This is a genomic window from Paenibacillus filicis, assembly GCF_038070315.1.
In the GTDB taxonomy this organism is placed as follows: Bacteria; Bacillota; Bacilli; order Paenibacillales; family NBRC-103111; genus Paenibacillus_G; species Paenibacillus_G filicis.
In genome coordinates this window covers 1-56,390 of sequence record NZ_JBBPCC010000013.1, presented here as the reverse complement: position 1 = coordinate 56,390, position 56,390 = coordinate 1, and the positions used below count along the sequence as shown (strand labels likewise).

Below are 56,390 nucleotides of genomic sequence, written 5' to 3'. Positions count from 1 at the left end.
AACCAGTTGGATGCCATTCAAGCTTTTTACGTCAATCGGCTGGGGTTAGAGGTGGCGGAACGGGGCCACGGGCAGCTTTCGCTGCGTGCGGGGGAAACGATTCTCTCCTTTCATGAGATAGAAGCGTCGGCAGCTCCGTTCTACCATATCGCTTTTACGATCCCGACCAATCAATTGTCTGAGGCCAAGCGGTGGGCAGTCGGGAGAGGGATCACCTTATTTTCCAATCCAGAAGGCCAAGATGAGTTTTCTTTCCCAGCCTGGGATGCTACGGCTGTATACTTCCACGATCCGGATGGGAATCTGATCGAATTTATCGCTCACCATTCCTTGGATACGGCAACGGAAGAGCCCTTTGATACCGGGCATTTGCTTCGTATCAGTGAAATTGGGCTCCCCGTCCGTGAGGTGCCGGGTGCCGCTGCGGACATTCAGGAGGCATTTGGTTTTCAGCGCTGGGGCGGGGACGGGCAGCAATTTGCCCCGATCGGCGACGCAGAGGGGTTATTTATTGTCGTGAAACATACGCGTTCTTGGTTTCCAGATGGGTCAATTCCCGTAATAGCCAGAACGAGGGTGACCGTCGAGGGTGGAAAGTCCGGACAGCTCCGCCTGGAGGATGGACGTTACGAGCTCATCTCAGTATAAGCAGGGATGGCCGGCTCGAAGGGTCTGTCCGGTCCAAAGCAGGAGGAAGCAGGAAGGCATAGGAGAAAGCAGGAAGGCATAGGAGAAAGCAGGCGCAAGTTGCGTCTGCTTTTTTTGTCGCTCTAGAGTGGCTCTGTTAGAAATTCGTAATTATTTCTTAGCGGATTATACAGATTTGGCCGTCATACTGGAGGAAGTATGCAAAACCCAAGAAGGAAGGGATGAGGACAGATGTCGCTCAAGAGAGTCCATGTGGCCGTGCTGGCCTTATTCGGAATCGTTCTGGCTGTATGCTGGCAGCATGCAGACCAGATCAGGCCATATGCCGTATCGGTTTGGGAGGCAGCTCGCCAGACAGCTAATCCGCTTTCCGGTCCTCAGATCAAAGGACAGGCCGGGCTGGTCATCAACGCAGGTACAGGTGAAACGCTGTATGCCAAGCATGAAAACGAACGTATGTATCCGGCAAGTACGACCAAGATACTGACGGCGCTGATCGCCCTGGAGCAGGCCAAGCCAGATGAGCCGGTCGTGGTCGGCGATGAGGTGAATCTGCGCGAACCGGACGAAGCTAGCGCAGGCTTGCGGGCAGGCCAGCGGCTGACGATGCGGGACCTGCTGGCGGCTATGCTGCTGCCTTCCGGCAATGATGCTGCGCGCACGATAGCCGTGTTTGTGGGCCGTAAAGCCTGCGGCAGCAAGCAGACTTCCGCCCAGGCGCTGGACTGCTTCGCGGGATTGATGAATAGCAAGGCCGCGAAGCTTGGGGCCAAGCATTCGCATTTCGTCAATCCGAATGGCCTGCATGATCCCCAGCATTATTCCACAGCCCGGGACTTGGCCATCATCGCCCGGAAGGCGATGGAAATGGACGAATTTCGGCAGATCGTAGCGGTGAACGAGTATAAGGCCACTGTCGGTGCTTCCGGCAAGACCGTCATGACGGCGGCGGGCGGGGGCGGACAGACATTCCGGTACGCCAACCGCAATCTGCTGCTGCAGGCGGATAGCGGCTTTTATATGCAAGGGGTCAACGGCATCAAAACAGGGTTTACCGATCAAGCGGGATATTGTCTGGTCGCATCCGCCAGACAAGGGAGGGAAGAGATTATTTCCGTGGTTCTGCATTCGACCCAGACCGAGGTGTGGACGGATTCCAAATCGCTGCTTGAGTACGGTTTGGGATTCTGAGAAACTTGAGGAGAAGCGATTTACAATTTGATCCAACTTGGAGTATAGTGGCTGTAGAGGCGGGATTAGCACGTAATGAAGGCAGGTCACAGGTGCTGCCGGACCTTAGGATGGAGCGGATACCGCAGCTATCCTGCCGATCCCAAGCCCACGAAAGCTTGAAGCTTGGAGGGACGTGTTGTGCTCGATACACTGCTTATGGTGTGCCTGTTGACCTTGGCGATTCATACGGCGGAGACGTTGTCCTATGCCATTCGTCTGGCAGGGGTCCGGGCAGGCAAGCTGGCGGTGGCTTTGTCACTGACCGGCATCGTCGTGCTGGTGTCCCGCACGGCGAATATGATCCAGGCTCCGTTGACGGCCAATTTGATCGACCAGGCCAAGCAGGACGCCGCCTTCCCACTGGACCTGTATTTCCGCTATATTCTGGGCGCCTCGTCCGTCGGGACGCTGCTTGCGATTCTGCTGTTCCCCACGTTCGTCTTTCTCTTCGCCCGGGTGATCGTCCATCTGGAAATCGAGGGCTCGATCCCGCGGCTCATCACGAGCGTGACGGTGGACAAGCTGAAGCATGCGGCGCATCATGTCCGCAAGCCCAGGCTGGCTATGCTGCATAGTCTGCGTTACTACGGCATTCCCAAGCGACTGCTGCTGATCAACATGGTCGTGACGTCCGTCTATACAGTCGGCGTGCTGTCGGCGCTATATGCGGCATATCTCGTACCGGCGGTTAGCCTGACGGCTTCCCAATCTTCGGGACTGATCAATGGCGTGGCGACGATTCTGCTGACCATCTTCGTGGATCCGAGGCTCGCCCTGATCACGGATAAGGCTATCGCAAGACCGGAGGAACGGGGGAAGCTGGGCAGAATTTTCGGTATGCTGATGATTTCCAGGCTTGCCGGTACGCTGCTGGCTCAGGTCATCTTTATTCCCGCGGCTTACTGGGTTAGCACGGTGGCACAATGGCTGTAGATCCAGAAAACCGGGTAGCAGGAAGCCGTACCAGCCGCGCAGCGAAAACTATATTTTTCAAGTCCAGCCGAATAAGGTATACTAGGCTATGTCTTGTCCATATCTTTTATATCCTTGTCCACCTTGGGGGTTGAACCGTTCATGAATCAAACAGCGGATTACGGCGCTATGGGTCGCCACTATTTGCAAGCGGAATCATATGGCATCGCGGCTTTTTGCCTGTACCGCGCGATTTTGGAGAATAAGAGCAATGAGAATGCCTGGAACGGATTGATCCTGGCGCTGACCTTCATGCGCAAGGAGTACGACGTGCAGACGATGCTGGCCCGATTTGCCTTGCAGCCGGAGCTGAGCTACGATTCCGACTTGATTACTTTCGCCATGATGATGTGGCAGCATAATCCGAGGGCGTTGGGCGAATGGGTGCATGCGGTTTCCCAGTTGAAGGACGTCGGTTCCCATCAGGAGATGCTGAGGGAGCTTCATGCCGATCTGAGCAAAGCCTATGAGGCGCTGGTAGCCGAGCATGGGGAAGAGCTGCTGGCCGAGCGCGGCATGGCCTCGCTGCAGGAATATGCGGGACGCCGTATCGAGCTGGATTGGATTCATGAAGCGGGCTCTGTCGATACCATCTATGAGAACGCCCAGGAATGGATCACAGACCCGGATCATGCGCTGTCTTGTGTTCGCTTGCTTTGTATGCTGCCGGATCTCCGCAGCGAGAAGCTGCTTCGCCGGGTATGCCGCAACGAGGAGCTGGACAGCAAGGTGCGGACTCATGCTCTGCTCGCGCTACGCTGGCTGGGAATTCGCGGCAATGCCAAGTTCAACAACTTCGGCGAGTCGTTCGTCATCGATCTGGACAACCCGCAGCCGGAGCTGACGGTATCCGTACCGGCCGTATTCAAGCCGGCGCTGAACCGGATGCTGCTCTGGGTAGCCAAGGAGCAGGGTCATCTGACGGCTGAGGAGTATGAAGCCTGGGCGTCCAATGACGAGCCTGAATTCCCTGAGGATATCGCGGAGAAGGTCAAGCAGGGCGAGATGCCATCGCTGCTGCAGGAAGTCATCCATACGCTGATTCGTGCGGCGTACGATAAATATTATCCGCTGGTTCCTACGGTCAAAGGCACGAGAGACTGGGCCGCAGGCTTCCTGATGCTGGCCAAGGATTATGCGATCGGCGTCGGCATGGGCTGGCCGCTGAGCGAGCCTGAACAGCATGAGCAGGCGGTGCTGCACCGGAATTGGCTGCTGAGCGGCTCCCCGGATTTCTACGAAGTGCTGCAGCCGGCGGAGCAACAAGCTTAACGCTGATGCATGCCAAATTAAACAGCCTCTCTATCGCCTTCGGGCGGTGGAGGGGCTGTTTGGGTTGGACTTATCGAACGGTTAAGGAGTAGTGGGCAATCTGCGATATTCCTTGGGAGTTTGTTGATGATGTTTTTTAAAGGACTGAATGAAATGATTGACATGATTGAAACCGACCATGCGGGCTATTTCGGATATTGTATGTTCTGTATCCCTTAACAATTCAGTGCTTTTTTTAATTCGATATTTAATCAAATAGTCATAAGGAGTCGTATGAAGTGTTTTCTTAAAGCTCCGACCACACTCAGAGATACTCAGATGTGCGACTTCTGCAATTTCTTGTAGAGATAGGATATTTGCGTAGTTCTGATGGATATAACTTAGCATCAATTGAATTCTCTCTTGCTGTTGTTTCAAGTATTTAGGTGATTCCTCCGAAGAAAGAGTAATATTGGATATCATCGTAAACCACAACTGTGCCGTTTTAATGGAGACCTCATATTCCCATCCCCAGTATGATTTCATTTCAAATTTCTTTTTCAACTCCCAAAGAATTTCTAATATTTGACGTTGCCATTCTACCTCCTCTCTAATTACTAGAGACAAAAATAATGAATGGGTAAAGGGAAATACATAATTTTTTTCCATATTGCTATCCGAATAAAAACCTATTGCTTTTTCGGGAAAATTGAAGCTGACATATTGACTGTTAGGCTTAACTTTTGAAGTAATATGCAATACTCCCTTGTTCATAAATATGGCTTGTCCCGATTCTAATTCATAATCCATACCATTTACTTGCATGACGATTTTTCCTTCAGTAACCAAAGTGAATTGAAGTTCTTCATGCCAATGTAATTCGTTGAATCCTCTCCCCGTTGGAGTAACGCCGAGAGGAGTAATGGTGTACATAGCGTATGGAAATGACATATCAGGATAACGGTTTTTCTCATGCAATGTATTTTCCAATATAAGGTTCATTCCTTTATATGACGATATTTCTATAAAAATGAAGGATATTATTGCACATTTTCATGAAACTTGATGATATTATTATATACTGTTAGTGGTTCCGAAGATACAAGTTTCACTGAGAGATGACAAAATAAATAAGGAGTATTCGATTCATGAAATTAATTAAACCGTTCCTGACGATTCATCCGTATATGTTACTTTCAATCAGTATTCTCGCCGTTGCCGTCTCTTCCATCATGATAAAATCTTCAGATACTCCTCCTTCTGTTGCAGGGATGTATAGGTTATATATAACCGTGCTAATTATGCTGCCTTTTGTGTCTTGGAAAACCCTCAAATCATTGAAAATGACTAAAAAAGAGTGGGGCATCATCTTTATAGCCGGGATTTTTCTGGGGTTGCATTTTTTATTTTGGATGGAATCGTTATCGTATACATCGGTAGCCAGTTCTATGGTTATCTTGACCTTGCAGCCTTTATTCGTCATGATCGGCTCATACTTTCTGTTTAAAGAACGGGTTACCATACTCATGATTCTTTGTATGATAGCAGCCGTGGTTGGTTCACTTATTATAGCTTGGGGAGACATTGGAATTTCGAAAGAGGCGTTAATCGGTGATATGCTGTCATTATTAGGAACCATCGCAATATCCGCATATATGCTGGCCGGACAAAAAGTGAGCCATAAAATATCAGCTAATTTATACAGTGTTATGGTTTTCTTTCTCGGTGGGAGCGTCATGCTAGTATACAGTTTAATCCATCATTTCTCTCTGACAGATTATGATCTTAAGGATTGGTCCTATTTCTTACTACTTGCTGTGATTCCAACAATATTTGGGCATTTTATTTTTAACATGTTGCTCAAATCTATCGGGGCGACTACTGTTTCTGTCGGTGTCATCGGGGAGCCTGTTCTTGCCATCATTCTTGCGTATATCATCTTGGGAGAATCAATCTCTTTATCTCAATTCATTGGAGGAATGTTCACCATTGCCGGAATGGGGATGTACTTCTGGATAAAGTCGAAATATATTTAACAGGGTGGAAGCTTTATTCGTGCCCGAATGCTGCTTTTTCCTTGCGGCTGACCGGCCGGTACGGCATCGGACTGATTGTCATCGGCAACAGCACGGGCTCGTGCGAGACCGTGCTGTTCGTGGTGAGAATCATCCAAGCGTTGTAGTCCGAGGGCGGGCAGTGTATAAATAAGCGCGCAATCCAGGAAGGGCGTCTCGGCGAGATGCCCTTTTTGAACCATTACAGCTCATCTTCCGCGACGATTCCGTTACCTTCAAAGAATAAAACTATACGGTATGTTCGACTCGCAAATCATGCATACATTCAGGTGAGAGATATGAAGGCGGGCTGGTATAAGAGGATTCGTTTTCAAACCTCCCTCCAACGGTGCTACTGAAAAGTGAGAGAGCGAAACCCATACCTCATGTCACGGCAATAATGTTGTAGCGAATGCGAAATAGTTCAAAAGAGGGTGTCTCAAGTCCTAAGATGACGAGACACCCTCTTTTATTATTGGAGAATGAATCACGTATATTTCCAGAATTCAGGTAAAAAGTGGGTGGATTCAGTACGACAGATCTTTATAATGGAAATAAGGTATATCGTATATAGGGCCAATAGATGGGTAGTGAGCATACAGCATCCTTAGTTTTAGGAGGTTATCTTGTGGGAAGATCATTCGCAAATTTACATATGAAGTCGAAAAACCTGGAGAAGACTATCGATGCACTAAGAGAGCTAAGTGAAGGGCATGCGAAAGTATTAGGTAGACATGAGGCTCAAGAGAGCAAAGTTGTCATGTATGTAAGTAAAAGCAACGAGAAATGGATCAGCGTGCTCCATGATTATTTGGTATGGGGTACGGTGAAGAAGATCGGCAAAACATTGTCCGGGCTTATCGGAGAGCCAATAATGACCGCCGGGTATATGAATGAGGAAATATTCGAATTGTCGATTTTTGCTGACGGAGAGATTCAAGCCGAAAGAATCTTTTGCGGACCGTGGACGAGGGATGAATATGAGCTCAAAGAGGAATGTCTTAATGATGATTACCTGGTAGAAGCGTTGGATATCAATAAGGACGATCTTGACAATCTTTTAAGGATAACTAGCCCAGAACAAGCCGTAGATAAGCTGTCGGAGCTCGTAGGAATGTCTCTATGGAGCGATTCGGAGTGGATCCCTTACGAAGAAACGTTAAAAAATCGATTTGTGAAATATGAATTTTAAAGAGGATCCAGGCCAATCCATTTTCGTATACTATTTTGTTTGAAATTTGTCCAAGGAGGCATAAATGAAGCTAGATTTCTCATTAGATACACATGGAACGTGCGTCGGTCAATTGAGAGATGAACTGTTGCCGTTAGAGGAATTGGCAGAAGCATGGAAGTTTCCGTATGATATTCATTTTGTTGTCGGAGTCTGTTGCAAAATATAAAAGCACGCAGATAAGGAATCACAAGATCAATTATCGATCCGGGTAAAAAATTGGATGTTAGAAAACAATTGGCTGGATGGAAAGATCAATCGAGCAAGGACGCTACTTGCGCAGAATATGGGGCTTTACGAGGTCAGCCGACAATTGCAAATGCCATTAGAAGAACTTGAGTATATCCTTCTCCGCATGCATGACTATGAGCCAACGGAAGCTCATCCGGACAACATCGCAGCAGAAAAAGCTCCACCTTATCATTTGTAGATGCATATGGAGGGGGATCCATAGTGCTGAATCCGAAATTTAAAACGGAAAGGGGGCAATGGTTATGAATCCGACGCAAGAAATCGAGGCGCTGGCGGCAGAGATTGCGAGTGCGGCCAGGACGACTTTTCACGCTCTTTTTGAAAATGGCGAGAGTTACTATTACTGCACGCTATTTACTACTGAAGAGGGACATGCGCCGAGCATCTCTGCCTGGTCATGGGAGGCCTTGGAGAGGGAAGCGGCCAGGCAAGGAGACGAAAGCGATACGCCAGGATCAACGATTGCGGAGCTCATCAAGTGGTCCTATGCCGATTCGCCCTATTGTTGCTTCAGGGATGAGAACTTTGATAACGTTAAACAATTGTTTGAGGAGCTGCCTTCCCTTACAGAGCTTGAAGCTGACGAAAGGAATCGCGAGCTTGAGTTCAGGCTGAAGGCCATGGAACTGGCGATGAACATGCTTGATGAGGGAGGCTTATTTGCCTTGAATCAACCGCGAACGTCTGTATGCGTCCTTGTCGAAGTCATGCCGCCGGATGAGATGAATACCGAAATCGCCCTGCGTTTGAACCGAGCAGAGTCTCCGGCTATGCAAGCATGGCTGGCGGAAGCGGCGGAATAGGGGCATTCGCATTTAAGCCATGTAAGCTTGTCACGAATAACAAGCAGGGCGTTTTTGATTTTAGCTTTCGGGCAAATAGGAGGTTTGCGAATGCGCAAGCAATGGAAAAGAAAGATTCTGATCAATAATCCTGTTGCGCTTGACCCGGTACAGATCAAGCAGGATTTGCACGACGGTAACCAAGTAATTGTCCAGTTCTCCCACCCGGATTTTTATGGCTCTATCTTGGAGGAAGTCGATGAGCTTTGCGCGCGCTTGGATGAAAATTTCGGAGTACGTTTCTACGGGCATTATTCTCTCTCCTTTGATGGTCGCACGCTTTTGCGGATTCCCCATGTCAAAATGCTGCATCTCAATAGTCTCACCCAGGCACATAACACCGATACATTGGCTATGCTCGAACACTTGCACAGTTTGCACCTGGGCATATATGAGCTGGAGAATTCGGATATATTGGGAATAGACTCTCTGCGATCTCTAAGAAATTTATCGATTATTTCGGAAAAAAAGCTCCTCAACTTGCTATATGTTAAAGAGTTCTCTCATCTAGAACAATTACATGTTGGGGGTAAGGTGAAAAACCTGGATGCGGTAGGCCATCTGCAAGACTTGAATTACCTCGCGCTGCATTCGATTAGCAAATTACCCTTGCATTTTGTTAACCAATTGAACAAATTGAAGCACCTTCGCATTCTTCTTGGAGGCCGAGAACATATTCAGGAAATCGAAGAGAATGAAATCGACGACCTGGAGATCGTTAGGGTCCGTGGTTTCCATGACCTGAGCAATATTACAGCATTTAAAGCGCTAACGAGGCTCGCGATCGAGGATCAAATTCAACTGCAAGAAATCGGATTTGACCGGGAGATGAACGCGCTGGAGGAGCTATCTATTTTTAATTGTAAAGGCTTGACTCGTTTGTTGAACATGGAGCAGTTGCCTGCGCTGCGTAAGCTCCGCATTTTTAAAACAGCCATCGATTTTGATTCCTTTATCCATCAAAAGCTTCCAAGTGCATTAACCGAATTTGAATTCGCCACCTCCAAAAGCAAACTAGATCAAGAAATACAAGAATCCTTATTCAAGCTGGGTTTTCAAAAATGGAGCATTTGATATAGCTTCATGCATTTAACAAAATGACCTGATAGGGGGAGGACAGAAATGTCACAAGATAACCAGGCTCGTCCTTCTGCTGGTTCCGTTAGAGAAGCTGGTCGTTATCCCATCGATCTGACAGGACCTCGCAGCCACACGCTTGTCATTCAGCCCGGTGTGGGCAGTCTATCTATTGGACCATCGTCATTGGGGAAAAAGGCGGACCTTCACGTCGCGCCAGACGCGCGCATCGATTGGAACGTATTCGATATCTTTGCTACGCCGGCAGGTTCGCCCTGGCCGCGATTTCTATATTATTCAGGCAGTGACGCGGGCTTCTTGGACTGGGCACAGAAACGTCCCATTGAAGAGATGACTTGGTCTCCGGTCCTGTCTGCCGATACGGTGGTTGACGCCAGCCAGTCCATTGTGTATGGCTTGCATATCGAGCTAGGCCAGCCCGGAGGGCGCCTGAGCCTGAGGCTTCCGAAGGGACATTCCCGCCTGAACGTGTCCGGCGATCTATCACGCTTCTTGGCCACTGGCGATATGCCGTCTTCTCTGACACTAGCGCCGCGCACCAGCCGACGCAAGAATGATCCTCCTTTCATGCTGCCTGAGCTCGGTGAATTGCACCAAGTGACGAGCCTGATGCTGCAAAACGCGCCGCTGGGACAGCCCATCTCGCTCGGCTGTCTAGACCGGTTTCCTAACCTTGACTCACTGAGTTTGTGGGGGAACTTCTGCGACCTGGACTCGTTGGCTTGTCATGCCCGGTTAACGAATCTGGAGCTGCGCTTCATGCCTGATTTGGCGGACTTGCCCTCCTTGGACACGTGGCCGTTGCTGGATAGATTTATTGCCTACAATGTGGAAGAGACGGTGGGCAAGCGCCTAAGGCAGCAAATGAAAGCACGCGCTCAAACCCGCCCGTGGACCGGTCATGCTTCAGTGAGCCAATTGCGAAAACCGGAGTGGTGGCTGACTGAATTTGGCCGACCTTTCTCGTCCTGGCCTAAACGTCTGGCCAAGCTGGCTAACGAAGCTTACAACGTGGCCCAGGCAAGCTTGGCCCAGGCCCGCAGCTTTGGCGACGCCGAGGCAGCCATTACCACTTTCACCGTGCGCTTCAATACCCTCAAAGGCATCGAAACTACCGAAAGAGAAGACCTTGGCGAAGCTGTATGGCAACTCAGCCAGTCCGATCATCTGATTGGTCAGCCTATAACGGAGGAGATGGCTCAATGCTGGTTCGATGCAGCTCGCGATTACTGATTGAAATGTGCTCATGAACGGGTACTGGAAACGGCAAATTACAAATTGGAAAAGGAGTGTTGACCGATGATCACCGTTTATGAGGAACAGCGGAAAGGAGCTGTAACGGACACCATCGAGCATGCTCAGGCATCGTATGAAACATTGCACAACTAGTAAGCTAAACTGGGAAATTATTGATAAGTAAATCAATAAAAACAGACGAAGTTTATGCTGAGACCTGCCTCATGTATGTCCATATTAACATTTATCAGTGAATTGAAAGACAGGGGGAGTATTCATGTACATCGTATCTCGGCAAAATCCGCTGTCTGAGATCCAAAACCAAGTGCTTGGGAAGGAAGACGCCGCTATTTATCCACAAGGCTACCTCCGGTTTTTACGGCGATTCGGCGAAGGGACTTACAGAGGATGGATGAATGTCCAATTGCCTGATCCGGAGGTACTAAAACCTTTTGCCGATTATGGGTTGTGGGAGTACGACGAAGACAGTCCCATTCGTGAAGAGCAGATCGGCGAGTGTATCGCTATAGGCACGACGGTGGACGGTGACTTTCTGGCGGTACATCCCCAGACGGCTGGGCTGCTCTGGCTTCCTCGGCATGCGGAGCACATCAAGGCCATTTCGCTGCAGGCACGGGAGCAGGAAGACGAAGGGCTGTACGCCTTGGTGCTGGACGACATATACGGTCAGGTGTATGGAAGCAGCCAGGAGGAAGCCGTCTATTATGAACCGTGGACGGGCAATCGGAGCCATCTCTTTTTGCGTTTTCCTCCAGGGCAGGACCAGCTTTCGCTGCCGGAATTGGCCGGAGTGTGCCAAGCGGATTTTCCGCCGGATATGTCCATTGAGACGCCCCATGTCTGCTTCCTGTTCTACCGGCAACTGGGTGGCTATGTACGATTGAATTATGCCTATCAACAAGAGGTAGCGATCTTCTATGAACAGGATGCCCAACAGGCGTTTGCTGTTATGAAGCAATGGCTCTTGTCGAAAGGGTGCGAAACGACTTCATAAGACTTTGAAGCAGGAGTGGTGCGGATGATCGTCCTGAAAGATATCGGGAGATTCAAGGAATTGCCGGAATGCGGGATGCATATTTACGAAGGAAATATTTCGGCTTTACACGCTGCAATCGAATCAGGCTGGGATATTGAGGAAGGTATCGTTCTTAGCAAATATATCACAGTTAGTCCGTTGGATCTGGCACTTATATCGCAGCAAATGGACGTTGTCAAGCTGCTGGTAGAGCACGGCGTCAACCTGAATGTCCGACATAATCCAGCTTTTTTGCGAGCTGTCCGCTATTGCAAGGAGGACATCGTTCGCTACATTGCAGCGCAAGGAGCCGAGATGGATAAGCTCAATCAAACAGGGTCGGGTGCATATTCACAGGCATACTACGGCAACAAAAACAATATTCCGCTTATTCATGCGCTGGGATTAGATATCAAGCCGCATGGTGGTGCCGTATTGCGTCAAGCCGTATCGGATCATGACTATAAGACACTCACGTATTTGCTCGATCAAGGGGTAGACATCAATTATAATCAGCCGGATATGGTCTATCCTTATCGAGCAACTCCGTTAACCGTGGCTGCACGTATCGGTGCTATGGGCATGGTCAAATTTTTGATTGAACACGGAGCGGACGTTACTTTGGCGGAAAAAGATGGCGAGCGGCCGTATACGATTGCGGTCAGCAATAAGCATACGGTCTTAGCTGACTATTTGAGATCGCTGGAACCGGTTGACTTTCATAATTTGGCAAACAAAAAGGTTGAGCTTAAACGGTATAAATTAACTGATGAACTGGTCAGCTTTCTTACAGAAGACAACTTGCGCCTTGAGCTGGAGCAAAATGAATATGAAATCGGGTATATCGACTTTTTCACATTGACCGATACGATTGAGATGAAAGTGGGTAGGCAGAAGCTGCTGCGTCTTTCAGCCGATATCCACAATTACTCTGGCCTGCAGCTGGTTTGGAATCCGAAGAAAAAAGGTCTGATAGGCTGTTATGACATGGAGCACCAAGTCTATGCTGACTTATGCTGCTTTACAGAGTTCCTCGCGCAGCCTGAATTGCACCTCATAAAGTTTCTTGAGGGAGAGTTGTCCAATGCCTAATGAAAAGCAAATGAAGATGTTAATTGAGGCAACAGATTGTATTTCTTTATTATGCGGGATCGGCCCTATCGAACGAACATCGTGCAGGCTGGATCGGCGGGAATGCACCCGTCTTCTTTGATGATCAAGAGTATCTCATCCACGAAAGTAACCCAAAATATGTTTTTTACTTGAGCCTCGTCCATCCCTTTAGACCTGAGAGCAGGAGGTACAGCTAAGTGGTTATCAGAAATTCAGCAAAAGCAATAATCATTCATGAGAATAAGCTATTGGTTACGAAACTTGAAGATAGTGAAGGTATATTTTATTTATTGCCAGGCGGAGGGCAACATGCAGGTGAAAATCTTCATCAGACATTAAGAAGAGAATGTATGGAAGAGGTAGGATTAGAAGTAGAAGTTGGGGAACTCGCGTACATTCGTGAATGTTTTAGAGATGAAGGCATTCATCGTGTAGAGTTTATGTTCTCCTGTAAAATTGATGCTCGTACACATTCTGAAATCATAGATTCAATGGGGACTTCGCTTGATGATGACCAAATAGGTATTGAATGGATTCCATTAGAAGAACTGAAAAGCCAACCTTTATTTCCAGTGACCCTAAGGGAATTAATCGTTCAACATGAGGGAAATGAAAAACAACGTCCAATTTATTTAGGCGAGATTGAATAAAGGAGCAACTGTGGAATACCATTACATATTTAATCGATTGCCTGACCAGTTCAAATTGAAATATAAATACCGATTATTTCCATCATGTTTAGGAAGCTTAGTTTGCTAAACAAAATGACCGGGAAGGCTTTAGTTTACCCGGTCATTTTTCTTCAATATAATCCGAAGGCTTTTATTTGTAACGCCCAATTTTATGTTTGACCTCCTCAAGTAATGGCGCAGCCATGGTTCTTGCCTTCTTAGCTCCTTCATAAAGGATCATGTCAATTTTGTCTGGTGATGACATGAAGTGATTATATTTTTTGCGTGGTTCTTCCAAAAATGCATTTACGACCTGAAACAGTTCCTGCTTGGCTTCTCCCCAACTAATACCATTCAGAAATTTATTCCTTAGATCTTGGACTTGTCCGGGCGTCGCAAATTCTTTATATAGTAAGAAGATAGTAGACGTATCAGGGTCTTTAGGTTCATGAGGAGGAGTAGAGTCTGTTTTGATTTTATTTATCAGCTTCTTAAGGTCATCAGCTGTTTCGAAAAGCGGTATCGTATTGCTATAACTTTTACTCATTTTTCTGCCATCGAGACCAGGAATTACTGCCGTATTATCATCTACGATATAATTAGGTAACTTGAAGGTTTCTCCATAATTCCTGTTGAATCCTTCAGCAATATCTCTTGCAATCTCAACATGCTGTACTTGGTCCTTACCAACGGGCACTTTGTCGGATTGAAACAGCAAAATGTCCGCTGCCATCAAAATTGGGTATGTGAATAAGCCCATATTAACACCAGTATCCATATCCACGCCCAATTGTTCATTTTTATCAAGAACTGCTTTATATGCATGGGCACGATTCATTAATCCCTTGGAAGTCAGACATGAAAGTATCCAGCTCAGCTCGAATATCTCTGGAACATCCGATTGTCTATAGAAAACTACTTTGTCCGGGTCAAGTCCTAATGCCAGCCACGTTGCCGCAATACCGTAAGACAGATCGTTAAACTCATCCCTGTTCTGAATGAATGTTAATCCGTGGTAGTCGGCAATAAAGTAGAGCGCGGTACAATTACTACCTTTTGCGAATTGAAGTGCGGGTTTTATTGCCGCGATGTAATTTCCTACATGGACTTTACCCGTAGGCTTAATTCCCGTTAATACAATTTCATGATTCATGCAATCCCTCCTCAAGATAAATAAAAAAGGGGTGCTCTCATCCTTGAAAGGACGAGAAGACCCCGTGATACCACCTTAATTAGCCCGAATATGAATCGGACTCACTTTGACGTATCGAAACATGCAAAATGTTTGAATACGCGTCTCTTGTAACGACGAGACTTTCGCCAAAGCCTACTCAACGAGTTTTCGGTTTGGATGCTCAGAAGCCCACTTCGGCATAATCCCTACACTGATTCGCACCAATCATCAGCTCTCTGGAGTATTCGTTATGCTTACTCTCTTCATCATTGCAAATTTGTATAAAATTGTATTACTACATTTTTACAATACAATCGAGGGGATGTCAATACTTACTGCAAAGAGGAATCTGCCAGAACTTCCACACGAAAGGTAAGACGGTTTGCAATTCCCATCTGATTAATCAAGAGTTTATCGAGGGGCAATTGCTCCAATTTATTAAGACGATTCTCGCAGAGGAGCAGCTAGGCCAAAAGGGTTGCTACGCGGCACCCCTTTGTTCCGATATTGTCAGGGTACGTCAGTGAAGAAGAATCTAAGTAACTCACATGAACGAGAGTTCAAAGTCCTGCAAAACGGTGCATGAGATGTCGGATGGGTACCGCCGATACTTGCTATCCTGGTAGTGAAAGGAGGTCATTCGAATGGATTGGCTTACAAATCTGAACGGGGCCTTACATTATATTGAAGAGAATCTTACTGAAGATATAGACCTGAGGGAAGCAGCGAGGTTGGCTTGTTGTTCCCCCTATCATTTTTCTAGAATGTTCTCATTCCTTGCAGGCGTCACGCTATCAGAATACATCCGCCGAAGACGCCTAACACTTGCGGCATTTGAGCTTCAAGCTGGCGATTTAAGAATTATAGATGTGGCAGTGAAATATGGATATCGTTCAGCAGACGCCTTTTCTAGAGCTTTCCAAAGCTTACACGGTATTTCGCCCTCTTCAGTAAAATCGCATGGCCCATCATTAAAAGCCTATCCTCGTTTGTCCTTTCAATTAACCATTCAGGGAGGCAGTGCCATGAATTATCGGATCGTAGAGAAAGATTCATTCCGTATCGTGGGCATCATGAGAAGGGTACCTATCCAATTTAATGGCGTAAATGCGGAAATCGCAGCCATGTGGAAAAGCTTAACTAGCGACGACATTGAGCAGCTCAAACAGCTCTCGAATGTTGAACCTCTGGGACTGATTCAAGCGTCGATGAATTTTTCCGAGGGGAGAATGGAGGAAAAGGGGGGACTTGACCATTATGTTGGTGTGGCTACAACCAAGGAGTGCCCCGAACATTTGACGGAATTAGATGTCCGTGCAGCAACATGGGCTGTATTCGAAGCCATCGGACCCTTTCCCGAAACCTTGCAAAATGTCTGGGGCCGCATCTATTCCGAATGGTTTCCTTCCGCTAGTTTTGAATTAGCCATGGGTCCGGAGATTCTATGGAATGAGAGTAAGGATGTTTCTTCACCAACCTTCAGAAGCGAGATTTGGATACCGGTTTTGAAAAAATAATGAATGATGACTGCTACTGCCGGCCATCCCATACAGGGTGGCCTTTTGGTCTAAATTTGCTGTTACAGACGCGGGGAACCGTACCCATAGTTTCTGTGAATAGATTGACAATCACCCAATATTTGGATACGATCAAATTGCCATCAGGATTTATTTGATATGGCCTTTTAATCAACTAATGAGATGAAGGCTACTTCTAAGACTAAGAGAATTGATTGTATATATTGGCTCATTTAGAAACTGGGACGGGGATGAAACATTCAGCAGTTCGAACAATCAATGGTTTATGGACTGGATTGCAGAAAGTAAATTAAGGATAGAAAAAGAAATTCCTATTGTTAATATCTGGGTGTAACGAAATAAAACATGAGGTGAAGTTTACTCATTACGCATAAAAAGGAGGAAGTCCATGAAATTCCGAGCGATTGGATCTTTGCAGGTTTCATCTCTAGGACTGGGTTGTATGGGGATGTCCGAATATTATGGGAATCAAAATGAAGAGGAAGCCATTGCGACCCTTCATCATGCGGTAGCACTTGGCGTGAATTTCTTTGATACGGCAGATCAATATGGAGTAGGGAAAAATGAAGAACTAATCGGACGAGCATTAAAAAGCTCACGACAGGATATTCATATTGCTACCAAGTTTGGTTTCGTTAGAAGTGATGCCGGAGAAGTAATAGGAATTAACGGAAGTCCCGAGTACGTGAAGAAGGCTTGTGAGGCAAGCTTAAAGAGGTTAAACACGGACTACATTGATCTTTATTATCTGCATCGTGTAGATCCTAGAGTTCCTATTGAAGAGACGGTTGGAGCGATGAAGGAGTTAGTAGCAGAGGGGAAGGTTCGATATATTGGACTTTCAGAGGCTTCTCCTCAAACGATTGAACGAGCACATAACGTACATCCTATAGCAGCTTTACAGACAGAATACTCCATCTGGAGTAGAGATATAGAAGAAGAGATTTTACCACTCTGCCGGGATTTGGGTATTTCAATTGTCCCTTATAGTCCTCTTGGACGCGGGTTTCTATCTGGAAAAATCAAATCCGTGGATACGCTTGTGGAAAATGATTACAGAAGAAAAACTCCACGTTTGCAAGGGGATAATTTGCAGCAGAACTTGTCCTTGGTTCAACGTTTGGAAGATATCGCACACAACATGAATATCAGCGCTTCACAGCTTGCATTAGCCTGGTTGCTAGCTAACGGAGAAGACCTAATTCCAATACCTGGAACGAAGAAGATACCCTATCTGGAGGAAAATATAGCGGCAATAGACATTGAGCTGCCTAGAGATGTGAAGGAGTTTATCGATAGAACTGCTCCAGTAGGCGCAGCAGCAGGTGATCGTTATCCTGAGCATTCGATGAAGTTATTAGACAAGTGAAAGAGTGAATGAAGGTGGAGGTAGGGGACGGAACTATCTTCCTCATCCTGTAGAATTCTATGGTAAATATGCTCAAGGAGATTACCATGCATAATTACATAAAATGTACAATTTCGAATATTCCATCTCTCATTGTAAATCCACCTGAAATACCGAAAGCATCCGTGCTTTTATATCACGGTTGGGCTTCAAAAAATGAAAACTATTTGTTCTTTGCATCGCTAATATCCAGCTGGGGATTTAAGGTTATCATACCCGAATTGCCTTATCACGGAGTACGTGGAAGCCTGAATTATTTCGATACAAAGGTATTACAAGAAAACTTTTGGAATGTTGTCCTTCAGGGTGTAAAGGAAGTGGAGGAAATTGTGTCAGCTCTGACTGAATCTGATGGTAACATCAGTATTATCGGTCATTCGACTGGTGGATTTATAGCAGGAGGGGCTTTTTCAAATATTTCCTGTTTGCAATCAGCAATAGTTATAAATGGTTCATGTGCTTGGATCAAATTTGAGGACATGTATCGTGAAAAAGATGGTCGACCTCCATTGACGGATACTGAGAGGCTCTTCTTAAAAGAGCATGACCCTTTGTCCAAGGTGAGCTTCGGAAATAGAAAAGCACTATTATTACTGCACGGTAAAGAAGATCGTATCATTCCTATAGATAGCCAAAGGTACTTTATGAATGAAAAGTCAAAAGTTCCGGAGGAGCATCTAAAATTAGTTGAATATTCAGGGGTAAACCATCAGATTACTCTTGGGATGCTTGAGAGCTCAAAGGAGTGGTTGGGCAAGTTCAAACTCCACTAACGAAGAACGATACTTGAACGGCTGCTGCTTAGCAGCCGTTATTACGTTAACGGTCAGGATGGCTCGGGTGAAATTCCTATTTTATTTGGAATAAGATAACTTACTCGGGACCAAGACTAATTTTATGGGGGATTATTTTGTGGAAGTCAGACAAATGGCAACAGCGTTCTTGATACATCAAGAGCATGTATTAATGATGAAGAAGGCTAACAGTAAGCTTTTTAATTTCGAGTTTTGGGGTGGCATCGGTGGGCATCTTGAGTATGAGGAACTAAATTTCCCGATGAAAGCAAGCTACAGGGAGATTGAAGAGGAAACAGGATTTAAGCAGAACGAAATAGAAAACTTTACACTTAAATACATTCTGATTGAAGATAGCAATGGTGAAATCAGGCAACAATACGTTTATTTTGGCGAGACAACACATAGAAACTTTATTCCCTCAGATGAGGGAGAATTATTTTGGATTCATAAGAGTGAACTATTAAATCTAAAGATTTCAAAAGCTATCAGGTTTACAATTCAGCATTTCTTAGAAAATCCTGTTCAGAATAATATTTGTGTAGGAACAGTTACGGTTAACGAGGAACAAGTTCCACACATACAATGGTCTACGGTTAAACCAACCTCAGCCTTCTGAAAGTTGATAGCTTTCTGAGATTAAGTTAACGAAGAACGATACTTGAATGGCTGCTGCGGAGCATCCGCTAGTACGTTAACGGCAGTTATGCAACAAAACACAGCATGTACAACATAAAGCAAAAGCTAGCCCTCAACAGCGCGGCTCCTCTTAGGCCGTGTCTTTTGCATGTATTCCCTCTATAACGAACGATAAAATACATATTATCTGGGGAATATTAACTCCGATACCGAATTAATTAGAGGAGAACATGATCATGAATATCCTGAAAGTCAACGGCGTTGATTTGGCCTATGATAGTTTCGGTAACAACAATGATGAGGCTATTATCCTAATCGCCGGGCTTGGAACCCAGATGATCCGATGGACGGTTCCATTTTGTCAGATATTAGCAGAGCGGGGCTTTCGCGTGATCCGCTTTGACAATCGCGACGCAGGTTGCTCGACCCACTTTAGCCATTATCCGGCGATGGATTTTGAGGCATTGGCGACTGTTCTCATGTCGGGACAGCGTCCGGACATCCCTTACACGCTCGATGACATGGCCAAAGACGCCATCGGACTGCTCGACGCCCTTTCAATTGACCGGGCACATTTCGTTGGCAGGTCGATGGGTGGAATGATCGCGCAGATTGCAGCCAGTGAGTACCCGGAACGGGTTTTATCACTCACTTCCATTATGTCCAGTTCCGGTAATCCAGCCCTTCCGCAATCTCCCCCGGATGTCATGGCGATGATGACTAAACCGGCGCCGAATCCATTTGAGGATGAAGCAGGATTTTTGGCGCACAGCCTCTCTTTTGCCAAACGCATCGCCGGCACCGGCTATCCGTTTGAAGAGGATGCTTATCGGGCGCTCATTCTGGAGGAAGTCCAGCGAGCCTACGATCCAGGCAGTGTCGGACGACAAATTGCTGCGATTGCTGTCTCCGGTGACCGTCGTCCGCGGCTGGCGACCATCCAAGTACCAGCACTTGTCATTCATGGGAGGGACGATCCCATGTTCGTCCCGGCGTGTGGCGAAGACACGGCGTCTGCCATCCCGGGCGCCGAGCTCATGTTGGTTGACGGCATGGGGCATGATCTTCCGCACCAACTATACAAATTAACCGTTGATGGCATAGAGCGAACGGCTCGTCGCAATGGACCCGCGCTTCCTGAATAGCAACCAGCCGGGGTCCCGTGCTCCCCAATGGGGCTGAGTAGGCCTAGGGGCGTAGGCGGATCAATTTGCACGCTTGGTGCATACGACCCGGGTGGAAGCGGCGGTGCTCTTGGAACGGTTGTTAAAGAAGCCCATTTAATCAATTAACGAGGCTTCCTAACAGAGACTCCATTTGAACGTATATGTGGCAACGATAGAATAAGTGCCGGTTTCATGATAACATCGTGAGCCGGCGCTTTTTCCGAGGGGATTTTTCAAAGAGACGATTGTCAGATGAGATCACCGATTACTTTCTAAGCGTAGGAATAAGACGGTGATGCTTGATTAACAAGTTTAATCCGTCAATGATGTCTGTAACAACTATGTTACTAGACATTAGAGTACCTGTTGCACATCCTTCTTTCCCTATGACTGCAATTGAAAGATCCGCTTCACGAAACATAAGTTCATCATTCACGCCGTTGCCGATAACAGCAACACCTTGTTCAAGCTGGCTAACAAACCTACGCTTTTCCTCTCGTTGATTATCTTTACCTATGACATGCAGTTCAAGGGGTAATCCTTCGCATTCTCTAGCAGCACTGCCATTCGTATCAGCAGTTAATACATGAATGTTAAGTAATGTGTGTAGCTCTATAAGTTTTTCCCTTACATTCGGTAGAATCAGCCCGTCTAAAGCAATTGTTCCATTAAAATCTAGCACGAGATGATGGAGTATAAGGCTTCTTGTCCAGGAATAAGTACTTGCATGGTGTTGCTCCTCTCATTATAATTCGTAAACCTTATCACATAATCATAAAGGATACTATGACTTTTTCCCGTTATTTTTAAGAGAGTATTACGAACATGAAATTATGTTTCCTGTCATACAGGAGTTGAGCTGGCAGAAGAGTTAATCCGATCATTGTAACCTAATTTTATTAAAAAAATTGCATTTTGTATTCGTATGCGATATATTGCATATAACAACAATGTGAAAAGGATGTTTCCCATGCCCATTCCTCCTAATTTCTCCACTCCGATCCGGATGTCCGCCAAAGAGCGGGCACTCTCGCAAATCCAGCGTTGGATCATCGAGGGTACGCTTCAGCCGGGTGAGAAGCTGATCGACGCCGAACTGGCCGAATCGCTGGCCGTCAGCCGGACCCCGATCCGGGAAGCTTTTCAGCTGCTCGAGGTGCAGGGGCTCGTCTCGATGCATCCCGGCAAGGAAACCCGGGTTACACTGATCGAGAAGGATGATATTTTGAAGCTGTACCCGACGCTTGGGGTGCTCCATGCACTAGCAGCTGAATACGCAGCGAAGCTGATTACGGCGCAGCAGATCGAACTGCTGAGGGAGCTGAATGCCCGGTTTCGCCAGGCGATCGAAACGGGTCAGCCGTATCAGGCGATGGAGGTGGATGAGCAGTTCCACAACCTGATCGTGGAGGTGTCGGACAATGCGTATATCGCTTCCTTCAGCGCATCGCTGCAGATTCATATCCGCCGGTTCAAGTATGTCTTCCTCCAGCAGCGTCTCACGGCTACGCTGGCTTCGGCAGCGGAGCATGACGAGGTGATTCGCGCGTTGGAGCAGGGGGACGGCGAGGCGGCTTCGGCTGCCATGAAGCAGAATCTGATCCGCCCGATGCATGAACTGTATGCCTTAATCTAATAACGGAAGGGTGAATGAGCATGACGGAGTCCAAGGATTTGAGAATTCGCAGCAAGGTGATCAGCGAAGGGGTCAATCGTGTGCCAAACCGGGCGATGCTGAGGGCAGTCGGCTTTCAGGATGAGGATTTCAAGAAGCCGATGATTGGCGTAGCCAGCACTTGGAGCGAAGTGACACCATGTAATATGCATATCAATGAGCTGGCCCTTCAGGCCAAAAAAGGGGCTCAGCAGCATGGCGGAGCACCGCTGATTTTTAATACCATCACCGTATCGGACGGCATCTCGATGGGGCATGAAGGGATGTCGTTCTCCTTGCCTAGCCGGGAAGCCATTGCTGATTCCATCGAAATCGTGACCAATGCCGAGCGGTTCGATGGCCTCGTCGCCGTAGGCGGGTGCGATAAAAATACACCGGCCTGCCTGATGGCCATCGGCCGGATGAATTTGCCTTCCGTGTACGTGTATGGCGGCACGATCCAGCCAGGCAAGCTTGACGGGAAGGATGTGGATATCGTCAGCGCCTTCGAGGCGGTAGGTCAATACCATGAGGGCAAGATCACGGACGCTGAGCTGTATAAGGTGGAATGCAGCGCTTGTCCGGGCCCGGGAGCTTGCGGAGGCATGTACACAGCCAATACGATGGCCTCAGCTGCCGAAGCGCTCGGCATGAGCCTGCCCGGCTCTTCTTCAACACCTGCTATCTCGCCTGATAAGGCGGCGGAATGTGCCGAAGCGGGGAAGAAAGTGATCGATCTGCTGAAGCAGGAAATTTATCCGCGCGATATTATGACGAAGAAGGCTTTCGAAAATGCGATTACCGTCGTCATGGCGCTCGGCGGCTCTACGAATGCATTCCTGCATCTGATTGCGATCGCCCACTCGGTTGGGGTGGATCTGACCTATGACGATTTCGAGCGTATCCGCGTCAAGGTACCTCATCTGGCCGATCTGAAGCCAAGCGGGAAGTATGTAATGCAGGACCTCAATGATATCGGAGGTGTACCTGGTGTGATGAAGCTGCTGCTGGAGCAAGGCCTGCTTCATGGCGACTGCCTGACGGTCACCGGGAAGACCTTGGCCGAGAATTTGGCGGAGGCGGCACCCTTACAGCCAGAGCAGCAGATTATCCGTCCGTTCGACCAGCCTTTGAAGCCGAATGGCCCGCTCGTCGTTCTGAAAGGCAACCTGGCCCCGGACGGCGCGATTGCGAAGATGTCCGGGATGAAGAAGCTGCGCTTCACCGGTCCGGCCCGCGTCTATGACAGCGAAGCCGAGGCGACCGAGGCGATCATGCGCGATGAGATCCAGCGGGGCGATGTTCTTGTCATCCGCTATTGTGGTCCAAAGGGCGGTCCGGGCATGCCGGAGATGCTGTCTGTGACTGCTCTGATCGTCGGCAAAGGACTGGGTGGCGAGGTGGCTCTGATCACGGACGGCAGATTCTCGGGAGGCTCGCATGGCTTCGTGGTTGGTCATGTGGCGCCTGAGGCACAGGTTGGCGGGCCGATTGCTCTTCTCCGGGAAGGAGACAGCGTGACGATCGACAGCGAAACCCAAGAAATCTCCTTCGCTGTTACGGCGGGGGAGCTGGAGCTCCGTTCGCAAGCCTGGACCCCGCCTGCGCTCAAGGCGTCCTCAGGGGTACTTGCCAAGTACGCCCGGCTGGTCTCGTCCGCGTCCCGCGGCGCGGTGACGGATTTATGGGAATAAGGCTTGAAAACCGTCACCGGGTACACGTATAATGAGAGATAAATAACGGGTATGTGTGACTGGCGTAAACGTGGAGTACCACGAGGAAGCACATACGGATTTTCAGCCGTACGCCTGGGCAGAGGTAAGGGGATATTCCCCTTGCCTCTTTATGCTTCTCAGCAGAACAGAAAGGGCTGAGCAAATGATGACAGAAACATGGCTTCTTGACGGAAATCGAGTGGCGGCGGCCATCAAGGAGGATTTGGCCCACCGTATCCAGGGGCTGGCGGCTAGAGGAATCGTTCCGTGCCTGGCCACGATTCTGGTTGGGGACGATCCTTCCTCCGCGACCTATGTGCGGATGAAGGGCAACATGTGCAGACGCCTCGGCATGCAGTCGGTACGCGTCGATCTGCCGGCAGAGACTACGACTGAGGAGCTGATCGCGGCGATTCATAAGCTGAATGGCGACAGCCAAGTGCACGGCATCCTGCTGCAGCATCCCGTGCCTTCTCATATCGATGAGCGGGCTGCGTTCGAGGCCATCCGGATCGATAAGGATGTGGACGGCGTCACGACGCTGGGCTTCGCCCAAAATGCATTCGGCTTCGCCGATTATCCGTCGTGCACGCCCGCGGCGATCATGGCGATACTGGATGATTACAACATTCCGATCGAAGGCAAGCATGCCGTCGTCATCGGCAGAAGCCCGATTCTGGGCAAGCCTGTGTCGGCGATGCTGCTGAACCGTCATGCCACAGTCACGACTTGCCATTCCCGAACGGCCCGTCTGGACGAGATCGTGCGGCTTGGCGATATCGTGGTCGCAGCTGTGGGCAAGCCTCGCTTTGTCCAGGGAGACTGGATCAAGCCGGGCGCCGTCGTAATCGATGCAGGATATAATGAAGGCAATATCGGGGACGTGGACTATGAATCGTGCTTCCCGCATGCCGCCGCCATTACGCCAGTACCGGCGGGCGTAGGTCCGGTCACGATCGCGATCTTGCTGAAGCATACCGTGGAGGCTGCCGAAAGGCAGGCTAGATCCATCCGATAGAACGATGTAATTCTTATCGCGGTGCAGTGCGGAACTGGAGTGGAGTTCCGCACTGCAGGTTTGGCGTCTAGCCTCAGCAAACGACCATGAATAAATAAAAAGCTTGTTAAAACTAATGGTATTAGTTATATTAATACTAACTATATTAGTTTTGAGGAGTGATCTTTCTTATGCGTACAGTCCAAATAGAAAGCTTGATTCAATTGACGGTTTTCCCAGCCTGGTTTCCGGTGAATGTATATCTGATCGACGAAGGAGAAGAGCTGACCTTGATTGATGCCGGTATCTCTGTAAGCGGCAAGGGAATTCTAGAGACATCCGCATCGCTCGGCAAGCCGATTACCCGTATTGTGCTTACTCACCCGCATAGCGATCATATCGGAGCGCTCGATATGCTGAAGCGGGAGCTGCCGGATGCGAAGGTATATTTGTCCCGCCGGGACGCCAAGCTTCTGAACGGCGATCTCGCGATGGAGCCCGGAGAGCCGGATACGCCAGTCCGCGGTAGCTTGCCCAAGAACGTCCGGACGCGGCCGGATGTGCTGCTCCAGGACGGCGACCGGGTAGGTTCCCTGCTCGCGCTAGCGGCACCAGGCCATACACCGGGGTCGATGGCCTTCTATGACCAGCGCAGCGGCCATCTGATCGCAGGCGATGCGATGCAGGTCCGCGGAGGTATTGCGGTAAGCGGGCAATGGGTGCCTTGGTTCCCGTTCCCGGCCTGGGCGACCTGGCACAAGCACTCTGCGCTGGAGAGTGTGCGCAGGCTGAGAGCGCTCAACCCGACGCTGCTAGCTGTTGGACACGGCGATTTGATCCGGCAGCCGGGGGAAGTGATGGACCGGGCGATTCGGGAAGCGGAAGCCAATCTGAACGGGAAGGGAGCGTGACGGTTATGTCCCCGAGAATCGGACTTGATTTGAGGGCGATCCTCCAGGCCGCGACAGAGCTGGCCGACCAGCAGGGCTACAAGGAAGTTAGCCTCGCGTCACTCGCCCAGAAGCTGAAGGTACGCTCCCCCTCTCTGTACAATCATGTCAACGGCCTGACGGGCCTGCGACGTGCGCTTGCGCTGCATGGCCTATCCCAGTTAACCTCGGATCTGACGAGCTCCGCTGTCGGACGCTCGGGCGATGAAGCGATCCGGGCGATGAGCCTTGCCTATGTCGCGTATGCCCGCCGCCATCCGGGTCTCTATGAAGCTACCCTGCAGGCGCCCGCCGAAGGCGATGCCGAACACAAGCAAGCGAGCCAGGTTACGCTCGGGCTGATCAGCCGGGTGCTGGATGCGTATCAACTGTCAGATGAGATGAAGCTGCATGCGATCCGCAGCTTCCGCAGTCTGCTGCACGGCTTCGCTTCGCTGGAGCAGCAGGGAGCCTTCAAGCTTCCGCTGGATCTGGATGTCACGCTGCAGGTACTGATCGATACGTATCTGGCGGGAATCGTCAGGCTGCAGAGTATGCCGGCGAATACGGAAGGAACGCAGGGCGAAGTCCTGAAGCATGCACAGCAGCCGGAGGAAGACTGAGACGTCCAGATTCAGGCTCAATCGCGCCGCAGGTTGGAAACCTAAGGGATGATCCCTTATAATAGGGGCATATACCCCTATCCAAGAAGTGAGGTTGAGGTCTTATCGCATGCGCCGTACCTTGGTCAATGGCCCGCTGCCCGGGCAAAATTCATATCATCGGCTCTGTTGGGAGCGGCAAGACATGGTTGGCCGGACAGGCCGCCGAGCGCTTGTCGCTTCCTCATTATCAGACGGACAATATGGTTTGGATGCGTACAGCGCGAGCCGATATCCGCAATCCCGATGAAATTCGCAGCGCCATCCTGCAGAGCGTGCTCTCCCAGAAGAAATGGATCATCGAAGGGGTTCACCACCGGTGGCTGAGCGAGAGCTTCCGGCAGGCGGATGTCATCATCTATCTCGATCCTCCTGCCAGCAAGAGACGCAATCGGATCATCTCCCGGTTCTTCAGGCAGCGTCTGGGCCTGGAGACGGGAAATTACAAGCAGTCGCTGTGGGATTTGCTGCAGCTGCTGCGCTGGAACCGGGAATTCGACGGACAGAGCCGTCCGGATATTATGAGCCTGCTCCAGCCTTATGAGCATAAGCTGATTGTACTGGATGACAGCAGCGGGCTCGAGCCCTATCTGACAGAATGGACTGCCCAGGCAGAAGTTCGGCTTGAGGCTGCCGGGGATTAAAGCAACAAGGAAGCTTCCTGCGGCAGCTGTGAAGCAAGCCGCAGGAGCTTGAAAACGGAGGAACATGTACATGCTGGTATCCGCTAAAGGACGAATTAAAGAAGAAGCTATCCAAGAGCTGCTGGGCTACTCGGTATTTCCCGATCCCGAGCGCTTGCAGGCCGTTACGGAAGCCTACGAGAATAGCGATGAGCTGGAATTGTATGCTTATGAAGATCAGGAAGAGATCATAGGGATTGTCGGAATTTCAGTATCGCCGGAACGCGAGCTGACCATCGGTCATATTGCCGTGCGTCCGGATATTCGCGGACAGGGGTACGGCAGGGGTCAAGTGCTGGAGCTGATCGAGCTGAAGCAACCCTTACGGATCGTCGCGGAGACGGACGAAGATTCGGTGAATTTTTACCGGAACATCGGGTTTACCGTATTCAGTCTGGGGGAGAAATATCCTGGCGTCGAGCGCTTTCGCTGTGAATATGACGTCGAAGAGGATGAAGCCTAACGACTGGAACGCGTTAGAGCCTGCCTGTGACGGGAAGGGGATGACCTGAGATGTGGCAATGGCTCGCCATGATCACGATGACAATCGACCACATCGGTTACGTATTCTTCCCGGATGATCCGCTCTGGCGGATCGTGGGCCGGGTGGCCTTCCCGGTCTATGCCTATCTGCTCGTGGAAGGGTACAAGCATACGCGGAACGTTGGCAGGTACATGCTGCGGCTGTTGCTGCTGTTCGCCGTCTCGCAGTTGCCCTACATGGCATTGTTTCAGACACAGGAGCTCAATGTGATCGGGACGCTGTTTTTGTCCGTCGTTGTACTCTGGGCACTGGATCAACCTCGCTTGCTGGTGAAAGTACCGCTGGTAGCGGCTTCCGCTATCGTGCTGGCGCTGCTGGATCTGGATTACGGGCTGTATGGACTTGCCCTTGTACTGAGCTACCGGTATATACCCACGGTGTGGGCTGCTGTCGTAGTCCATGCGGTGGCGACGTTCATCTGGTACCGCCAGGTTCCTGTGCAGTATTTCAGCGTGCCAGTGACGCTCCTGCTGCTGTCGGAGGCCGCTCCCAAGGTCAGGCGGGCTCCTGCCTGGTTGTGGCGCAGCTTCTATCCGCTGCATCTGACCGTGCTGTGGCTCGTTCACACATGGCCGCTGTTTACATTCTGAATAGAACCACAACCCGCCGCTTGCTTACAACGGCGGCTTTTTGGCGTGCAGCCGCCTCCGACGGGCGCTTCCGGCATTGGAAGTGTCTCGGTTCCATGTTATGATTAGGTACGGATAATAGCTTGAAACGCTTTCTATCGAATACTACCCGACAGGTGATGAAGATGAGCAAAACACTGCATATACTAGGCGTACCCTTTTCCACAAGAACGATGAATGAAACGATTGAGGAGCTGGAGCAGGCGGTCGGCCAGAAGCGAAGCAAGCCGTTTCATCTGATTACCGCAAATCCGGAGATTGTCATGAAGGCGCAGGACGATGCAGCCTTGCGGCAAATTGTCCAGGACGCGGATATGATTACCCCCGACGGGATCGGGATTATTCTGGCCTCCCGCTGGAAGGGTGCCCCGCTGCCTGAGCGTGTCACAGGCTACGAGCTGCTCTTGAAGCTGCTGGAGCTTGGCCATGCCGGAGGCTGGTCGTTTTATTTCCTTGGCGCCGACGAAGCTACCAATGAGAAGGCGGTGGACACGATACGCGTCAAGTACCCCAATGTGCGTATCGCGGGCCGTCATCATGGCTTCTTCACGCCGGAAGACGAACGGAGAATTGTGGCGGAGGTGCAGACGACTGAGCCGGATTTTCTGATCGTCGCCCTTGGCGCTCCTGGAGCGGAGCGCTGGATTCATAAGCATAAGTCCGATTTGCCGGCCAAGGTGGCGTTTGGCGTAGGCGGAAGCCTCGATGTCATCGCGGGCAAGGTAAAGCGGGCGCCAGTGATCTGGCAGAAGCTTAATCTGGAGTGGCTGTACCGTCTGCTGGCCCAGCCGTCCCGGTGGAGGAGGCAGCTGGTACTGCCGCTCTTCGCCTTGAAGGCATTCCGCGAACGTTCCAAGTAAACGCGAAGGGGGACATGCCCATGACTGGACATGGATACCGGGAGGAAGCGCATCCCCATCCAGAGGCTTCTCGTTGTCCGCTATGCGGACAGGACAACCAGTGCGCGCTGCTGCAAGGTAAGCAGGTGGAAGCTTGCTGGTGCTGGAAAGCCTCCATCCCGAAGGGGCTGCTGGAGAGAATTTCGGATCCGCTCCGCGGCCGGGCTTGCGTCTGTCCGTCCTGTGTGCAGCTGTACCGGAAGGAACAGTGGCAGCCCTCGATGGTTTCGCGGCCCGGACGGAAGGAGGATGCCGAAGCTATTGACGCTTTCCGGCTGCTGCAGGCTTATGCGGATAATGTCCGCGTGACTATAGGAGCTTCGGCTGCTGCCGTGATCGTCATGCAGCATGGCCGAGTGCTTCATGAAGCGTATACAGGGACGCATGGACCGGAATCCGGAGCACGGCGTGTGGATGCACAATCGCGCTTCAATGTGGGTTCCGCCCGGAAGTCGTATCTCGGCTTGGTTATCGCTTGGGCCATCCACGACGGGCTTATCGGCAGCTTGGATGACCCGGTGTCGGCGTATACGCCGGAGCATCAAGATGCGGACTTGCTCTACGGCACGACAATTCGTCATTTGCTGACGCATACGCATGGGCTGAACCGCTCCGGCGGCCGGGATTTCGCTCCGGGCGCCTCTTGGTCTTACAATAATTTCGGCGTGAATTTGCTGATTGAGCTGGCAGGCAGGTTGTATCGCAAGCCTTTCGTACATATATTGGAAGAGCGTATCTTCCGGCCGTGCGGTTTTACCGCGACAGGCTGGGAGAAGCGGCGGCTCGAGGATCTCGTCTGGCTGGACGAAAGCTATCCCGATGACGAGGGAAAGTCTGCAAACTTATTCGTCAGCGCACGTGAACTGGCCAGCTGGGGTCAACTGTATCTGCAGGGCGGCGTATACGAAGGCGCACGCGTCGTGCCTGCGTCCGTGATCCGTCAGGCCATATCCGTAGCAACGCCAGAGGGGTTGGACCTGAGCTGGCCGCGAAACGGCTATTTCTGGCAGGTGCAGGAGCAGCCTTGTGTGCGTACGGAGCTAGGGGACGAGCTGCCCGCTGGCTCGTTTCAAATGCTGGGGATCACCGGCTGTGCCGTGCTAGTCATTCCGGAGCTTGAAATCGTAGCTGTGCGCATGTACAACCAGACCGGTGGCAACCCGGAGGGCTACTCGTACCTGGAGGATATCCGGGGCTTTGGCAATCTGGTGCAGCGGGCTGTGAAGGCCCGGGAGGCGTAACACTCAGGCCCAGGGCTAATGGCCGTCCTGTGCGGGTTCGCTTCCCCGGGCAACCCGTCATGGGGAGGGGCAAAACGCATGGAAGGCTTGCTGCTGGGCAGCGTCTTGTCGGCGCTGTCGACAGGCTTCGGCGCGATACCGATTCTTTTTTTCAAGAAGCTGACGCATCGTTGGAGAGACCTGCTGCTGGCATTCACGGCTGGAGTCATGGTTTCCGCTTCGATGTTCGGCTTGATTCCGCAGGCGCTCGACGTATCGGATACGCTCGTCGTCTCAATCGGCGTCATGATGGGTGTGACTGTCCTGAGCCTGATGGAGAAGCTGATCCCGCATATCGATCTGGAACGTCAGCAGCAGGTGATGTCGGAGAAGGCGTTCTTGATTGTTGCGGCACTTTTGCTCCATAATATTCCAGAGGGACTTTCCGTCGGAGTCAGCTATGCGCATGTCAATTCGGAGCTGGGAGCGGCTGTCGCTATCGGTATCGGATTGCAGAATATGCCGGAGGGGCTGCTGGTTGCGCTGTTCCTGTCGCATCAGGCGATGAGCCGGTGGAAGGCCTTTGTAATTGCTACGCTCACCGGTGTCGTGGAGATTATTGCCGCCCTGATCGGCTACGGAATGACCCGATATGTAGAGGGACTGGTGCCATACGGGCTTTCCTTTGCCGCCGGCGCGATGATGTTTGTCGTCTACAAGGAGCTGATCCCGGAGAGCCATGGAGACGGCAACGAGCGGGTGGCGACATTTTCCTTTATCTTCGGGCTGCTGGCGATGATTATATTGATGGATATTTTCAATGGATGAGAGATGGGGGCGTGTCCCGATGAAGCCATGGAACCGGTTGTTTGAGCATGTAGAGTGGGCGAACAACAGGATTCTGGAGGCACTTCGCAGCGGGGGATGCTGAGGAGCCGGCCCGGGCCTACACGCTGTTCGCTCATATCCTGGGAGCTGAGAAGGTGTGGCTGACCCGGATAGCGGGAGAGGATGCATCGTCCCTGGCGATATGGCCCGAGCCGAGTCTGGAGCTGTGCGAGACGCTGGCGGATATCTTTATCCATGTCGCGCTGCACGGTATGTATCACCGCGGTCAGATCAATTTGCTACTGCGCATGGAGGATAAGCAGCCGGCTTGGGTGGATTACATCCTGTTTACACGCGAGACCTGAGGGAGGCTGTGATGATTCAACATCGGTTTATGATCGGTCAATACGGGGGCTTCGATGATATCAAGTTTGCTCGGGATTTTCGTCGGGGCTTCTACGGAATCGAGGCTTGCCTGCTGGCAAGTCAGGAGGATGTGGACAAGCTGCATGATGCGGCAACGCTCCATTCCTTTACCGTAGGTGTGCACTTCCCGCTGCGCTCGGGACGGTCCGATATGCGGGATGCCCTGTTTCTGGCCCAGGACAAGCTGGTACGGGAGCAGGCCTACGCCTATGCACAAAGCGAGCTGGATGAGATAGTCCCCTTGAAGCCGGCTTATGTACTGTTCCATTATCCGAAGCCTGTGCTGCTGGACGAGCGGGTGGATTGGACCTCTTGGCGCTTCCCGGACCGGCGGGAGTTCGCCTATGCCAGCGAATATACGCTGGACGAACTCGTGCAGCTCAGCGAAGAATTGTTCGCCTGGTTGTCCGCAAGAGGCGAGGAGTATGGTTTTACTCCGGTGCTGGAGTTCGATGCGTTGGAGCCACGCCTGTACGAGGGAGGGCTTATCGAGTCGTTATTGGACAAGTACCCCCGGGTGAGGCTTTGCCTCGATACGGGACGGCTATACTTGCAGGAGTGCGTGGACCCATATTTTCAGGCGCGGGATGTGTTGACGAGGTTTGCCAAGTACGCGGAAGTCATTCATCTGTGGACACTGCGCTATACAGGCCAGGTCGAGTATTATCACTGGCCGGTGCTGCCTGAGCAAAATCCCGATGACGGCTGGGCGCCAATCGCGGACTACTTGCGGATCATCGCCAGGCATAATGAAGGGGCACATATCCAATTCGAGCATCGCTCCGATCAGATTAGCGACGAGGAGATGGACCGGTGTTACCACTGGGTCGAACATCTGCTGCTGCCTGCGGGTCATGAGTGACGCAATTGGGAGAGGGGGCTGGGTAGCCGTGGTACGAAATGTCCTGCAATCGTTGGTATGTGCAGCCGTGCTGCTTCTGATGATTGTCGCAGCGAAGCTGGCATGGGGCTTGTATCTCACTGCTCGTTATGTCCCTGACATCATACAGACCTATTCGTCAGCAGATCATTTGCAGAGTAAGACAAGCATAGGCTTCATCGTGTCACGCTGGAGTATGGGTTGGATGGTGTTAGCCATACTTGCCGCTATGGCGGTTTTTATCGTAGGCAAACTCTGGTGGACAAAGCGAAAACGCACAGCATAGGGCGCATTCGGACAGCAGCATTCGTTGACGTCCAAGCTATGCTTCATTTGTTCCGGTTCAGTCGGTGATGAGGATGCGAGGGCTGCATCCGGCAGCCTATTTCATGTAGAGAGGATGACAGGCAGATGACGCAAATCACATGGATTCGCCACGGCAATACGCAGTGGAACGTAGAGAAGCGGGCTCAAGGGCATACCAATAATCCGCTGAATGAAGCCGGCTTCGCGCAGGCAAGGGCTGTAGCTGCTCGTCTTGCCGGAGAAGTCTGGGACGTTATGTATGCCAGTGACTTGCTGAGGGCGAAGCAGACGGCGGAACATATTGCGGAGGCAGCCGGCATTCCGGTCATTCATTACGATGTCAGGCTGCGTGAGGTTCACGGGGGACTCATCGAGGGGACGACGGAAGAGGAGCGTCTGCAGAGGTGGGGGTCCGACTGGAGAAGCCGTACGGATCTGAACACTGAAACCCCGGAAGAGTCTGCCAAGCGGGGAGGCGCCTTCGTGGCGGAGTTGGAGGAGCGGCATCCCGGTGGGCGGATTCTCATCGTCAGCCATGGAGCCATCATCCGGCGTACCTTGCACGGACTGATTCCGGATATCGCTACGGACCGTCCGCTTTCCAATACTTCCGTCACCGTCATCTCCAAGGCGGGCGACCGCTGGCAATACGACCTTTATGACAGCACGACTCATCTGGATTAATACCTCACAAACTGACAGCCATATCTGAATAGGATATGGCTGTTTGATCTGTGAGATCCTCATAACCATTCTAAAAATTCAAGCCGGTTGCCGAAAGGGTCGTGAAGGTAGAAGCGCTTGACACCTTCTTCAGCCCTTGCTTCATCGTCGATGATCTGAATCTGATACTGGAGCAGATGCTCCCGCAATCGATCGATGTGCTGGATGCGAAAGGCGGGGTGGGCCTTAGTAGCCGGAACGAAGTCCGGTTGTACGCCGATGTGCACCTGATGCTGCCCGCACCGAAACCAGACGCCACCGCGAGCTTGAAGCGGCTCGGGCTTGGGGATTTCCATCCACCCCAGTATGTCGTGATAGAACTGTCGAGCTTCAGCTTCGCATCCGGCAGGAGCGGCCAATTGAACATGGTCCAGTCCCAAGTAAAGATAAGACATGTAGACATGCCTCCTTTTGTTTCATTAAATGAAATCAGGTTTCATGTAATGATCTCATCATATCCAATTTATGTGTGGAAGTCCAGCGAGCCGCTGATTCAACGGTTGTGATTGACTGCCAACACGTATTGCCCCACCGCGCGCTGGGAGCTGCACGCGGTGAAGAAAGTTGTTGGAATAGAAGGCGAAAGCAACTTTTTCCTATATGAAATGCTGGGATGATCCTCTGAAGGTCACTTACAGGGAAGGATAATCGCCAGCAGGTAACGGCCTGTATTCTTTTGCCTGAGGACAGGGTTCAAGCTATAATAAGACGGCAACGTGATTCCGGCTGCTTGCTTGAAAACGACAGTGAACGAAAAGAGGATAATAAAGATGACGAAAAGCAGCTATAGCACCGAACGCTTGAGCCTGGACGTGCTGGATGAGCGCCATGCGCCGATCGTGCTCGATTATATCCGGAGGAACCGTGAATTTCTGGCCCCTTGGGAGCCGCACCGGGCCGAGAGTTTCTATACGGCCGAGGAGCAGGAGAGGCTGCTGCGCGAGGAAGCGGCCGGCATCGAGGCCGGGCGTGGGCTCCGGCTCTGGATTCGCAAGATCGGCGATAAGGAAGAGCGCGTCATAGGCGCTGTGGGACTGAGCAATATCGTGCGGGGCAGCTTCCAATCCTGCCATCTGGGATATAAGCTGGATCAGGCTGAGACTAACCGAGGCTACATGACGGAGGCGCTGCGAGAAGTGATCCGTATCGCGTTCGAGGAGCTCAGGCTGCACCGGATCGAAGCCAATATTATGCCGCGCAATCGGGCGTCGCTCCAGGTGGTGGAGAAGCTGGGCTTCATCTCGGAGGGATTGGCCAAGCAGTATTTGTACATCAATGGAGTGTGGGAGGATCACCTGCATATGACATTGATCAACCAGGCCTGGAAACCAACCGAATAAAGAGTAATGGACTGGAGGGAGCTGTCTGCTTACCTATAATATTTGTTTCATCCAACGCGGAGAGGAACTGCTGCTGCTGAACCGGGAACGCGCTTCCTGGATGGGCTCGTGGAACGGCGTGGGCGGCAAGCTGGAGCAGGGGGAAGCTCCGCGCACAGCCATGCGCCGGGAAATTGCCGAGGAGACCGGTATCCGGCTGGAGGAAGCGGACATCCGATACAAAGGACTGGTCACCTGGGGCAGCGAGGAAGGCGGACTCGGCGGCATGTATCTGTACACGGTGCGCTTGGACCCGGATTATCCGTATCCGACACCCGTCAAGACGGAGGAGGGTATCCTGGATTGGAAGACGACTGAATGGATTCTGCATCCGCAGAATACAGGGGTTGCGGCCAATCTGCCTTCGTACATCCCGCTGATGCTGCAGGACGAGGATTGCTATGACCACCGTTGTTTGTTCAGCGAAGGAAGGCTGTTGTCCGTCGTCTCCGTTCCGGTGCCGACGGATTCGGAAGAGATGTCGGACTACCCTCTGCTTAGGCGGTCCATTCCGTCCTTCTCTTAGAATAGGAAACGTCCGCCGGGGTGCGGGCGTTTTTTTGTACCGTCTTGTTTCTTGTGCAGCCGGTACAGCTTTCCTGAAGCCGCATGCGAGGACTTCTAGGGCTTCAGCGCACTCTTTACCAGAGAACACCAAGGGAAAAAAGGATATTTGACCTAATGCCGCGAAGAAGTGAAGAAGCAACGCTCTACTCAGGGCTAAGAGGAGACATCAGGATGAGGCAAACGGTAAAATGGCTTTCGCTCGCGCTGGCAGGCTTGGCCGGGACAGGACTCGTGACGGCCGGTGTTCTCATACAGTGGCCGGAACGGGCTGCGGGTGTGAAGCTGGCGGAGGAGGATGGCTCTAGGCTGACGGTTTCCGTCGTGCTGGATAGCCTGGGCTTCAGTTTCCCGGAGGGGCTTCATGAGAACAGCAACCCGTATCTGGATTATATCGAGAAGGGAACGAACCTCAAGCTTCGTATTCTGATGCCGCCTGCCGAAGGGTACAATGAGAAGCTTAATGTGATTATGTCCGCACCGCAGCGGCCTGATCTGCTGAATGTGCATAGCGAGGTGTGGCTGGCCAATTACGTGAAGCGGCAGGAGCTGATGCCCCTCGATGAGCTGCTGAAGGAGCACGGGCCTGAGCTGCTTGCCAAGATTCCGAAGGAAGCTTGGGATAAAGTTACTTACAATGGGCGGATCTATGCGGTACCCAGCATTAACGAGACCCCCGGTGTTGAGCTGATGTATGCGCGCAAGGACTGGCTGGACCGGCTGGGTCTGCAGCCGCCACGTACGTTGGATGAATACTACAACGTTTTGAAGGCGTTTACGTACGGCGATCCGGACGGCAACGGCAAGGACGACACGATCGGGCTGCTGCTGATGGAGAATCTGGGGCGAACGGGGCCTTTTTTCGGGGCGTTCGGTGTGCAGCTCGACCAGTGGCAGGAGCAGGGAGGCCAGCTCGTCTATACGGACGTGCAGCCTCAGACCAAGCAGGCCATCGCCTTTCTACGCAAGCTGTATGCCGAGGGGCTAATTGACCCGGAATTTCCTATTAATAAAATCAAGACGGCGGAAGAGAAGATCGCCTCCGGCAAAGTCGGTATGTTCTCCGCCGCCTGGTACGATACCCGGGGGCCGATCGACCAGCATCTGAAGAATGATCCGTCCGCCGAGTGGATTCCGCTTGAATACCCGATCGGGCCTGAAGGCTTGAGCGGCACCTACGCAAGTCCTCTCATCCGGGAGTACAACGTCATCCCGGCGACAAGCGAGCATGCCAAGGAGGCCATCCGCTTACTGAATTTCATAGCGGGCGAGGGGCATCTCACCTTGAAGCTCGGGTTTGAAAATCAGGTCTGGCGGAAGAGAAATGGGCAGATGGAGACGGATTTCGAAACGCATAAGCAGCAAATCTATCGAGGCATTTATTCATCTCTGGTCGACATCCCTGAGCCGGAGATTACGAAACGGCGGCTGGATTCCCTCGGTATGCAATTCCATCTGTATGAGAATCTGCAGCGCATCGAAGCCCGTTTGATCCCAAATCGGTTCAACGGCCTGCCAACCCCGGCTATGGGCAAGTACAACCAGAAGCTGTCCGAGCTTCAGGACGTATTCGTGCGAATGATCGCAGGCGTGACACCACTGGACCAATTCGAGGATTATGCCCGCTGGTGGGAGCGGGAAGGCGGCCGGGAGATAACCGCAGAAGTCAACAACTGGTACCAAGCAGCCAAGAATAGGGAGAGATGACGGTATGTTCAGATGGATGTACAGCCAATATACGCAAAAAATCCAGCTGCGCCTTACGGTTTATTTCTTACTGCTGCTGCTGCCCCTGGTTATTGTGAGTTTGTATGTGAATTTCCGCTCGCAGACCGTATTGCTGAAGCAGGCGGAGGAACGAACGCGCGGAGCTCTGACGTCATCCATGGACTATATCGACCTGTCCCTGCAGAATGTCGAGGAATTCTCCACGCTTGTCGCCACGGATACGAATATGCTGCGTCTCCTGAATCAAGTCGGACCGAGCCTGACGGCGCAGTCTTATGTGAATTTCGCAGATATCGTCAAGCAATTATCCAGTCTGACCTCCATCAATCACCTGATCTCTCATGTGGCGCTGTATCATTCTCCCTCTCGGATGCTGCTGTCCACCACGCAGGGGGGCAAAAGGATCGAGCGTCCGCTCCATCTGCTAGAGCTGAACACGATCGCCGAGACCAAGGGGACGGGCATCGTGTATATGATGCCGGATACGCCGTTTCCCGAGAACGAGACATTCGGTTCGATCACAGGCACCGGAAGCATCTCGCTGGTACGGACGATGGATCTGAACAACCCGGACCGTGCGCCGAATCTGCTTATGATCAGTCTCAATAAGGAGAAGCTGCTGGATCTGATCCGTTCCCTGCTACCTTCGCCCGGTGCACAGATTTATTTGTACTCGGACGAGGGGAAGCTGGTCACCGGCACCGGTGACCGTGGACAGACGCTGCTGAAGGAGGCGGAAGCGGGGCTTGATTCGGAGGAGTTCACGGTTCGGGTGGATTCCCGTTATTACAAGTGGTCGCTCGTCCTCGTGCAGCCGAAGGCGGAGCTGTACCGGGAGACGACGATGACGCGTCTGTACACGTACGTCATCATTGGCGTAAGCGTGATCCTGGCGCTGCTGATCTCCTGGGCCGTATACAGCGGGATCGCTTCTCCCGTCCAGAAGCTGATGAAGGGGATGAAGTGGGTCGGCAGCGGCAACTTCAACATCAGGCTCGAGAATGATCGGACCGATGAGCTCGGCTTCCTGACTCGCTCGTTCAATAAGATGGTCGAGGAGCAGCAGTATCTGATCGAAAATTATTACGAGCAGCAGCTGCGCCTGGCGCATACGGAGCTGAAATTTCTGCAGTCGCAGATCAATCCCCACTTTCTATACAATACGCTGGATTCGATCTATTGGACGGCCAAAAATTACGATGCCGAGGAGATCAGCGAGATGGTGCTGAATCTGTCCAGCTTCTTCCGGCTCAGCCTGGGGAAGGGCCGGGAGACCTTCAGCCTGGAGGAGACGGTGACACATCTTCATTACTACATACGTGTGCAGCAGCTCCGTTTCCTGGATTCGTTCACCGTCCGTTATGAGCTGCAGGAGGAATCGAAGAAAATTCCGCTGCTCAAGCTGATGCTTCAGCCTCTCGTCGAGAATGCGATTCTGCACGGGCTGGATTCCCGGCAGGGCGGGGAGCTGCTGATCTCGAGCCGGATCGCGGAGGACCGCCTGCGCATAGCCGTTCAGGACAATGGCAAGGGAATGCCTCCTGCCCGGCTGGCCTATATCCGCAGCGAGCTGGCCCGTCTGGCCGCGCTGGAAGCGGGACCGCTGTCGTATCTGGAGCATGGAGCCAAGGATCTATACGGGCTGCGCAATGTCAGCTCACGGATTAAAATCTGGTACGGACCGGAGGCAGAGCTGACGGTCGATAGCAGCGAGGGAGCAGGCACGACGGTGACGATATCGCTGCCGCTGAACCGGTGCAAGGACGAATTCAAACCGGCATCGCCGGCGGTGGCGGCAACCCAACAGCATGAGGTGAAGGGCACATGAATGTATTGATCGTAGAAGATGAAGTCCGGCTACGCAACAGCCTGGCTTATAATATTCCCTGGGAGGATCACGGGATCGAGATTGTCGGGATGGCGGAGAACGGCGTGCAGGCGCTGCAGCTGTTCGACCGCAAGAAGCCGGATATCGTACTGATGGACATCCAGATGCCGGAGATGGACGGGATTACGCTGGCCCGCGAGCTGAAGCGGAAGGATGCGCTCGTCAAACTCATTATCCTGAGCGGGCATGACACCTTCGAGTTCGCCCAGAGCGCGCTGGAGCTGGGGGTCGTCAAGTATTTGCTCAAGCCTGCCGGAGAGGAAGAGATCGTGCAGGCGGTGGTTGAGGCCGCGCAGCTGCTACGGAGAGAGCTGGAGCGGCTGAACCACCAGATGCAGCTGGAGGTACGGTGGGAGCAGCATCTGCCGTATTTGCGCAACGTCTACATGCAGCAGTGGATCAGCGGCAAGTACGACCTGTGGGAGGTATGGCAGTACAGTCATGATGTGCAGATCGATCTGCAGCCGGATTGGCAGTATGCGCTTGTCGTGCTGGACATGGACCCGCTCTCTGACGAAGAGACGAGGTTCAGTGCCAAGGATAGGCCGCTGCTGCTGTTCTCCTTGAACAGCATCGTGACGGAGCTACTGCAGTCCGCAGATGCCTGGGTGTGTACGGATGCTGAGGAGCAGACTGTCGTGCTGTTCTATGCCCCGCGGGAGTCGGAGCCCAATGAGCACCTGCTCCGGGTGAATACGACGGTGGACCGGCTGCTGGCCAAGGTCCAGGAGTTCCTGAAGGTATCCGCCAGCGGGGGGATCAGCGGAAGCACCGGAGGCTGGGAGGACGTCAGCAGGCTGTATGGGCAGGCTGCCAAGGCGCTGCAGAATCGTAAGCTGTACGGGCGGGGAATCGCCATTCCTTACCGGGAGGAGCAGCAGGCCGAGTATACGGTGCTGGAGGTTCAGCCCAATCTGGAGAAGGCGCTTGAGATTGCGCTGGAGACCGGAGATGCGGATAAGGCGCGCGCTGTCGCCGACGAGCTGTGGGCACTGGGTCTCGGCAAAGCGGAGCAGCTCGATGAGGTGCATGAGCATGTGATGTACCTGGGCGGTCTGCTGGTCCGGATTATCCAGAAGCAGGGCTGGCGTGTGAAGGAGGTTGTCGGAGATGACTATGTGCTGTTCCAGAACTCTCAGCTTCTGGCGGCCAAGGAACAGATCCAGAGCTGGTTATACCGGACGGTGGAGCATATCGTTGCGCAAGTCAACCGGCAGCGGAAGGCGGTCAGCCATCATACGGTCAAGTGGATCTTGAACATGGTGGAGGAGGAGATCGACAAGGAAATTACCCTGCATACGGTGGCAGACCGGCTGTATGTCAATTCCTCCTACCTCAGCCGGCTGTTCAAGCAGGAGACAGGCAAGCCCTTCTCCACCTATGTGCTGGAGCGCAAGATGGAACGAGCCAAAACCGCTCTGCAGAAGGGCGCCAAGGTGTATGATGCAGCGAACCTCGTCGGCTACCGGGACGTGAGCTATTTCACCAAGGTATTCCGCAAGTATTGGGGTGTGACCCCCAGGGAAATGAAGTAAGTTCCCGCTGCGCAAATTTATCCAAAAAGTACGTGAAACCAAACGGACGACTGGTGACTATCGGCGGCCAACCGAATGAAAAGCGGGTAAAAGAGCAGGGCATTACGGTCATTTCATACATTGGATCTCCAAGCATGGACCAGCTAGGGGCTATCGCTAAGTTGGTTTCGGAAGGGAAAGTAGATGTTAAGATTACAGAAACTTTCCCAATGACACTAGAAGGCGTGCGAATGCGCATAGGCTGAGCGAAACGGGGCACGCAAGGGGGAAAATCATCGTTAAGGCAAAATGAATTGTGCGTAATAGCGTGAACTGAGGTCACTTGTTTCAGGTTCTTCAGGCTCGACCGATTTGGATCACGAAAGGATGTCGGCAATAAGGACTCACGTGCATGCGCGAGTCCCTTGCTGTCATTTCTACTACAATTAACAATCGATTAACCATAATTGCTCTTGTGCATACGGGCTGTGAAAATTGTGTAAGGAGTATAAATCCACCTACATGAAGCCTCATACTGCAGGCAACTGTCAGACTTAATTCAATCCGTCCCCTTAGTTATACATAGTGATGAGAAAATAATGTTATGAGTTACAGACTCGGCTTGCCGCCACGGCTTCGATGCTGTCTGCCACATCGACAAAAAGCGCAAGTCCAGAGAACGACTAGCCGGCGATTGCCGTCGTTCGCCCTCCAAAGCACTATCGTCGAGCAGATGGTTCCTCATAGCTTTGCAAGCCGGCGCCGCGCAATGTTCTTCCGACATAGCCCAACTCTCGACGTGCAGCGGCATCGTTGACTGTGAACTCACGCCCGATCATGCGTATCATCGAGCGTGAGATCGGCGGATCGCCGTCTTTCCGCGTGACGGCCCAGATAGTGTCGAGCAGCCGGCCAATGCCAGAGGCAAGCCAGTAGGGCATCGAACGCAGCTTATCGATGGACAGGCCCTGCAAGTTCGCGAGCGAGGAGACGAACTCACTGAAAGTCTGCCCTTCCTGGTCTTTGATGAAGAAGGCATGACCGCCTTCTCCGCGTTCAAGAGCGCATTGTATGGCTTCGACCACATTGTCCACGTGGCAGGTTGCAAAAGCGTAGTCGCCGCGGTCGATGAAGGCGAACTGTCCAGATCTAACTGCTTCGGGAAGGGCTCGACTAAACGGATCACCAGGCCCCCAGATAGCCGGTGGGCGGAGCGCGATGGTGCGAAAGCCGGGTTTGTTGGCTGCCAGAACCAATGGCTCGGCCCGTGCCTTGCTCGCCAGGTAGGCGGAGAAGTGGTTCGGGAAAGTTGGCGCGCTTTCATCGGCGTCGCGAATGGGGGTACCGCCATTATCCATGAGGATCCCCGCCGCGCTGATGTAGACGAATGTCTTCGCACCGGCGGACTCAGCTGCCTTCAACAAGGCTACGGTGCCATCGACGTTGGTACGGAAGAAGGGTTCGCGAGGCCCTGAGAAGCGGAACAGGGCGGCCGCGTGCACAACCGCATCAATCACCGGCAATATGAGTGGCGTGTTGCTTTCGAGATCGGCATCGACTGGCGTCGCACCCATGGACTTGAGTTTGGCGTGAGATGATGTGGAGCGTGTGAGAGCGAAAATCTCGTGACCGTCCTCCACGAGCTTCGTGATCAGGCGCCCGCCGAGCAGACCGGTGCCTCCCGTGACGAGAATTTTCATTGTGTTCGTCCTTTCTGTTCGGGATTTAGGATGGACCGTATGGCGCCCTCGCGGATTTGCTCCAGGACCTCAGAAGTGGGTGGCAGCACCTTGCGCAGCCGAGCTGTGACGTGAAGTAGGGATGCAGCATTCGCAGACGCCCACATGAGATCGGCAGCCACCTCCACCGTCGGCCTGAGTCGGCCCTCAGCGGCGATGGCCGCGATCCGTTGGATCAGGAGCGCAAAGGCCTGCTCGGCGGCGGGAATTTCAGAGTCGTCGAGAACGCGGCTCATCATCACCGCGTAGAGCCGTGGACGAGCCGCCGCGAAGCGCACGTAATCGTCCCAGCCCTCGCGTAGCGCCATCACCGGATCGGAGGATTGGGTGGCAGTCCTTTTGCTTTGGAGAAACTGTGCAAATGCTTCCGTAATGGCGGCGCTCAGAAGCCCGTCAGCGCTGCCGAAGTGATGGTACAGCGTCGGTGCGGTCACCTTCGCAATTGCGCAGACGGAGCGTGTCGAGAACTGTGTCTCGCCCTCTTCCTCGAGAACTTGTAAAGCCGCATTGAGCAGAGTGTCGTGTGTATTCATGTGACCAATATAGCACAGCTATATTGGTTTGTCTATAGCGATGCTATATTGGTGCCGACATCTTCCTGCAGCGGTGAAATAATCGTTGCCACGATTTTCCCGCCTATACCGGGAGTGGATTCGATAATCTGATACTCTTCAATCTCAACAGCGAGTGCAGCTATCTCACTTTCGATGGCGGATAGATGCTCTTTTTATTGAAGCAGCATCTGAATATAGAATTGCAGTCCGAAGACTGGCTTTATTGACGTGCCTGTCGAAAAGGATTCCTTATAGCAGCCGCAATGAGTTTCTTCGCTCTGTCTACAGCCTAGTTCCTCGAACGACTCGGACACAGTAATTCAAATCTGTTTGCCAAGTCAGCTTCATACACGTCAAGAACAGCTTGTGCTGTCGGGAATTCAGATAAGAGTTTCAGCGATAGGAACGTCAAATAGGCCCCACCTAGCAGCCAGATGGGAGCCCGTGTATGATGGATGAAGATTATGGCGTGCGGCAAGTGACCGGAAGTGATGAAGACCACGGCATAAACGGTTCCAAGGCCTGCGGTGCTTAGAGATCGGGAAGTTGCGGCAATTGTTCGAACAAGGTTGCCGCCAAAGCTGACATAAATCTAGCTTTATTAGTTATGCCATTGTTTTCTTGGCCAAACCCTTCGTGGTTTTTTATATCATCCATAAAGCTAATCACCTAAGTAAACTTGATTTTACTTTTGAAGTAGACTGGACAGGTTTATTATCTCAGTCACTTCTCCGAAGAATTTGATATCCAGTCAGATGATTTTGTGAGTATGATCAAGGTAATACACGATGATTACATTTGTTAAACTCCCTCGGTACGATGCAGTTTTCTCACTTCATCCTTGTTCTTCTTATTACCAAAGGAGTTCATACATTAAACATTGACTCCTTCTGAAGACAGGGGTATAGTTAATTCATATTATTAAATTGAATTTAATAACCATTTAATAAATGTGGAGGGTGAATGATGACATCACTTGGCTTTCAAGCTTCCAGTCTTAGACCCTATCTTACGACAACAGATGAAGTACAACATACATTCCGTAAACTGCACAATATGGGGTATCGCGATGTACAGCTACAATGGATCGATCCGGCCGTACCTCTGGCATTCACGGCAGAAGCTTTGCGAGAAACAGGGCTGACATGTATCGCAACTCAAGAAGATTTTACGATAGTGCGAAATAATCTGGATGACTATATCACGATGAATAGGCTGTGGGAAAGTGACTCTTTATGTGTCAGTACCATTCCGCGTGAGCTAATGACCCCGGATGGCATCGTGGAATTTTGTGACGCGATGGGCCAAATGGCTGAGACGCTGGATGAACATGGTATCGCACTCACCTTCCACCCGCTCTGGTTCAACTATGAGTACATAAATGGCATTCGTGCCATAGACATCGTCATGGAACGGTTGCCTCAAGTGGGCTTAACCATATGTATGTATCACACTGTTCGGGGAGGTGAGGACCCTGTGGCTTTATTGGAACGGTATCAAGGACGCGTAAACATATGTCATTTTAAAGATTCCGCACTCTCAACCGAGGGAAAAGAATACTTGGTTCCACTTGGGCAAGGTCGGATTGATTGGTTGCCCATATTTGAGGCTTGTCATCGAACCGGTGTGAGATGGGGACTGGTCGAGCAAGAAAACTGGCAGAAAGACGCCTTCGATTGTGCAAGAGAGAGCTTGGATTATCTAACGAAATCAGGGATCACATCAGCTCATCTTTAGCAAATCAAGAGCGAGTAGTTTTATACAGGGGAATACGATGAACGAAGATGTTTAGAGGGATGTTATGTAGTCTAGCCCATCCAAAATTTTGGACCTAAGATTTACACGCGCATAATCTTATAATGATGTATGGCAACATTATGGAATGAAAATCGGAGTTAATAGGCCGGGGGTCTTTATGGGAATAAATATGCTGGATATGAAAGAGAGCAATTCACAAACCGTTCTTTGGAGTCTTTGTTCATACAAAACCTCCACCATTAAACAATTGGCTCTAACGACAGGACTAAGCTTTGTTACCGTTGGAAACATCCTGAATGGATTTGTAGAAAGCGGAGAAGTCACACTCGGAAAAATGTATTCTGCAACGGGAGGAAGGCCGTCTCAAGCGTATAGCTTTAATGCAGAATTTGCACATGTGCTTGGGTTATCGGCGCGGGTGCGCAAAGGGAAGAATATTATCAGTGCTTGTATCGGAAATCTTTACGGGGAACGCGTATGGGACGCAGAGGAGTCGTTTGATACCATTCAACTTTCTAGTTTTGATCAGATGATCGATGAGGCCCTGCGAAACTATTCGACTATAAGTCTTGTTGCTTTTTCCCTGCCGGGTGTGGAGCGTAATGGTGTTATTTTGGAAAATGACTTTGCAGCATTAAAGGGGACTTCCTTTACAGAATATTTTCAGAAAAAGTATGAGTTGCCGGTCATTGTTGAGAATGATGTCAATGCAGCAGCTTTTGGTTTTAGCCAACATACAGAAAAAGTATCCTCTATTGTCGGCATTTATTTCCCTCGTACGTTTGGTCCAGGTGCAGGCGTTGTGATTGATGGCAACATTCATAAAGGGGTCGCTGGTTATGCTGGTGAAATCAATCTGCTTCCGATCGGTGTTGATTGGATCAAGATTAACTATGATGACCCCAAAGAGCTAGGAGCTGCCATTTCTAAATTAATCAGTATTTTTTGCGGGACAATCAATCCCGATTATGTAGTTCTTTACGGTGATTTTTTTTCCAAAGCTTTAAAAGAAGCGATTGAGCAAGCAATACCTTCAGAACGTTTGAGGACAATATTCCCAATTGTTAATTATGAAAGTGACTTAGATGCCGACATCCTTCATGGTTTGATTGCACAGGCGCTTGCAGCCTATCAGTCTGGTCTGCGCGGAAATTATCGACAGGACAACGAAAATAGCTAAGACTTCGGAGAATGGAGTAAGTAGGCTTCTATGTTGAAAAGGTTCTGATGAACCGGCATTTACTTAAAGCTTTTCAACGATAGGGGAGTAAGTCCATGAATATTCTGATTATCGATGATGATTTCATGTTAACAGGCGGTGTTAAACGCACCCTAAAGAAGAATTTCCCAGATCTTAACGTATATGAAGCTTCTTCTGCCAAAGAGGCTCTTGTAATTATGGAAGTGAATCATATGGATATCGTACTCACAGATATTATTATGCCAGGGATGGATGGGTGGACGTTTATTGAGACCTATCGTCATAGATTTTTAGATACTCAATGGATGGTGATGACTGGGCTCAGCAGCCACAGTGACTTTCGCAAAGCCATGCAGCTAGGAGTTAAATCTTATTTATTAAAACCATTCTCCAAATCAGAACTATCTAAAAATATAAGCGAACTTATTCATTCTAGTAAATCGTTCAATTAGAAGCAATAAATGATTATTGTGGTAAATTAGGATGATAGAAGTGAAAATAGCCAAAAAGACAACGACGAGAGTCGTTGTCTTTTAATTGAAATAAGGTGAACAGTTAGACTAAAGTGTCAAAGTTAATTTTTCGTTCCTTAAAATAATACTGTCTATCATGTTCGTCGATTATTTTCCTGAGCACTCGACATGGATTGCCTACAGCGACTACATGGGAAGGGATATCCTGAGTAACTAAACTGCCTGCCCCAATAACCGTATTATCACCTATGCAAACCCCTGGAAGCCGGATTGCGGACGTGTTTGATTAAAATCGTACAGCTTTTCAAGGCAAAGGAGCTGTTCTTGGCTTAGCTGTTCGTCTCCAGATACATATAAACTGCCATCATGCAGCTTTCCATTAATACTCATTGGAGGCAAGATAGTTTCTTTTTATCCATGCATAGCTTTTTTCAATACTTTGCAGCGGGGGGATCTGACAAAAATCCTGTTCCACAATGAGCCACTCGACTCCGGCCTGTCCGGCTGCTTGGATTACGGCTGGCAGATCCACTACGCCTTCGCCAAGCTCTAATGTCACCATCTGTCTTTGGTCATCTAAGCTATAATCTTTTAGATGCAGTAAGGGGAGACGGCCGGCATATTTGCCGATGTACTGAAGAGGATCTTTGCCTGCAAATTGTACCCAGCATACATCCTTCAGGGAAAAGATAAGGACAGATCATGTATTGAGCGCCGATGGCTTTCAAGTAATGAATCTCTTTTTGCAGATCAGCACGAAGCGCGTGTAAAGAAAGATGGCTGCTAAATCCTTTCAAGCCGAGTTCATCCAATAGCGCCTTCAGATCATCGGCAGGAAGACCTCCATAACCAGCAAATTCAACCCCTTCATAACCCAGCTCGGCCACTTTCCTCAGCATGCCTTTGAAATCAGTCGCCATCTCTTCGCGAAGCGTATACAATTAAAGGCCAATATTCATCCTTTGCATTAGATCGTGATTTCTAACCGATTCATTTCTGGATCGAGGACAACACTTTCGTAGTACCCGTCACCGGTTGTTCGCGGCCCATCCAAAACCTGAAAGCCCTCCTTCTTTAAGCGATCGGTCAATTCATTCACCTTCTCCTCAGAACCAACGGAAAAAGCAAAATGGGTCATGCCATAATATTCGGCAGGCTCCAACTCCGTAAGCTCGGGTTTTTGCATCAATTCCAAACGCGCACCTGTTTCAAAGCTCAGAAAGTAGGAGTGGAATTGTTTCTTTTCATTCACATATTTGTTAGTTGCTATGCCGTTGAAAAATTTCTCATAGAACGATTTCATCTTTTCAAGGTCCTTGGTCCAGATTGCGACATGTTCAATTCGCATCATACATCCGCCTTTCTACATGAAATGTTCATCTCAGGCATAATGGTTAGTCACTCGTCCTTTTGTCGGCCTGTTACTTCAAACACTTAGCTCTCCAGAGAGGCGCTCTTGTGAACGCCAGCTTTCTTTTTATACGCCCGCGTTAGCATTTCTCTGCAAGTCAGCAATCCGACGCCGCAAGCGAGAAGTACATAAGGCATTAAGGAGAAGGAGACGTGCGCAAAAAGTTGTCCGAACAATGGCGCAACCAGCGTAGTACCGGTATAGGCAAATGCCATTTGCATGCCCATAGCCGCCTGTGCATTATGCTGCCCAAAATAAATGGGCGTTTGATGCAGCATGGAGGGATAGATCGGCGCAAGCCCTGCCCCAACAATAATGAATGAGATGAGTGTGAACATCGTCGGAAGCGGCAGCAGCATGATAAAAAATCCTAAAATCGTAAGAATGGCTCCAAGACGAATCAGCGCCTCATTGCTCAACTTCATGGAGATAAAGCCGCTTAACATCCGTCCGGCCGTGATTCCCAAGAAAAATAAGGATACCCATCCGGCAGCACTTTCGGGCGAAATACTTTCGTTTTTCACCAAATAACTTGATCCCCATAGCATCATGGAAGCTTCCGTTGAAGAAACTAGGAAGAACGAGAACATCCCGAAGATAGCACCTCTTGTTTTCAGCGAAGCGAGGAGTCCTGGCTTATCTTTGGATTGCAGATCTTCTTCAGTCGGCTTCGTTGACGGGCCTTCAAATTTCCTCCACATTGGAAGTGAAAATAGCAGTAAGATAACCAATGAAAACTGTACCATCGAAATAGTAAAATAACCGTTTCTCCATGTGTTTCCCCACAATACGAGCGTAGACATCAAGATGGGACCCAGCATGGCTCCAACACCCCAAAATCCGTGGAGCCAGTTCATATGCTTGGCTTCATAATGCTCGGCCACAAACCTATTCAGTCCAGCATCAACGGCTCCGCCCCCAAGGCCAAGCGGAATCGCAAAAGCCAATAGCCAAATGAAGGAAGGCGAAAGCGAAAAACCAAGTAGTGCTACGGCAGTCATGGCGACACTGATAATCGTTACCTTGCCAGTGCCAATGACCCTAATCAGCTTATAGGAGAGCAAACTGGAAATGATGGTGCCTACGGAAATAATCATGGATGCAATTCCCGCGTTTCCGATAGGGACACCCAAATCCGTATTCATGATGGGCCAGGAGGAACCAAGCAGGGAGTCGGGCAATCCAAGGCTGATAAACGCCAGATAAATTAAGATAAGAAAAATCATGTCCATTCTCCGTTATATTAAATTATTTTGTGGTCATTTTTATTCAAAGTGCCCGTCTTTCATAACTTGGCAATCCGCTAAAATATCCGGTTTGTAGATCATGCTGTCTACTTCGGTAATTGTACGGATGACTTTACAGGGTACACCTGCGGCGAACGAATCGGGCGGGATATCGTGCATCACAACGCTGCCTGCCCCGATGACGCTACGATCGCCAATGGTTACGCCGCCACAAACAGTCACATTGGTTGAAAGCCATACATCATGACCAATCGTGACCGGCTTGGCATAACAAAGCAATTGCGCATTTCCATGTTGATCCAGCATCTGTCTGCGTTCGGATGCAACGAGTGGATGGACGGGTGTAACAATCGTGACGTTAGGCCCGAAGTTGACATGATTGCCGATGATTACTTTTGCATCGTCTTGAACCGTAAGATTATAGTTTGCAAAAAAGTGATTGCCTATTTCGGTGTGGGTACCATAATGAAAAAAAACAGGCCCTTGAATAAAACAATTCTCACCTTTACTGCCAAGAAGCTGGTTTAGAATCGATTCTCTTGTTTCGGTTTCATTTTCGAGGGTACGACTATACAAACTGCTCAAATTATGGGCTTGCAATTTAATGGCTCGAAGTTTTGGATTGGCCGGGCTAAATAAAATACCTTTAAAAATACGTTGTTCTTCGTTCATCATAATCCTCCACCATATTTTTATTAGTTATTTTAATCAATTTAATAAGTTACGACATAAATATATCTCATGTCTGTATGAGAGTCAATATATGATTATCGGACATTGAATGAACACTTCACCCATACAAAATGTTTGATGGCAAGTTCCCTAAAAGGAGGGGAGGGAGTGCCTCCATTGATTCTATGGGAAATAGGAGGATTAAAAGAACGTTGCAACATTATGTGCAACAAATTGAATTAACCGAATAAAATGTTACTTTTTTCATAAATTAAATAAATAAAAAATTTAAATACGAGGTGTGATTTATAAATAAGGTAATCTTGGTGTTGATGCTCCTGTTTGTTACTTCAGCTCAGCAAGTATTTGCTAATGAAATTGAACAACACACGACAACAGAAACCATTGACTACATTTACTATGACACACTAGCCAAAACATACTATATGAACACCTATCCAGACGCTTCAGGTGGGTTTTGGACGCTTGATCTGCTTTGTTCTAATAGAGAGGACAAGAATATGTTAGAAGCATTAAATAAGTATTTTTAGATGTAAAAAACTATCAATAGTGTATAACGGAAATCTTGATCTTGATGAGAGTGAAATTGAAATTGTTACGAGTAAACTTATAGAGCAGTAGAGAATAACACTGACTCTCAGAACTCTTAATCCTAAACAGATATGGGAGCTTTTTATTTATAAATTTACCTTTATATTACTAACAAACATAACCTTCTATGTTATATTGTATAAAAAAGAAGAGGTGTTAAAGTGAAGAAGAAATGGATAATATCAGGGGCATTTATTGTAATATCAATTGTATCTTTGGCTATCGGTGCATATGCTGCATCTGACATTAAACTATTTGTTAATGGCAAGCAAGCATCCGCACAAGTCGAGATCATCGATGGCAACAGTTATGTTCCTCTTAGGACTGTGGCAGAATTACTTGGTGCTGAGGTTAAGTGGGATGGCAGTAATCGAGAAATACATATTGGTGCCATCAAAGACGCTGACACATCTGGAACTTCTGAAATCAAATCCTTTAACGTGGGTGTAAACCTGAGTAGTGGGCCAATGAAACTTGATATCGCAAAGGTTTCTTTGGACCCCGAGTATAAACCTAATTCCTACAGTAAATCCATAAAGGCAATAATTTTTGAAGTTTCTGTTGAAAACACCTCATCAGACACGGTCAATTGGCATCCAAATCAAGGGAAACTCGTAACTAACACAAAAGAACAGGTTGATACTAGCCTCTTTTATTCTGACCAAGTTGGCGGAGAGTTCATTGGTAAGGTTGTAAAGAAAGGTAAAATTGTCTTTGAAGTTAAGAGCAGTTTATCTGACGTGACCAGCCTTAATTATAAGGTTACTGCTCCATTCGGAGAATCATTTAACCGTGTTGGTGAAGATAAAACGACCGAAATCATATTAAAATAATAAAGAAGCGAACAGTTGTGAATTATTGCGACTATTCGCTTTTTTTATTGGATATAAACCTTGTTATGCTGACAATAAAAGAGTGTTTTTATGGAAATGTATTTGCAAACTATAAAATTGTCTTAATAAGTATTGGTGGGAATTTACTGTGAAAAATTATTTATATATACTTTTCATGTATAAATGAGAAGATTCCAGTTCTAGATATTGATGTTATGGAGGGTAACCAATGGCAGTGGCATTTAAAGCTGAGTTTCTTTATTACGTTGTTGGAAGCGGAAGCTTCCTTCATTCTTTCTTTTCAACAATTGCATATCGACTAGAATCAAAAGAATGGGGCAGTGTTTATCCGATCCTCATGAAACAACTATATGACAGCAAAGTTGAGAGCGAATCTCTTCCAGAGCTCCGTAATGAGGTTGTGAGAGTACGTGAAGAATTAAAGCTATTTCCTCCAACAGATATAATTTGGGATTTCGATGATTTATCAAAACAACCACCTTGGGGTGATAACATCAGTCCTGAAATTACAAGCCTTTCAAATTACTTTGTTTCATCGGAAGGCAAAGATTTATTTAATTTAATTCTAATGGCGATTGATGAAGCAACAGAAGCAGGAATCACTTTGGAAATAACAGAATTCCCTTAAGTACTACTAAAATAATGAAACCGATCAATCAGGAGACGCTTAGTCACCTGGTTTTTTATTAAAGTAATAGTATATAAAACGATAAAACGTATCTTTTATATTAAATTGTAATAGTATGATTCCATGCTATGTAGGTTTATGGTAAACTTTGTTTAAAAAGGGAGGGTTATATTTGATAACATATTTTCAATCTAGAGTTAACAACAAGAGAAAGGATTACTCAAAAAATGCTTAATAAGGCTATGGTATGTGCATTATTATTTATTTTTATTCTAATGAGCGGCTGTAATTCTTCATCAACATTAAAAAAATCGGAAGTGGCTGAAACAAAACAAGTATTTAATGTTACTGCTTTTAAAAACCAGACAACTTCAGATATTGAAAAAACATATGGTAAACCTGCTAAGTCATCTTCATTTAATTGGATGATGGCTGACTCAGGAGAGAAAATTAGGGCTGTTAAATACACCTACTACATTAATGAGGATGAATTTGAGTTTAATTTTTTTAAAGATACTCTTGGTATTGTTCACTACTATCCTAATACGAATAAAAGCCTATCAAAAATCTCGGTCCAACAACTTAATAATTTTAATTTTGGAGTCTTTGGTCTTTCTAGCGATAATCTAAATGTTAAATCAACTAATGCAGTTATTTGGACAGGTTTTAGTGATATATATAGTGTTACTTTAATTGGAACACCAAACAAAGAGGCTACAGAAGTCCCAAACGCCGAATTTAAATTCGTATTGGAAAAATCATACCGATAAAATATTCACTGATCATTGTGTAATTAATTTAATCCAAGAAACAAAATAGCCGTAGATTCACGGCTATTTCTATTTGTTTTATGCCAATGCTTCCATAAAGAAATAAACTCCCATAACCTGTAAGATGGTATTAGGTGATGAAAATGTTTATTTCTCCAATGCTATTACAGTACGCTAAAAATCCTTTCAATAGTTCTAACCATCTGGCCGAACTAAAAGTATCTCTATAAACCAACGTGTACATTATTAAAATAACAATCCCAATCCTTTTGCACTATGCATTATTAGCAAAATTATATTTGTACTTAAACATCAAACTGTACTTTGTACAGTTTTTTAATATTCATTGGACTTAGAAAAAAAGCATTATTCGAGGATCGATCGTTAGGCTAAAGGGCAGAATTCGTTAATGGATCATCACTGAAAGGTAAATTGTAGGCTCTTCACGAATTAAGAAATATTGCATTTTGCCAGTATCTATTGCCCGTAAATTCTCGTTATATATTTATGAAAGTGAACGATTTCCACAGGAAGGAGGAACAGATATTCCTAAGGAATCTCTGGAATTATTTTATACTACATTTGAGGAACTAACACTGCCCTTTGAATCGGATCTTAAAAGGTATTGCATGAGGATCGTCGAATCGACATGGGACGGGGAAGACCTATTTCAGGAGACGATGCTTAAAGTGTATCGCAGATTTTTACGCTGGCCTGAGCGTGAGTTGAGCAAGCCCTATTTATTTCGAATTGCATCGAATACTTGGCTGGATATATGCCGTAGAAAGAAAATTGCTTTTCACCCAAATTTCTTGATTAATCAAGCGGATGTAGCTTACGAAGAGTGGAGTCCGTATGACGTTCGCGAATCCTTGGAAACACTTATGGATTTATTAGAACCTAGACAGGCAGCGCTGATTTTGTTGACGGATGTGTTCGGTTTTTCCCCTTCTGAAACAGCAACGGTGCTAGGGCAACCGGTGACTGCGGTCAAGGCAGCGCTTCATCGCGCCCGAAATAGGCTCAAAAAAGCTGCGGATCGTCACTTTCATCTTTTGGAGATGGACAACAAAGAAACGGAGAAGGCAATATCTAAGGCGGACGGAGAACTGCTTGAGACTTTCGTAATGGCGTTTCGAAACGCTAATTTTAATTCCTTGTTTCTTACATACCGGGAGCTGTCTGTGAGGGGGCTAAAGATAGGTCGAGTGCGTGTCATTCATGGGCATGTATGGTTTTCTTTTCTTGATCCAGACTGCAACGTATTTACAGTGACATCACCATTAATTCAACAATCGGAGGTTTGAAAATGACTAAACCAACATTTTATGGTGTAGGGATATTTGTTCCTGTTACAAACTTGGAACGATCAACGAAGTGGTATACGGAAATGTTAGGATTCGAAATTATTCAACGCGACGAACCGAATGCAACGGTATTGATGATGAATGACCATCGTGTCGTATTCTGTCTCGTTCTTTCCTTCGAAATTGAGCATCGATCGTTTCCTAAAAACAATTACCAAGTAGAACAGTATTTCAATTTTCATACCAAGGATGTGAATAGTAGTTACCAGGCTTTGAAGGAGAAGGGGGCCGATATTGGAGAAATTGAGCAATTCGATGGCGGTATTCGTGGATTCTCCCTTCGCGATCCAGATGGGAACAAATACGGCGTCGTGAACTGATGTCCCCCAATCAATCCAAGCAGAAATCATAATAAATTTTATATTTTGAAGAGTAGTGATTGTAGACGATTTTGAATTGGCCATATGTCCTCCAAACTGAATTGTCCTGCTCCTCCAGGCACGATCCTAGACGGAGAACTCATTGTTACAGATCAGGAGGGAAAGCCAGACTTCGAAGCATTACAAAGACGATTCCAATCTAAACGCGATAAAACACCTGTTTCACTCTGTGCATTCGATATACTCCAATACAAAGGAATTGACGTCACTGACCTCCCATTATGGAAGCGTAAGGAGCTGCTGGAGGAATCCTTTGAAGAAACAGAACATTATAAAAAAGTTCGTCCATTCAGTGGAAATGCTACAGACTACTTTGAATTAATAGCGAAACATGGCCTTGAGGGAATTGTTATTAAATACATCAATTCAAAATACGAAGTAGATAAACGATCCTGGTCGTGGCAGAAGGTAATCAAGTGGACTTCTGCTGAAGTTTATATCTCAGGATACAGAAAATCGGACTTTGGGCTACTCACATCTATAGACTGTGTAGACAGCTCTCAGCGCCATTGTGGTATAGTAGAGTTAGGAGTCACTTCCAAGCACAAGGCAGCCTGAAACAGCGTCACGAAGCGTCTAGTCTATAAAGAAGATAGCAACTTTGCTTATATGGAGCCCAAGATCAAGATACGGTGGTGTATATGGATTTGCAGGCCTTTGGGATGAATGGATGGATTCAGAAGGGGAGAGGTTGAGATCCTTCACAATTATAACGATTACACCGAATGAATTGGTTGAAGACGTTCATGACAGAATGCCAGTCATTTTAGACGAAGAAGGAGTAAGTATTTGGCTTTCTCAGGAGCAAGATAAAAATTACCTGCAGACATTGCTACAACCATATCCAGCTGACAGGATGATTAAATATCCTGTATCCAAGTTGGTCGGCAGTGTTAAAAACAATAGCAGTGAGCTACTCGATGAAATTGCATTTAATTAAAATGTAATTAGAAAGAGGAGAGTACAGATGAACTGTAACTCTCCTTTGTCATGTATTGAGTTAATTTATTTAGTAAGGGTCTGTAAAGCTTTTTGTGTAAACCCTCTTGAAGCCAACATGCTAACGTAAATATTGACCGATTCGGTCGGGGAAGAAAACGGAGAGCTGGAGGAGCATTTGGCCCCAAAGGAATTAAGATAAAATGCAAGTTTCAGTGTAAAAAAACAACCACCTAACCAGGTGGTTTTCTTGATTTATTCAATTACCATCAGCATCTGGTAAAAGTGATTCTGGTGTCGTCATATCTGATTCCTCAATGAGCTCATTGTATTCGTTAATTTCTTCAGAAGTATTTAATACGTCTGTTGAATCAGCAATGGATTGAACATCTTTCGTTTCTTTGCTTAACTCATCCAAGTGTAAGTTCCTTCCTTTCATTTGACAGGAATTAAACTACTCATCAAGTCCAGCTCTGCACGTTTCAGCAGATGTTGTTTCTCTATGGAATTCAGAGTGCTTATTCACATTATCTTTGTCGGCTGTGATGGTGAAATCCTGGTCTAAAATGAGACTATCTTCGTTCTCGATTCCATCCGTGCTATTCATGGATTACCCACCTTAATATTGACTCATTGAGCATCAGACGATGTGTTTCCGTGTGAATCAATATTCTCATCTCCAATAATATCTACAAACTCTTTAACTCCCTCAGTAAAAACTAATGACTCTGAAGTGACGATTGGATTTTCTGCAACGATTTCTTCATTGAAATTGTTTTCCATACATACCTCCGTTAAAAGTGTTTTGAAATAAGCTGACTTGTATATTATTTGTTTCACAAAGGTTATTTATACCAATTTAATTGTTGTTGAAAATTATTTCTTGTTTCTTTATCATCAAGTATAAGTTGAATTAGGGGGAGAGAGGATTGATTGAAAAATACGCACTCTTAGATGAACCTGACAAAACAATGTTTGTTTTTGAGAAGAACGGAAAAATTTATGGTCATATAGTTAAGAACAAAACAGAAAAGGCGGCAGCCAAGTTTATTTTTGAAACTGGTAAATATGATAATGTTGAAATGCTTAAAGAAGAGTATCCTCCATCACCTTAGAGAAGAATTCTAATCAAATGGGTCTGTAAAATAGAACGTGGAACCTTTGAAATCGAGAAAAGTTGGGCATACTGACATCATAGAAAACTCGATTCGGAGGAAACCAAGATGACCGAGAAATTTTGGACCAAAAAAGATATCCGTGC

Annotated in this window: 65 protein-coding genes, 2 pseudogenes, 1 riboswitch and 1 other annotated feature (1 of these 69 running past the window's edge); of the genes and pseudogenes, 51 read left to right on the top strand and 16 right to left on the bottom strand. The window is 48.9% G+C overall.

From position 1 onward, the window contains the following. From WMW72_RS19620 to WMW72_RS19605, 4 genes are all read left to right on the top strand, one after another. Nucleotides 1-648 carry the 3' portion of a VOC family protein gene (locus WMW72_RS19620; protein WP_341417244.1) on the top strand. Its footprint begins 30 nt before the window's first position, so 648 of the gene's 678 nt are visible here — the last part of the coding sequence; its start codon lies beyond the left edge, outside the window; the stop codon is at nt 646-648. Nucleotides 649-879: 231 nt separating this feature from the next. Further along, a complete protein-coding gene (locus WMW72_RS19615) occupies nt 880-1,839 on the top strand; it encodes a D-alanyl-D-alanine carboxypeptidase family protein (protein ID WP_341417243.1) in 960 nt (319 codons plus the stop codon). Nucleotides 1,840-2,019: 180 nt separating this feature from the next. After that, nucleotides 2,020-2,814, top strand: a complete 795-nt coding sequence (locus WMW72_RS19610) for a lipid II flippase Amj family protein (RefSeq protein WP_341417242.1) — start codon at nt 2,020-2,022, stop codon at nt 2,812-2,814. A 141-nt stretch (nt 2,815-2,955) separates the two neighbouring features. Further along, entirely contained in the window at nt 2,956-4,125 is a 1,170-nt protein-coding gene (locus tag WMW72_RS19605) for a HEAT repeat domain-containing protein (RefSeq protein WP_341417241.1), read from the top strand. An 81-nt stretch (nt 4,126-4,206) separates the two neighbouring features. On the opposite strand, the gene WMW72_RS19600 is transcribed toward WMW72_RS19605, so the two are convergent. Further along, nucleotides 4,207-5,094, bottom strand: coding sequence for an AraC family transcriptional regulator (locus WMW72_RS19600; RefSeq protein WP_341417240.1), 888 nt, complete (start codon nt 5,092-5,094; stop codon nt 4,207-4,209). Between the two features lie 158 nt (nt 5,095-5,252). Here WMW72_RS19600 and WMW72_RS19595 point away from each other — a divergent pair, with 158 nt between their 5' ends. The 9 genes from WMW72_RS19595 (at nt 5,253) to WMW72_RS19555 (ending at nt 13,616) form a co-directional block, all read left to right on the top strand. Then, nucleotides 5,253-6,140 (top strand): DMT family transporter, encoded by an 888-nt coding sequence (locus WMW72_RS19595; RefSeq protein WP_341417239.1) that lies wholly within the window; start codon nt 5,253-5,255, stop codon nt 6,138-6,140. 673 nt (nt 6,141-6,813) lie between these two features. After that, nucleotides 6,814-7,350, top strand: coding sequence for a hypothetical protein (locus tag WMW72_RS19590; RefSeq protein WP_341417238.1), 537 nt, complete (start codon nt 6,814-6,816; stop codon nt 7,348-7,350). A 262-nt stretch (nt 7,351-7,612) separates the two neighbouring features. Continuing rightward, nucleotides 7,613-7,819 (top strand): hypothetical protein, encoded by a 207-nt coding sequence (locus WMW72_RS19585; protein ID WP_341417237.1) that lies wholly within the window; start codon nt 7,613-7,615, stop codon nt 7,817-7,819. 64 nt (nt 7,820-7,883) lie between these two features. Next, nucleotides 7,884-8,444 carry a DUF4303 domain-containing protein gene (locus WMW72_RS19580; RefSeq protein ID WP_341417236.1) on the top strand — a complete coding sequence of 187 codons (561 nt, stop codon included), beginning with the start codon at nt 7,884-7,886 and terminating at the stop codon, nt 8,442-8,444. A gap of 90 nt (nt 8,445-8,534) precedes the next feature. Next, nucleotides 8,535-9,557 (top strand): hypothetical protein, encoded by a 1,023-nt coding sequence (locus tag WMW72_RS19575; RefSeq protein ID WP_341417235.1) that lies wholly within the window; start codon nt 8,535-8,537, stop codon nt 9,555-9,557. Between the two features lie 48 nt (nt 9,558-9,605). Then, nucleotides 9,606-10,814, top strand: coding sequence for a hypothetical protein (locus tag WMW72_RS19570; protein ID WP_341417234.1), 1,209 nt, complete (start codon nt 9,606-9,608; stop codon nt 10,812-10,814). A gap of 280 nt (nt 10,815-11,094) precedes the next feature. Beyond that, on the top strand, nt 11,095-11,832 hold the full coding sequence (locus WMW72_RS19565; protein WP_341417233.1) for a hypothetical protein: 738 nt from the start codon (nt 11,095-11,097) through the stop codon (nt 11,830-11,832). Between the two features lie 24 nt (nt 11,833-11,856). Beyond that, complete coding sequence (locus tag WMW72_RS19560; protein WP_341417232.1) at nt 11,857-12,945, top strand: ankyrin repeat domain-containing protein; 1,089 nt, start codon at nt 11,857-11,859, stop codon at nt 12,943-12,945. 218 nt (nt 12,946-13,163) lie between these two features. Then, nucleotides 13,164-13,616 carry an NUDIX domain-containing protein gene (locus WMW72_RS19555; protein ID WP_341417231.1) on the top strand — a complete coding sequence of 151 codons (453 nt, stop codon included), beginning with the start codon at nt 13,164-13,166 and terminating at the stop codon, nt 13,614-13,616. A 172-nt stretch (nt 13,617-13,788) separates the two neighbouring features. On the opposite strand, the gene WMW72_RS19550 is transcribed toward WMW72_RS19555, so the two are convergent. Continuing rightward, entirely contained in the window at nt 13,789-14,790 is a 1,002-nt protein-coding gene (locus WMW72_RS19550; RefSeq protein ID WP_341417230.1) for a tryptophan--tRNA ligase, read from the bottom strand. A gap of 44 nt (nt 14,791-14,834) precedes the next feature. Next, nucleotides 14,835-15,090, bottom strand: a binding site (T-box leader). 365 nt (nt 15,091-15,455) lie between these two features. Between WMW72_RS19550 and WMW72_RS19545 the strand changes: the two genes are divergently transcribed. The 5 genes from WMW72_RS19545 to WMW72_RS19525 all read left to right on the top strand — a co-directional run bounded on the left by WMW72_RS19545 (nt 15,456) and on the right by WMW72_RS19525 (nt 20,335). After that, on the top strand, nt 15,456-16,328 hold the full coding sequence (locus WMW72_RS19545) for an AraC family transcriptional regulator (RefSeq protein WP_341417229.1): 873 nt from the start codon (nt 15,456-15,458) through the stop codon (nt 16,326-16,328). Between the two features lie 409 nt (nt 16,329-16,737). Further along, nucleotides 16,738-17,718, top strand: a complete 981-nt coding sequence (locus WMW72_RS19540) for an aldo/keto reductase (protein ID WP_341417228.1) — start codon at nt 16,738-16,740, stop codon at nt 17,716-17,718. A 59-nt stretch (nt 17,719-17,777) separates the two neighbouring features. Beyond that, the gene (locus WMW72_RS19535) at nt 17,778-18,530 is read left to right on the top strand and encodes an alpha/beta hydrolase (RefSeq protein ID WP_341417227.1); all 753 of its coding nucleotides are present in this window, start codon (nt 17,778-17,780) and stop codon (nt 18,528-18,530) included. 139 nt (nt 18,531-18,669) lie between these two features. Then, entirely contained in the window at nt 18,670-19,170 is a 501-nt protein-coding gene (locus WMW72_RS19530) for an NUDIX domain-containing protein (RefSeq protein ID WP_341417226.1), read from the top strand. 256 nt (nt 19,171-19,426) lie between these two features. Next, complete coding sequence (locus tag WMW72_RS19525; RefSeq protein ID WP_341417225.1) at nt 19,427-20,335, top strand: alpha/beta fold hydrolase; 909 nt, start codon at nt 19,427-19,429, stop codon at nt 20,333-20,335. 286 nt (nt 20,336-20,621) lie between these two features. Here WMW72_RS19525 and WMW72_RS19520 read toward each other — a convergent pair whose 3' ends face one another. Further along, nucleotides 20,622-21,038 (bottom strand): HAD family hydrolase, encoded by a 417-nt coding sequence (locus WMW72_RS19520; RefSeq protein ID WP_341417224.1) that lies wholly within the window; start codon nt 21,036-21,038, stop codon nt 20,622-20,624. A 288-nt stretch (nt 21,039-21,326) separates the two neighbouring features. On the opposite strand from WMW72_RS19520, the gene WMW72_RS19515 reads away from it, so the two are divergent. The 15 genes from WMW72_RS19515 (at nt 21,327) to WMW72_RS19445 (ending at nt 33,412) form a co-directional block, all read left to right on the top strand. Beyond that, entirely contained in the window at nt 21,327-21,992 is a 666-nt protein-coding gene (locus WMW72_RS19515) for a GntR family transcriptional regulator (protein WP_341417223.1), read from the top strand. Between the two features lie 20 nt (nt 21,993-22,012). After that, nucleotides 22,013-23,704 carry a dihydroxy-acid dehydratase gene (gene ilvD / locus WMW72_RS19510; protein WP_341417222.1) on the top strand — a complete coding sequence of 564 codons (1,692 nt, stop codon included), beginning with the start codon at nt 22,013-22,015 and terminating at the stop codon, nt 23,702-23,704. 45 nt (nt 23,705-23,749) lie between these two features. Beyond that, nucleotides 23,750-23,831: riboswitch (ZMP/ZTP riboswitch) on the top strand. 60 nt (nt 23,832-23,891) lie between these two features. Beyond that, nucleotides 23,892-24,743, top strand: coding sequence for a bifunctional 5,10-methylenetetrahydrofolate dehydrogenase/5,10-methenyltetrahydrofolate cyclohydrolase (locus WMW72_RS19505; RefSeq protein WP_341417398.1), 852 nt, complete (start codon nt 23,892-23,894; stop codon nt 24,741-24,743). Nucleotides 24,744-24,913: 170 nt separating this feature from the next. Beyond that, the gene (locus WMW72_RS19500) at nt 24,914-25,633 is read left to right on the top strand and encodes an MBL fold metallo-hydrolase (protein WP_341417221.1); all 720 of its coding nucleotides are present in this window, start codon (nt 24,914-24,916) and stop codon (nt 25,631-25,633) included. Between the two features lie 5 nt (nt 25,634-25,638). Further along, on the top strand, nt 25,639-26,274 hold the full coding sequence (locus WMW72_RS19495) for a TetR/AcrR family transcriptional regulator (protein ID WP_341417220.1): 636 nt from the start codon (nt 25,639-25,641) through the stop codon (nt 26,272-26,274). Nucleotides 26,275-26,402: 128 nt separating this feature from the next. Next, nucleotides 26,403-26,957 (top strand): P-loop NTPase family protein, encoded by a 555-nt coding sequence (locus WMW72_RS19490; protein ID WP_341417219.1) that lies wholly within the window; start codon nt 26,403-26,405, stop codon nt 26,955-26,957. Nucleotides 26,958-27,027: 70 nt separating this feature from the next. Continuing rightward, nucleotides 27,028-27,459 (top strand): GNAT family N-acetyltransferase, encoded by a 432-nt coding sequence (locus WMW72_RS19485; RefSeq protein ID WP_341417218.1) that lies wholly within the window; start codon nt 27,028-27,030, stop codon nt 27,457-27,459. A gap of 50 nt (nt 27,460-27,509) precedes the next feature. Continuing rightward, a complete protein-coding gene (locus WMW72_RS19480; protein ID WP_341417217.1) occupies nt 27,510-28,130 on the top strand; it encodes a TraX family protein in 621 nt (206 codons plus the stop codon). A gap of 164 nt (nt 28,131-28,294) precedes the next feature. Further along, entirely contained in the window at nt 28,295-29,029 is a 735-nt protein-coding gene (locus WMW72_RS19475) for a WecB/TagA/CpsF family glycosyltransferase (RefSeq protein WP_341417216.1), read from the top strand. 20 nt (nt 29,030-29,049) lie between these two features. Further along, nucleotides 29,050-30,309, top strand: coding sequence for a cysteine-rich CWC family protein (locus WMW72_RS19470; protein ID WP_341417214.1), 1,260 nt, complete (start codon nt 29,050-29,052; stop codon nt 30,307-30,309). Nucleotides 30,310-30,387: 78 nt separating this feature from the next. After that, a complete protein-coding gene (locus WMW72_RS19465) occupies nt 30,388-31,116 on the top strand; it encodes a ZIP family metal transporter (RefSeq protein WP_341417213.1) in 729 nt (242 codons plus the stop codon). A 155-nt stretch (nt 31,117-31,271) separates the two neighbouring features. Beyond that, entirely contained in the window at nt 31,272-31,481 is a 210-nt protein-coding gene (locus WMW72_RS19460; protein ID WP_341417212.1) for a DinB family protein, read from the top strand. 11 nt (nt 31,482-31,492) lie between these two features. Continuing rightward, nucleotides 31,493-32,404, top strand: coding sequence for a sugar phosphate isomerase/epimerase (locus tag WMW72_RS19455; RefSeq protein WP_341417211.1), 912 nt, complete (start codon nt 31,493-31,495; stop codon nt 32,402-32,404). Next, nucleotides 32,397-32,708 carry a hypothetical protein gene (locus WMW72_RS19450; RefSeq protein ID WP_341417210.1) on the top strand — a complete coding sequence of 104 codons (312 nt, stop codon included), beginning with the start codon at nt 32,397-32,399 and terminating at the stop codon, nt 32,706-32,708. Before WMW72_RS19455 ends, WMW72_RS19450 begins: the two co-directional genes overlap by 8 nt. A gap of 125 nt (nt 32,709-32,833) precedes the next feature. Then, the gene (locus WMW72_RS19445; protein ID WP_341417209.1) at nt 32,834-33,412 is read left to right on the top strand and encodes a histidine phosphatase family protein; all 579 of its coding nucleotides are present in this window, start codon (nt 32,834-32,836) and stop codon (nt 33,410-33,412) included. 59 nt (nt 33,413-33,471) lie between these two features. On the opposite strand, the gene WMW72_RS19440 is transcribed toward WMW72_RS19445, so the two are convergent. Further along, nucleotides 33,472-33,846: a VOC family protein gene (locus WMW72_RS19440; protein WP_341417208.1), complete on the bottom strand. Its 375-nt coding sequence runs from the start codon at nt 33,844-33,846 to the stop codon at nt 33,472-33,474. Nucleotides 33,847-34,221: 375 nt separating this feature from the next. Between WMW72_RS19440 and WMW72_RS19435 the strand changes: the two genes are divergently transcribed. From WMW72_RS19435 to WMW72_RS35625, 6 genes are all read left to right on the top strand, one after another. Continuing rightward, nucleotides 34,222-34,791 (top strand): GNAT family N-acetyltransferase, encoded by a 570-nt coding sequence (locus WMW72_RS19435; RefSeq protein WP_341417207.1) that lies wholly within the window; start codon nt 34,222-34,224, stop codon nt 34,789-34,791. Nucleotides 34,792-34,816: 25 nt separating this feature from the next. Next, on the top strand, nt 34,817-35,356 hold the full coding sequence (locus WMW72_RS19430; RefSeq protein WP_341417397.1) for an NUDIX hydrolase: 540 nt from the start codon (nt 34,817-34,819) through the stop codon (nt 35,354-35,356). A gap of 212 nt (nt 35,357-35,568) precedes the next feature. Beyond that, the gene (locus tag WMW72_RS19425) at nt 35,569-37,101 is read left to right on the top strand and encodes an extracellular solute-binding protein (RefSeq protein WP_341417206.1); all 1,533 of its coding nucleotides are present in this window, start codon (nt 35,569-35,571) and stop codon (nt 37,099-37,101) included. A gap of 4 nt (nt 37,102-37,105) precedes the next feature. Then, nucleotides 37,106-38,950, top strand: coding sequence for a cache domain-containing sensor histidine kinase (locus WMW72_RS19420; protein ID WP_341417205.1), 1,845 nt, complete (start codon nt 37,106-37,108; stop codon nt 38,948-38,950). Further along, entirely contained in the window at nt 38,947-40,545 is a 1,599-nt protein-coding gene (locus WMW72_RS19415) for a response regulator transcription factor (protein ID WP_341417204.1), read from the top strand. The genes WMW72_RS19420 and WMW72_RS19415 overlap by 4 nt, the downstream gene beginning before the upstream one ends. Further along, nucleotides 40,515-40,790, top strand: a complete 276-nt coding sequence (locus tag WMW72_RS35625; RefSeq protein ID WP_423227570.1) for a zinc-binding dehydrogenase — start codon at nt 40,515-40,517, stop codon at nt 40,788-40,790. The genes WMW72_RS19415 and WMW72_RS35625 overlap by 31 nt, the downstream gene beginning before the upstream one ends. A gap of 453 nt (nt 40,791-41,243) precedes the next feature. Here WMW72_RS35625 and WMW72_RS19410 read toward each other — a convergent pair whose 3' ends face one another. From WMW72_RS19410 to WMW72_RS19400, 3 genes are all read right to left on the bottom strand, one after another. After that, on the bottom strand, nt 41,244-42,224 hold the full coding sequence (locus WMW72_RS19410; protein WP_341417203.1) for an NAD-dependent epimerase/dehydratase family protein: 981 nt from the start codon (nt 42,222-42,224) through the stop codon (nt 41,244-41,246). Then, on the bottom strand, nt 42,221-42,796 hold the full coding sequence (locus tag WMW72_RS19405) for a TetR/AcrR family transcriptional regulator (protein ID WP_341417202.1): 576 nt from the start codon (nt 42,794-42,796) through the stop codon (nt 42,221-42,223). The genes WMW72_RS19410 and WMW72_RS19405 overlap by 4 nt, the downstream gene beginning before the upstream one ends. Before the next feature lie 552 nt (nt 42,797-43,348). Next, a complete protein-coding gene (locus WMW72_RS19400) occupies nt 43,349-43,474 on the bottom strand; it encodes a hypothetical protein (RefSeq protein ID WP_341417201.1) in 126 nt (41 codons plus the stop codon). A 306-nt stretch (nt 43,475-43,780) separates the two neighbouring features. On the opposite strand from WMW72_RS19400, the gene WMW72_RS19395 reads away from it, so the two are divergent. From WMW72_RS19395 to WMW72_RS19385, 3 genes are all read left to right on the top strand, one after another. Beyond that, entirely contained in the window at nt 43,781-44,554 is a 774-nt protein-coding gene (locus tag WMW72_RS19395; protein WP_341417200.1) for a sugar phosphate isomerase/epimerase family protein, read from the top strand. Nucleotides 44,555-44,699: 145 nt separating this feature from the next. After that, nucleotides 44,700-45,755: an ROK family protein gene (locus WMW72_RS19390; protein ID WP_341417199.1), complete on the top strand. Its 1,056-nt coding sequence runs from the start codon at nt 44,700-44,702 to the stop codon at nt 45,753-45,755. Nucleotides 45,756-45,850: 95 nt separating this feature from the next. Continuing rightward, nucleotides 45,851-46,228 (top strand): response regulator, encoded by a 378-nt coding sequence (locus WMW72_RS19385; RefSeq protein WP_341417198.1) that lies wholly within the window; start codon nt 45,851-45,853, stop codon nt 46,226-46,228. A 103-nt stretch (nt 46,229-46,331) separates the two neighbouring features. Here the strand turns inward: WMW72_RS19385 and WMW72_RS19380 are convergent. The 6 genes and pseudogenes from WMW72_RS19380 to WMW72_RS19355 form a co-directional block, all read right to left on the bottom strand. Continuing rightward, nucleotides 46,332-46,514: pseudogene (locus WMW72_RS19380) on the bottom strand (sugar O-acetyltransferase); the annotation flags it as partial. Then, nucleotides 46,496-46,639 (bottom strand): maltose acetyltransferase domain-containing protein, encoded by a 144-nt coding sequence (locus WMW72_RS19375; protein ID WP_341417197.1) that lies wholly within the window; start codon nt 46,637-46,639, stop codon nt 46,496-46,498. The pseudogene WMW72_RS19380 and the gene WMW72_RS19375, both read right to left, overlap by 19 nt. Beyond that, nucleotides 46,629-47,169: pseudogene (locus WMW72_RS19370) on the bottom strand (sugar phosphate isomerase/epimerase family protein). The gene WMW72_RS19375 and the pseudogene WMW72_RS19370 overlap by 11 nt, the downstream one beginning before the upstream one ends. Before the next feature lie 47 nt (nt 47,170-47,216). Further along, on the bottom strand, nt 47,217-47,597 hold the full coding sequence (locus WMW72_RS19365) for a VOC family protein (RefSeq protein WP_341417396.1): 381 nt from the start codon (nt 47,595-47,597) through the stop codon (nt 47,217-47,219). An 86-nt stretch (nt 47,598-47,683) separates the two neighbouring features. Continuing rightward, a complete protein-coding gene (locus WMW72_RS19360) occupies nt 47,684-48,886 on the bottom strand; it encodes an MFS transporter (RefSeq protein ID WP_341417196.1) in 1,203 nt (400 codons plus the stop codon). A gap of 39 nt (nt 48,887-48,925) precedes the next feature. Then, a complete protein-coding gene (locus tag WMW72_RS19355; RefSeq protein ID WP_341417195.1) occupies nt 48,926-49,582 on the bottom strand; it encodes a sugar O-acetyltransferase in 657 nt (218 codons plus the stop codon). A 320-nt stretch (nt 49,583-49,902) separates the two neighbouring features. Between WMW72_RS19355 and WMW72_RS19350 the strand changes: the two genes are divergently transcribed. The 8 genes from WMW72_RS19350 (at nt 49,903) to WMW72_RS19315 (ending at nt 55,130) form a co-directional block, all read left to right on the top strand. Then, nucleotides 49,903-50,130 carry a hypothetical protein gene (locus tag WMW72_RS19350; RefSeq protein ID WP_341417194.1) on the top strand — a complete coding sequence of 76 codons (228 nt, stop codon included), beginning with the start codon at nt 49,903-49,905 and terminating at the stop codon, nt 50,128-50,130. A gap of 222 nt (nt 50,131-50,352) precedes the next feature. Further along, nucleotides 50,353-51,024, top strand: a complete 672-nt coding sequence (locus WMW72_RS19345) for a stalk domain-containing protein (protein WP_341417193.1) — start codon at nt 50,353-50,355, stop codon at nt 51,022-51,024. 229 nt (nt 51,025-51,253) lie between these two features. Continuing rightward, on the top strand, nt 51,254-51,673 hold the full coding sequence (locus WMW72_RS19340; protein WP_341417192.1) for an immunity 70 family protein: 420 nt from the start codon (nt 51,254-51,256) through the stop codon (nt 51,671-51,673). A 227-nt stretch (nt 51,674-51,900) separates the two neighbouring features. Next, nucleotides 51,901-52,443, top strand: coding sequence for a hypothetical protein (locus WMW72_RS19335; RefSeq protein ID WP_341417191.1), 543 nt, complete (start codon nt 51,901-51,903; stop codon nt 52,441-52,443). A 467-nt stretch (nt 52,444-52,910) separates the two neighbouring features. Further along, on the top strand, nt 52,911-53,750 hold the full coding sequence (locus WMW72_RS19330) for an RNA polymerase sigma factor (protein WP_341417190.1): 840 nt from the start codon (nt 52,911-52,913) through the stop codon (nt 53,748-53,750). 2 nt (nt 53,751-53,752) lie between these two features. Next, a complete protein-coding gene (locus tag WMW72_RS19325; RefSeq protein WP_341417189.1) occupies nt 53,753-54,130 on the top strand; it encodes a VOC family protein in 378 nt (125 codons plus the stop codon). 84 nt (nt 54,131-54,214) lie between these two features. After that, nucleotides 54,215-54,748, top strand: coding sequence for an ATP-dependent DNA ligase (locus WMW72_RS19320; protein ID WP_341417188.1), 534 nt, complete (start codon nt 54,215-54,217; stop codon nt 54,746-54,748). A 43-nt stretch (nt 54,749-54,791) separates the two neighbouring features. After that, on the top strand, nt 54,792-55,130 hold the full coding sequence (locus WMW72_RS19315; protein WP_341417187.1) for an SOS response-associated peptidase: 339 nt from the start codon (nt 54,792-54,794) through the stop codon (nt 55,128-55,130). Between the two features lie 258 nt (nt 55,131-55,388). Here WMW72_RS19315 and WMW72_RS19310 read toward each other — a convergent pair whose 3' ends face one another. The 3 genes from WMW72_RS19310 to WMW72_RS19300 are packed head-to-tail and all read right to left on the bottom strand — an operon-like array spanning nt 55,389 to nt 55,912. Further along, nucleotides 55,389-55,547: a hypothetical protein gene (locus WMW72_RS19310; RefSeq protein ID WP_341417186.1), complete on the bottom strand. Its 159-nt coding sequence runs from the start codon at nt 55,545-55,547 to the stop codon at nt 55,389-55,391. Between the two features lie 36 nt (nt 55,548-55,583). After that, nucleotides 55,584-55,736, bottom strand: a complete 153-nt coding sequence (locus WMW72_RS19305) for a hypothetical protein (protein ID WP_341417185.1) — start codon at nt 55,734-55,736, stop codon at nt 55,584-55,586. A 23-nt stretch (nt 55,737-55,759) separates the two neighbouring features. Then, the gene (locus tag WMW72_RS19300; protein ID WP_341417184.1) at nt 55,760-55,912 is read right to left on the bottom strand and encodes a hypothetical protein; all 153 of its coding nucleotides are present in this window, start codon (nt 55,910-55,912) and stop codon (nt 55,760-55,762) included. 146 nt (nt 55,913-56,058) lie between these two features. Here WMW72_RS19300 and WMW72_RS19295 point away from each other — a divergent pair, with 146 nt between their 5' ends. Then, entirely contained in the window at nt 56,059-56,244 is a 186-nt protein-coding gene (locus tag WMW72_RS19295) for a hypothetical protein (protein WP_341417183.1), read from the top strand. Nucleotides 56,245-56,390 lie beyond the last annotated feature (146 nt).

Coding starts and splice junctions, on each gene's coding strand:
- WMW72_RS19615 (WP_341417243.1), top strand. CDS start 880: ATGTCGCTCAAGAGAGTCCATGTGGCCGTGCTGGCCTTATTCGGAATC.
- WMW72_RS19605 (WP_341417241.1), top strand. CDS start 2,956: ATGAATCAAACAGCGGATTACGGCGCTATGGGTCGCCACTATTTGCAA.
- WMW72_RS19595 (WP_341417239.1), top strand. CDS start 5,253: ATGAAATTAATTAAACCGTTCCTGACGATTCATCCGTATATGTTACTT.
- WMW72_RS19590 (WP_341417238.1), top strand. CDS start 6,814: ATGAAGTCGAAAAACCTGGAGAAGACTATCGATGCACTAAGAGAGCTA.
- WMW72_RS19585 (WP_341417237.1), top strand. CDS start 7,613: ATGTTAGAAAACAATTGGCTGGATGGAAAGATCAATCGAGCAAGGACG.
- WMW72_RS19580 (WP_341417236.1), top strand. CDS start 7,884: ATGAATCCGACGCAAGAAATCGAGGCGCTGGCGGCAGAGATTGCGAGT.
- WMW72_RS19575 (WP_341417235.1), top strand. CDS start 8,535: ATGCGCAAGCAATGGAAAAGAAAGATTCTGATCAATAATCCTGTTGCG.
- WMW72_RS19570 (WP_341417234.1), top strand. CDS start 9,606: ATGTCACAAGATAACCAGGCTCGTCCTTCTGCTGGTTCCGTTAGAGAA.
- WMW72_RS19565 (WP_341417233.1), top strand. CDS start 11,095: ATGTACATCGTATCTCGGCAAAATCCGCTGTCTGAGATCCAAAACCAA.
- WMW72_RS19560 (WP_341417232.1), top strand. CDS start 11,857: ATGATCGTCCTGAAAGATATCGGGAGATTCAAGGAATTGCCGGAATGC.
- WMW72_RS19550 (WP_341417230.1), bottom strand. CDS start 14,790: ATGAATCATGAAATTGTATTAACGGGAATTAAGCCTACGGGTAAAGTC.
- WMW72_RS19545 (WP_341417229.1), top strand. CDS start 15,456: ATGGATTGGCTTACAAATCTGAACGGGGCCTTACATTATATTGAAGAG.
- WMW72_RS19540 (WP_341417228.1), top strand. CDS start 16,738: ATGAAATTCCGAGCGATTGGATCTTTGCAGGTTTCATCTCTAGGACTG.
- WMW72_RS19535 (WP_341417227.1), top strand. CDS start 17,778: ATGGTAAATATGCTCAAGGAGATTACCATGCATAATTACATAAAATGT.
- WMW72_RS19525 (WP_341417225.1), top strand. CDS start 19,427: ATGAATATCCTGAAAGTCAACGGCGTTGATTTGGCCTATGATAGTTTC.
- WMW72_RS19515 (WP_341417223.1), top strand. CDS start 21,327: ATGCCCATTCCTCCTAATTTCTCCACTCCGATCCGGATGTCCGCCAAA.
- ilvD (WP_341417222.1), top strand. CDS start 22,013: ATGACGGAGTCCAAGGATTTGAGAATTCGCAGCAAGGTGATCAGCGAA.
- WMW72_RS19505 (WP_341417398.1), top strand. CDS start 23,892: ATGACAGAAACATGGCTTCTTGACGGAAATCGAGTGGCGGCGGCCATC.
- WMW72_RS19500 (WP_341417221.1), top strand. CDS start 24,914: ATGCGTACAGTCCAAATAGAAAGCTTGATTCAATTGACGGTTTTCCCA.
- WMW72_RS19495 (WP_341417220.1), top strand. CDS start 25,639: ATGTCCCCGAGAATCGGACTTGATTTGAGGGCGATCCTCCAGGCCGCG.
- WMW72_RS19490 (WP_341417219.1), top strand. CDS start 26,403: ATGGCCCGCTGCCCGGGCAAAATTCATATCATCGGCTCTGTTGGGAGC.
- WMW72_RS19485 (WP_341417218.1), top strand. CDS start 27,028: ATGCTGGTATCCGCTAAAGGACGAATTAAAGAAGAAGCTATCCAAGAG.
- WMW72_RS19480 (WP_341417217.1), top strand. CDS start 27,510: ATGTGGCAATGGCTCGCCATGATCACGATGACAATCGACCACATCGGT.
- WMW72_RS19475 (WP_341417216.1), top strand. CDS start 28,295: ATGAGCAAAACACTGCATATACTAGGCGTACCCTTTTCCACAAGAACG.
- WMW72_RS19470 (WP_341417214.1), top strand. CDS start 29,050: ATGACTGGACATGGATACCGGGAGGAAGCGCATCCCCATCCAGAGGCT.
- WMW72_RS19465 (WP_341417213.1), top strand. CDS start 30,388: ATGGAAGGCTTGCTGCTGGGCAGCGTCTTGTCGGCGCTGTCGACAGGC.
- WMW72_RS19455 (WP_341417211.1), top strand. CDS start 31,493: ATGATTCAACATCGGTTTATGATCGGTCAATACGGGGGCTTCGATGAT.
- WMW72_RS19450 (WP_341417210.1), top strand. CDS start 32,397: ATGAGTGACGCAATTGGGAGAGGGGGCTGGGTAGCCGTGGTACGAAAT.
- WMW72_RS19445 (WP_341417209.1), top strand. CDS start 32,834: ATGACGCAAATCACATGGATTCGCCACGGCAATACGCAGTGGAACGTA.
- WMW72_RS19440 (WP_341417208.1), bottom strand. CDS start 33,846: ATGTCTTATCTTTACTTGGGACTGGACCATGTTCAATTGGCCGCTCCT.
- WMW72_RS19435 (WP_341417207.1), top strand. CDS start 34,222: ATGACGAAAAGCAGCTATAGCACCGAACGCTTGAGCCTGGACGTGCTG.
- WMW72_RS19425 (WP_341417206.1), top strand. CDS start 35,569: ATGAGGCAAACGGTAAAATGGCTTTCGCTCGCGCTGGCAGGCTTGGCC.
- WMW72_RS19420 (WP_341417205.1), top strand. CDS start 37,106: ATGTTCAGATGGATGTACAGCCAATATACGCAAAAAATCCAGCTGCGC.
- WMW72_RS19415 (WP_341417204.1), top strand. CDS start 38,947: ATGAATGTATTGATCGTAGAAGATGAAGTCCGGCTACGCAACAGCCTG.
- WMW72_RS19410 (WP_341417203.1), bottom strand. CDS start 42,224: ATGAAAATTCTCGTCACGGGAGGCACCGGTCTGCTCGGCGGGCGCCTG.
- WMW72_RS19405 (WP_341417202.1), bottom strand. CDS start 42,796: ATGAATACACACGACACTCTGCTCAATGCGGCTTTACAAGTTCTCGAG.
- WMW72_RS19400 (WP_341417201.1), bottom strand. CDS start 43,474: ATGGATGATATAAAAAACCACGAAGGGTTTGGCCAAGAAAACAATGGC.
- WMW72_RS19395 (WP_341417200.1), top strand. CDS start 43,781: ATGATGACATCACTTGGCTTTCAAGCTTCCAGTCTTAGACCCTATCTT.
- WMW72_RS19390 (WP_341417199.1), top strand. CDS start 44,700: ATGAAAATCGGAGTTAATAGGCCGGGGGTCTTTATGGGAATAAATATG.
- WMW72_RS19385 (WP_341417198.1), top strand. CDS start 45,851: ATGAATATTCTGATTATCGATGATGATTTCATGTTAACAGGCGGTGTT.
- WMW72_RS19375 (WP_341417197.1), bottom strand. CDS start 46,639: ATGAGTATTAATGGAAAGCTGCATGATGGCAGTTTATATGTATCTGGA.
- WMW72_RS19365 (WP_341417396.1), bottom strand. CDS start 47,597: ATGCGAATTGAACATGTCGCAATCTGGACCAAGGACCTTGAAAAGATG.
- WMW72_RS19360 (WP_341417196.1), bottom strand. CDS start 48,886: ATGATTTTTCTTATCTTAATTTATCTGGCGTTTATCAGCCTTGGATTG.
- WMW72_RS19355 (WP_341417195.1), bottom strand. CDS start 49,582: ATGATGAACGAAGAACAACGTATTTTTAAAGGTATTTTATTTAGCCCG.
- WMW72_RS19340 (WP_341417192.1), top strand. CDS start 51,254: ATGGCAGTGGCATTTAAAGCTGAGTTTCTTTATTACGTTGTTGGAAGC.
- WMW72_RS19335 (WP_341417191.1), top strand. CDS start 51,901: ATGCTTAATAAGGCTATGGTATGTGCATTATTATTTATTTTTATTCTA.
- WMW72_RS19325 (WP_341417189.1), top strand. CDS start 53,753: ATGACTAAACCAACATTTTATGGTGTAGGGATATTTGTTCCTGTTACA.
- WMW72_RS19320 (WP_341417188.1), top strand. CDS start 54,215: ATGTCCTCCAAACTGAATTGTCCTGCTCCTCCAGGCACGATCCTAGAC.
- WMW72_RS19305 (WP_341417185.1), bottom strand. CDS start 55,736: ATGAATAGCACGGATGGAATCGAGAACGAAGATAGTCTCATTTTAGAC.
- WMW72_RS19300 (WP_341417184.1), bottom strand. CDS start 55,912: ATGGAAAACAATTTCAATGAAGAAATCGTTGCAGAAAATCCAATCGTC.